General features: G+C 73.2%; 53 protein-coding genes (2 of these 53 only partly in view). 27 read left to right on the top strand and 26 right to left on the bottom strand.

Annotation, left to right across the window (positions count from 1 at the left end; translation table 11 throughout):
- A protein-coding gene (locus C4J65_RS27830; RefSeq protein WP_115744858.1) for an ABC transporter permease crosses the window boundary here: on the bottom strand, positions 1–770 show its 5' portion. It extends 190 nt beyond the left edge of the window; the window shows 770 of its 960 coding nt (coding positions 1–770); it begins with the start codon at positions 768–770; its stop codon lies off the left edge, out of view.
- A 61-nt stretch (positions 771–831) separates the two neighbouring features.
- Positions 832–2640 carry a peptide ABC transporter substrate-binding protein gene (locus C4J65_RS27835; protein WP_115744859.1) on the bottom strand — a complete coding sequence of 603 codons (1809 nt, stop codon included), beginning with the start codon at positions 2638–2640 and terminating at the stop codon, positions 832–834.
- Positions 2641–2849: 209 nt separating this feature from the next.
- Here C4J65_RS27835 and C4J65_RS27840 point away from each other — a divergent pair, with 209 nt between their 5' ends.
- Genes C4J65_RS27840 through C4J65_RS27860 form a run of 5 tightly spaced genes read left to right on the top strand, consistent with a single transcriptional unit; the run spans position 2850 to position 8209 of the window.
- Entirely contained in the window at positions 2850–4073 is a 1224-nt protein-coding gene (locus C4J65_RS27840) for an ROK family protein (RefSeq protein WP_115744860.1), read from the top strand.
- 49 nt (positions 4074–4122) lie between these two features.
- Positions 4123–5664 (top strand): M81 family metallopeptidase, encoded by a 1542-nt coding sequence (locus tag C4J65_RS27845; RefSeq protein WP_115744861.1) that lies wholly within the window; start codon positions 4123–4125, stop codon positions 5662–5664.
- Positions 5661–6497 (top strand): copper homeostasis protein CutC, encoded by an 837-nt coding sequence (locus tag C4J65_RS27850; RefSeq protein ID WP_115744862.1) that lies wholly within the window; start codon positions 5661–5663, stop codon positions 6495–6497. The genes C4J65_RS27845 and C4J65_RS27850 overlap by 4 nt, the downstream gene beginning before the upstream one ends.
- A 33-nt stretch (positions 6498–6530) precedes the next feature.
- Complete coding sequence (locus C4J65_RS27855; RefSeq protein WP_115744863.1) at positions 6531–7469, top strand: AraC family transcriptional regulator; 939 nt, start codon at positions 6531–6533, stop codon at positions 7467–7469.
- Between the two features lie 53 nt (positions 7470–7522).
- On the top strand, positions 7523–8209 hold the full coding sequence (locus C4J65_RS27860; protein ID WP_115744864.1) for a helix-turn-helix transcriptional regulator: 687 nt from the start codon (positions 7523–7525) through the stop codon (positions 8207–8209).
- Here C4J65_RS27860 and C4J65_RS27865 read toward each other — a convergent pair.
- The gene (locus tag C4J65_RS27865; protein WP_115744865.1) at positions 8192–8593 is read right to left on the bottom strand and encodes a VOC family protein; all 402 of its coding nucleotides are present in this window, start codon (positions 8591–8593) and stop codon (positions 8192–8194) included. The genes C4J65_RS27860 and C4J65_RS27865 overlap by 18 nt on opposite strands.
- 128 nt (positions 8594–8721) lie before the next feature.
- Between C4J65_RS27865 and C4J65_RS27870 the strand changes: the two genes are divergently transcribed.
- Positions 8722–9051, top strand: coding sequence for a hypothetical protein (locus C4J65_RS27870; RefSeq protein WP_115744866.1), 330 nt, complete (start codon positions 8722–8724; stop codon positions 9049–9051).
- A 15-nt stretch (positions 9052–9066) separates the two neighbouring features.
- Here the strand turns inward: C4J65_RS27870 and C4J65_RS27875 are convergent, their stop codons facing one another.
- Genes C4J65_RS27875 through C4J65_RS27885 form a run of 3 tightly spaced genes read right to left on the bottom strand, consistent with a single transcriptional unit; the run spans position 9067 to position 15330 of the window.
- A complete protein-coding gene (locus C4J65_RS27875; protein WP_240330537.1) occupies positions 9067–11190 on the bottom strand; it encodes a DUF4185 domain-containing protein in 2124 nt (707 codons plus the stop codon).
- Positions 11191–11215: 25 nt separating this feature from the next.
- Positions 11216–12709, bottom strand: coding sequence for a peptidoglycan DD-metalloendopeptidase family protein (locus C4J65_RS27880; RefSeq protein WP_115744867.1), 1494 nt, complete (start codon positions 12707–12709; stop codon positions 11216–11218).
- A gap of 44 nt (positions 12710–12753) precedes the next feature.
- Entirely contained in the window at positions 12754–15330 is a 2577-nt protein-coding gene (locus C4J65_RS27885) for an FG-GAP-like repeat-containing protein (protein WP_205351076.1), read from the bottom strand.
- 398 nt (positions 15331–15728) lie between these two features.
- Between C4J65_RS27885 and C4J65_RS27890 the strand changes: the two genes are divergently transcribed.
- The gene (locus C4J65_RS27890; RefSeq protein WP_115744869.1) at positions 15729–16424 is read left to right on the top strand and encodes a hypothetical protein; all 696 of its coding nucleotides are present in this window, start codon (positions 15729–15731) and stop codon (positions 16422–16424) included.
- A 21-nt stretch (positions 16425–16445) separates the two neighbouring features.
- On the opposite strand, the gene C4J65_RS27895 is transcribed toward C4J65_RS27890, so the two are convergent.
- On the bottom strand, positions 16446–16760 hold the full coding sequence (locus C4J65_RS27895; protein WP_115744870.1) for an STAS domain-containing protein: 315 nt from the start codon (positions 16758–16760) through the stop codon (positions 16446–16448).
- A 142-nt stretch (positions 16761–16902) separates the two neighbouring features.
- Here C4J65_RS27895 and C4J65_RS27900 point away from each other — a divergent pair, with 142 nt between their 5' ends.
- Entirely contained in the window at positions 16903–18411 is a 1509-nt protein-coding gene (locus C4J65_RS27900) for a carboxylesterase family protein (protein ID WP_115744871.1), read from the top strand.
- On the opposite strand, the gene C4J65_RS27905 is transcribed toward C4J65_RS27900, so the two are convergent.
- Together C4J65_RS27905 and C4J65_RS27910 are read right to left on the bottom strand one after the other, a co-directional pair.
- Positions 18365–18658: a DUF397 domain-containing protein gene (locus C4J65_RS27905; RefSeq protein ID WP_115744872.1), complete on the bottom strand. Its 294-nt coding sequence runs from the start codon at positions 18656–18658 to the stop codon at positions 18365–18367. The two genes, C4J65_RS27900 and C4J65_RS27905, sit on opposite strands and share 47 nt — an antisense overlap.
- Positions 18655–19473, bottom strand: coding sequence for a helix-turn-helix transcriptional regulator (locus C4J65_RS27910; protein WP_162833388.1), 819 nt, complete (start codon positions 19471–19473; stop codon positions 18655–18657). Before C4J65_RS27910 ends, C4J65_RS27905 begins: the two co-directional genes overlap by 4 nt.
- Positions 19474–19558: 85 nt before the next feature.
- On the opposite strand from C4J65_RS27910, the gene C4J65_RS27915 reads away from it, so the two are divergent.
- Positions 19559–20002 (top strand): ATP-binding protein, encoded by a 444-nt coding sequence (locus tag C4J65_RS27915; RefSeq protein ID WP_115746660.1) that lies wholly within the window; start codon positions 19559–19561, stop codon positions 20000–20002.
- 65 nt (positions 20003–20067) lie between these two features.
- Here C4J65_RS27915 and dacB read toward each other — a convergent pair whose 3' ends face one another.
- The 7 genes from dacB to mmuM all read right to left on the bottom strand — a co-directional run bounded on the left by dacB (position 20068) and on the right by mmuM (position 27214).
- A complete protein-coding gene (gene dacB, locus C4J65_RS27920) occupies positions 20068–21423 on the bottom strand; it encodes a D-alanyl-D-alanine carboxypeptidase/D-alanyl-D-alanine-endopeptidase (RefSeq protein ID WP_115744874.1) in 1356 nt (451 codons plus the stop codon).
- Positions 21424–21615: 192 nt separating this feature from the next.
- Positions 21616–22212: a hypothetical protein gene (locus C4J65_RS27925; protein ID WP_115744875.1), complete on the bottom strand. Its 597-nt coding sequence runs from the start codon at positions 22210–22212 to the stop codon at positions 21616–21618.
- The gene (locus tag C4J65_RS27930; RefSeq protein WP_115744876.1) at positions 22209–23591 is read right to left on the bottom strand and encodes a DUF58 domain-containing protein; all 1383 of its coding nucleotides are present in this window, start codon (positions 23589–23591) and stop codon (positions 22209–22211) included. Before C4J65_RS27930 ends, C4J65_RS27925 begins: the two co-directional genes overlap by 4 nt.
- Positions 23588–24586 (bottom strand): MoxR family ATPase, encoded by a 999-nt coding sequence (locus C4J65_RS27935; RefSeq protein WP_115744877.1) that lies wholly within the window; start codon positions 24584–24586, stop codon positions 23588–23590. The genes C4J65_RS27930 and C4J65_RS27935 overlap by 4 nt, the downstream gene beginning before the upstream one ends.
- Entirely contained in the window at positions 24583–25272 is a 690-nt protein-coding gene (locus tag C4J65_RS27940; protein WP_240330538.1) for a hypothetical protein, read from the bottom strand. The genes C4J65_RS27935 and C4J65_RS27940 overlap by 4 nt, the downstream gene beginning before the upstream one ends.
- A complete protein-coding gene (locus C4J65_RS37105) occupies positions 25269–26225 on the bottom strand; it encodes a DUF4129 domain-containing protein (RefSeq protein WP_205351077.1) in 957 nt (318 codons plus the stop codon). Before C4J65_RS37105 ends, C4J65_RS27940 begins: the two co-directional genes overlap by 4 nt.
- A gap of 74 nt (positions 26226–26299) precedes the next feature.
- Complete coding sequence (gene mmuM, locus C4J65_RS27950; protein WP_115744878.1) at positions 26300–27214, bottom strand: homocysteine S-methyltransferase; 915 nt, start codon at positions 27212–27214, stop codon at positions 26300–26302.
- Between the two features lie 161 nt (positions 27215–27375).
- On the opposite strand from mmuM, the gene C4J65_RS27955 reads away from it, so the two are divergent.
- The 5 genes from C4J65_RS27955 (at position 27376) to C4J65_RS27975 (ending at position 31374) form a co-directional block, all read left to right on the top strand.
- Entirely contained in the window at positions 27376–28215 is an 840-nt protein-coding gene (locus C4J65_RS27955; protein ID WP_115744879.1) for a type II CAAX endopeptidase family protein, read from the top strand.
- Positions 28212–29369 (top strand): histidine kinase, encoded by a 1158-nt coding sequence (locus tag C4J65_RS27960; RefSeq protein WP_115744880.1) that lies wholly within the window; start codon positions 28212–28214, stop codon positions 29367–29369. Before C4J65_RS27955 ends, C4J65_RS27960 begins: the two co-directional genes overlap by 4 nt.
- A complete protein-coding gene (locus tag C4J65_RS27965) occupies positions 29366–30025 on the top strand; it encodes a response regulator transcription factor (protein WP_115744881.1) in 660 nt (219 codons plus the stop codon). Before C4J65_RS27960 ends, C4J65_RS27965 begins: the two co-directional genes overlap by 4 nt.
- Positions 30026–30097: 72 nt before the next feature.
- A complete protein-coding gene (locus C4J65_RS27970) occupies positions 30098–30559 on the top strand; it encodes a hypothetical protein (protein WP_162833389.1) in 462 nt (153 codons plus the stop codon).
- On the top strand, positions 30556–31374 hold the full coding sequence (locus C4J65_RS27975) for an isocitrate lyase/phosphoenolpyruvate mutase family protein (RefSeq protein WP_115744883.1): 819 nt from the start codon (positions 30556–30558) through the stop codon (positions 31372–31374). The genes C4J65_RS27970 and C4J65_RS27975 overlap by 4 nt, the downstream gene beginning before the upstream one ends.
- On the opposite strand, the gene C4J65_RS27980 is transcribed toward C4J65_RS27975, so the two are convergent.
- The gene (locus C4J65_RS27980; RefSeq protein ID WP_115744884.1) at positions 31308–31877 is read right to left on the bottom strand and encodes a TetR-like C-terminal domain-containing protein; all 570 of its coding nucleotides are present in this window, start codon (positions 31875–31877) and stop codon (positions 31308–31310) included. The genes C4J65_RS27975 and C4J65_RS27980 overlap by 67 nt on opposite strands.
- 151 nt (positions 31878–32028) lie before the next feature.
- Here C4J65_RS27980 and C4J65_RS27985 point away from each other — a divergent pair, with 151 nt between their 5' ends.
- Both C4J65_RS27985 and C4J65_RS27990 read left to right on the top strand, forming a co-directional pair.
- Positions 32029–33756 (top strand): PHP domain-containing protein, encoded by a 1728-nt coding sequence (locus C4J65_RS27985; RefSeq protein WP_115744885.1) that lies wholly within the window; start codon positions 32029–32031, stop codon positions 33754–33756.
- Entirely contained in the window at positions 33753–34277 is a 525-nt protein-coding gene (locus tag C4J65_RS27990; RefSeq protein ID WP_115744886.1) for a hypothetical protein, read from the top strand. Before C4J65_RS27985 ends, C4J65_RS27990 begins: the two co-directional genes overlap by 4 nt.
- 30 nt (positions 34278–34307) lie before the next feature.
- Here C4J65_RS27990 and aldO read toward each other — a convergent pair whose 3' ends face one another.
- The gene (aldO, locus tag C4J65_RS27995; protein WP_115744887.1) at positions 34308–35564 is read right to left on the bottom strand and encodes an alditol oxidase; all 1257 of its coding nucleotides are present in this window, start codon (positions 35562–35564) and stop codon (positions 34308–34310) included.
- A 106-nt stretch (positions 35565–35670) separates the two neighbouring features.
- Between aldO and C4J65_RS28000 the strand changes: the two genes are divergently transcribed.
- The 4 genes from C4J65_RS28000 (at position 35671) to C4J65_RS28015 (ending at position 40389) form a co-directional block, all read left to right on the top strand.
- Positions 35671–36990, top strand: coding sequence for a radical SAM protein (locus C4J65_RS28000; protein WP_115744888.1), 1320 nt, complete (start codon positions 35671–35673; stop codon positions 36988–36990).
- Positions 36991–37234: 244 nt separating this feature from the next.
- The gene (gene rsgA / locus C4J65_RS28005; RefSeq protein WP_115744889.1) at positions 37235–38338 is read left to right on the top strand and encodes a ribosome small subunit-dependent GTPase A; all 1104 of its coding nucleotides are present in this window, start codon (positions 37235–37237) and stop codon (positions 38336–38338) included.
- Between the two features lie 21 nt (positions 38339–38359).
- On the top strand, positions 38360–39832 hold the full coding sequence (locus C4J65_RS28010) for an AlkA N-terminal domain-containing protein (protein ID WP_240330539.1): 1473 nt from the start codon (positions 38360–38362) through the stop codon (positions 39830–39832).
- Entirely contained in the window at positions 39829–40389 is a 561-nt protein-coding gene (locus tag C4J65_RS28015; RefSeq protein ID WP_115744890.1) for a methylated-DNA--[protein]-cysteine S-methyltransferase, read from the top strand. The genes C4J65_RS28010 and C4J65_RS28015 overlap by 4 nt, the downstream gene beginning before the upstream one ends.
- Here C4J65_RS28015 and C4J65_RS28020 read toward each other — a convergent pair.
- Together C4J65_RS28020 and C4J65_RS28025 are read right to left on the bottom strand one after the other, a co-directional pair.
- Positions 40352–40834 carry a DUF456 domain-containing protein gene (locus C4J65_RS28020; protein ID WP_115744891.1) on the bottom strand — a complete coding sequence of 161 codons (483 nt, stop codon included), beginning with the start codon at positions 40832–40834 and terminating at the stop codon, positions 40352–40354. The two genes, C4J65_RS28015 and C4J65_RS28020, sit on opposite strands and share 38 nt — an antisense overlap.
- A 61-nt stretch (positions 40835–40895) precedes the next feature.
- Positions 40896–41879 (bottom strand): LuxR family transcriptional regulator, encoded by a 984-nt coding sequence (locus tag C4J65_RS28025; protein ID WP_115744892.1) that lies wholly within the window; start codon positions 41877–41879, stop codon positions 40896–40898.
- 289 nt (positions 41880–42168) lie between these two features.
- On the opposite strand from C4J65_RS28025, the gene C4J65_RS36420 reads away from it, so the two are divergent.
- The 3 genes from C4J65_RS36420 to C4J65_RS28040 all read left to right on the top strand — a co-directional run bounded on the left by C4J65_RS36420 (position 42169) and on the right by C4J65_RS28040 (position 46344).
- Positions 42169–44028 (top strand): protein phosphatase 2C domain-containing protein, encoded by a 1860-nt coding sequence (locus C4J65_RS36420; protein WP_205351079.1) that lies wholly within the window; start codon positions 42169–42171, stop codon positions 44026–44028.
- A gap of 28 nt (positions 44029–44056) precedes the next feature.
- Complete coding sequence (locus tag C4J65_RS28035) at positions 44057–45799, top strand: pyruvate dehydrogenase (protein ID WP_115744894.1); 1743 nt, start codon at positions 44057–44059, stop codon at positions 45797–45799.
- 128 nt (positions 45800–45927) lie between these two features.
- Positions 45928–46344 (top strand): ATP-binding protein, encoded by a 417-nt coding sequence (locus tag C4J65_RS28040; protein WP_205351080.1) that lies wholly within the window; start codon positions 45928–45930, stop codon positions 46342–46344.
- 57 nt (positions 46345–46401) lie between these two features.
- Here the strand turns inward: C4J65_RS28040 and C4J65_RS28045 are convergent, their stop codons facing one another.
- Both C4J65_RS28045 and C4J65_RS28050 read right to left on the bottom strand, forming a co-directional pair.
- The gene (locus C4J65_RS28045) at positions 46402–47466 is read right to left on the bottom strand and encodes a DUF2637 domain-containing protein (RefSeq protein ID WP_115744895.1); all 1065 of its coding nucleotides are present in this window, start codon (positions 47464–47466) and stop codon (positions 46402–46404) included.
- Between the two features lie 257 nt (positions 47467–47723).
- Entirely contained in the window at positions 47724–48569 is an 846-nt protein-coding gene (locus C4J65_RS28050; RefSeq protein ID WP_115744896.1) for a (2Fe-2S)-binding protein, read from the bottom strand.
- Positions 48570–48738: 169 nt separating this feature from the next.
- Here C4J65_RS28050 and C4J65_RS28055 point away from each other — a divergent pair, with 169 nt between their 5' ends.
- A complete protein-coding gene (locus C4J65_RS28055) occupies positions 48739–49554 on the top strand; it encodes a GntR family transcriptional regulator (protein ID WP_115744897.1) in 816 nt (271 codons plus the stop codon).
- Positions 49555–49677: 123 nt separating this feature from the next.
- Here the strand turns inward: C4J65_RS28055 and secD are convergent, their stop codons facing one another.
- The 4 genes from secD to C4J65_RS28075 form a co-directional block, all read right to left on the bottom strand.
- The gene (gene secD, locus C4J65_RS28060) at positions 49678–52086 is read right to left on the bottom strand and encodes a protein translocase subunit SecD (protein WP_115744898.1); all 2409 of its coding nucleotides are present in this window, start codon (positions 52084–52086) and stop codon (positions 49678–49680) included.
- Between the two features lie 83 nt (positions 52087–52169).
- Positions 52170–52556 carry a hypothetical protein gene (locus C4J65_RS28065; RefSeq protein ID WP_115744899.1) on the bottom strand — a complete coding sequence of 129 codons (387 nt, stop codon included), beginning with the start codon at positions 52554–52556 and terminating at the stop codon, positions 52170–52172.
- Between the two features lie 98 nt (positions 52557–52654).
- Positions 52655–53413: a response regulator transcription factor gene (locus C4J65_RS28070; RefSeq protein ID WP_115744900.1), complete on the bottom strand. Its 759-nt coding sequence runs from the start codon at positions 53411–53413 to the stop codon at positions 52655–52657.
- 8 nt (positions 53414–53421) lie between these two features.
- The gene (locus C4J65_RS28075) at positions 53422–54369 is read right to left on the bottom strand and encodes a HAMP domain-containing sensor histidine kinase (RefSeq protein ID WP_162833390.1); all 948 of its coding nucleotides are present in this window, start codon (positions 54367–54369) and stop codon (positions 53422–53424) included.
- Positions 54370–54712: 343 nt separating this feature from the next.
- On the opposite strand from C4J65_RS28075, the gene C4J65_RS28080 reads away from it, so the two are divergent.
- The 3 genes in view from C4J65_RS28080 to C4J65_RS28090 are tightly spaced (at most 53 nt apart) and all read left to right on the top strand, a layout consistent with a single transcriptional unit that may run on beyond the window.
- Complete coding sequence (locus C4J65_RS28080; protein ID WP_115744901.1) at positions 54713–55039, top strand: TraR/DksA C4-type zinc finger protein; 327 nt, start codon at positions 54713–54715, stop codon at positions 55037–55039.
- A gap of 53 nt (positions 55040–55092) precedes the next feature.
- Positions 55093–55473 (top strand): TraR/DksA C4-type zinc finger protein, encoded by a 381-nt coding sequence (locus tag C4J65_RS28085; protein ID WP_115744902.1) that lies wholly within the window; start codon positions 55093–55095, stop codon positions 55471–55473.
- Positions 55470–55672, top strand: partial view of a rod shape-determining protein gene (locus C4J65_RS28090; protein ID WP_162833391.1) — the beginning only. 622 nt of this gene lie beyond the right edge of the window; 203 of the gene's 825 nt are visible here — the first part of the coding sequence; its start codon is at positions 55470–55472; its stop codon lies beyond the right edge, outside the window. Before C4J65_RS28085 ends, C4J65_RS28090 begins: the two co-directional genes overlap by 4 nt.

A 55672-nucleotide genomic window follows, 5' to 3' on the forward strand; every position in this document is an offset into this window, starting at 1 on the left:
GCGCCGCCGAAGAGGACCGGTATGTAGTAGCCGAGCATGGCCACCACCGGGGTCAGCGAGTTGCGGAAGACGTGCCGCGTCAGGATGGCCCGGGGACGGGTGCCGCCCGCCCGCGCCGTGCGCACGTAGTCCTCGGTGAGGTTCTCCAGCGTGGCCGAGCGCATGTAACGGCTGAAGACGGCGACCATGGTGGCCGCGCCGGCCACCACCGGCAGCACCAGTCCCTGGGGCTGCGAGAGGACGTCGGCGACGCTGTTGCCCTGGGGTGCCTGGGCCGGGAACCAGGGCAGGACCTGGCTGAAGACGAGGACCAGGATCAGTCCGAGGAAGTACACGGGGGTGGAGTAGGCGACGAAGCTGAGCGTGGTGATGACGTAGTCGACCGGCTTGTTGCGGCGCACGGCCTGCCACACGCCGAGCGGCACCGCGACGAGCAGGCCGACGACCGCCGAGAGCACGGTCAGCAGCAGGGTCTTCGGCAGCCGCTCGGTGATCAGCTGGGAGACGGGCTCGTTCAGGGTGTAGGACATGCCGAAATCGCCGTGGACCAGCTGGTTCAGGTAGTACACGTACTGAACCGGCAGCGGCTTGTCGAGGCCCTGCTCGTGGTTGAAGGCCGCGATCTGCGAGGCGGTGGCCTGGGGGCCGAGGATGCCGCGGGCGGGCCCCCCGGGCAGGGCGTGCAGCAGGCAGAACACCACGACGGTCACGAGGAGGACCACCGCCAGGGCCTGCAGGACCCGCCTGATCAGGAAGGAGTATGTGCTCATGGGTTTCCGGGTGACTGGGTGGGGACGGGACGGCTGCGGGTGAGTGGGGCGGGGTGCGGGCTCACTCGGTCCACGCCCACATGGCGGGGTGGAAGTTGGCGAGGGAGTCCTGGGCGAATCCGCCGAGCCCGTCCCTGATCACGGAGACCTGGTAGTCGGGCTCGGGAAGCCAGATCACGGGCAGGTCCTCGGCGAGGGCCTTGCTGTAGTCGGGCATGGCGTCCAAGGACGAGGAGGTGGTGGTCCGGTCGATCAGCCGGTCCACCTCGGGGTTGGAGTAGTTGCCGAAGTTGGAGCCGCCGCCGCTCGCGAAGAGCGCGTCGCCGCTGGGGTAGGCGGGGAAGTACCAGCTGCCCGCGCTGCCGAAGAAGGAGAGCTGCCACTTGCAGGCGGGATCGTCCTTCTCGCACTGTCCGGTCTGCGAGAGGACCGAGTTGACCGGTGCGGTCTTGATGTCGAAGTCGATGCCGGTCTCCTCGAAGGAGGACTGGAGGGCGCTCATCATGTTGTCCGTCTCCGTGGAGCCGGACTGGGAGAGCACCCGCATCCTGAACTCGGTGCCCTTCTCGACGCCCTCGCCGCACCGCCCCTCGCCGGTGCCCGGTGAGGTGCACACCATCGTGCCGTCCCGCATGGTCCAGCCGTGGTCCGTCAGCAGCTCGCGCGCCGCGGAGTTGGAGAACGGGTACGGCTCCGCCTTCTGCTCGTCCGAGAGGAAGCCGGACGGCTGCCCCTGCGGGACGGGACCGTAGGTGGGTACGGCGGTGCCGCTGTAGAGCACCTTGGACAGCGTCTTCTGGTCGACGGACATCTGGATGGCCTGCCGGGCGTACAGCTGCCGGAAGACCGCGCCCATCTCGGGGTTGTTGAAGTTGTACGGCATGTAGGTGACGGCCCAGCCGGACCACCGCTCGACGTGGTAGCCGAGGTCCGTGAAGGACTTCTTGATCCCGAGGTCGGAGGCCCTGATGTAGCCGTAGTCGACCGTGCCCGCGCGCAGCGCGTTCTCCTCGGCGGCCACGGTGGTGAAGGACAGCAGGTTGATCTGCCGGACGTGGGCGGCGCCCCCGCCGTCGTACTTCTCGTTCTCGACGAGCTCGACCCGGCCTGAGGTGGAGAAGGACTTGATCCGGTACGGTCCGCTGACCGTCTTCCACAGCGGGTCGCTCGCGTAGTGGGAGATCTTCTTCCCGGCGTCGATCAGGTACGTCCAGACCTTCTCGGCGCCGGCCGGAGTGCGGTCGAGGTCGGAGACGGCTGCGGAGTCGCTGGTCTTGTCCCACACGTGCTGCGGCATCACGCGGATCATGCTCAGCTCGTTGGCGAGCATCCACTGCTGGTTGTAGGCACGGTCGAAGTCGAGCGTGAAGTGCCGGTCGTCGATGGTCCTGAAGGACGACCAGACGTCCGGGGCCTTGCCCGGGCTGTAGCTGGCCCACGACTTCTTGTTCTCCCGGACCAGGTTGAACCAGAACTCGACGTCCCGGGAGGTGACCGGCTCACCGTCGCTCCAGTGGCGGTCGCCGAGGGTGATGGTGACGCTCTTGTCGTCCGCGGCGAACTTCGCGTCCGTCGCCAGCGAGTTGTCCTTGTTCCAGCCGATCTCGCCGGTGGAGCCGTCGTAGGCGATCAGGGGTTCCCACAGCACCTGGGATATGGAGGCGTTGTTCGTGTTCAGGTGACCCGGCGTCCCGATCGGAACGATCCAGTTCGGGGTGAAGTTCGCCGGGAGGGCGTAGTTGATCTCGTTCTTCGAGCCGGAGGGGGCGGACACGCCGCCCGTGCAGCCGCTGAGCAGCACGCCCACGGCCGCGCATGCGCCGACGACGAGCGCCCGGCGCCGGCGTGGCGCTGTGCGAGCAGGGGACATGTATCTCCTCCAGGTGAGTGGCCTGGAGGTAGCTAACGCCTGACTCGGTGCAGGCACAAACAAAGTTGAGTAACAACTAAGTATCTCCGTTTCTGAAAAAAGTCCGGGCCCTGTCGTAGCCGCGAATTGCTGCACTGATCGCCATTCACGGGGCGGCGTTTCAGGCGTACTGTCTGCATCGGACCGACGATGGGGAAGTAAGCACGTACATGAATGAAATAAGTACGCCCGGCCGTAGGGCGGCAGGCACCTCGGCGCTGGCGGCGCGAGCCCTCGAACTCATCGCCTCCGGCCGGGCGGCCTCCCGGGCCCAGCTCGCCGAGCTGCTCGGCGCCGCGGCCTCCAGCGTCTCGGTGGCCGTGGCCCAGCTCGTCGAGCACGGCCTGGTCGCCGAGGAGGGGACCCAGTCCTCCACCGGCGGACGCCCGCGCAAGGTGCTCAGACTCGGCGGCCAGGACGAGTTCGCCGTCGCCGCCGACCTGGGCGGCAGCCACGCCCGGGTCGGCGTGGTCCTGCCCGGTGGCGAGCTGCGCGACGTCTCCACCGTGCCGCTGGTGATCGCCGACGGCCCGCAGGCGGCCCTCTCCCGGCTCGCCGCCACCCTGGAGGAGCTGGTCGAACACCACGGCCGGGGCCGACTGCGCGGTGTCGGTCTCTCCCTGCCCGGACCGGTCGACACCGCGACGGGCAGCGTCGTACAGCCCTCCCGGATGCCGGGGTGGAACCGCTTCCCCGTCGAGTCCTGGCTCCGGGAGCGCTTCGCGGTCCCCGCCGTCGCCGACAACGACGCCAACTGCATGGCCGTCGGGGAGCACATCGCCCGCAAGGGACGCCACCAGCAGGTGATCATGGTGAAGACGGGCACCGCGATCGGCGCCGCCGCCCTCGTCGACGGCCGGCTCTACCGCGGCGGCACGGGCGCGGCCGGCGAGATCACCCACATCCGCATCGCCCGTGGCGACCACGTGCCCTGCTCCTGCGGCAACACCGACTGCCTGGAGACGGTCGCCTCGGGCGCCGCCCTCGTGCGGGTGCTGCGGGACGAGGGCGTGGACGTCACCAGCGCCGAGGACGTGGTGCGGCTGGCCACCGACGCGCACCCGGAGGCCAACCGGGCGGTGCGCAGGGCCGGGGACTACCTCGGCCAGGTGCTCGCCGCGAACGTCAACTTCTTCAACCCGGACGCCGTCTACCTGGGCGGCATCCTCTCCACCGTCGAACCGTTCGTCGCGGCCGTCCGCAGCCAGCTCTACGAGAGCTGCCACCCGCTGGTCACCGAACACCTCGCCATCGAACGAGCCGTGCTCGGCCGCGACGCCGGTCTGGTCGGCGCCGGACTGTTCGCCCTCCAGCGGGCGCTGGGGCAGGCCCTGCGCCAGGTCGGCGGCGCGCAGCTGGACCCGGACCGGTTCCAGAGCCCCACCAGTTCCTGAAACGCCCCGAAGCAACGCCCACCCGCGCCACCCGCACGAACGAGGAGCCATGTCCCACCCCAGCACCCCCACCTCAACCCCCACCCCCTCCCGCCGCCCCGTCATCGCCGTCGCCGGCCTCGGTATCGAGTCGTCCACCTTCTCGCCCGCCCGCACCCGGGCGCCCGCCTTCCACCCCTCCCGCGGCCGGGAAGTACTGGACCGCTACCCCTTCCTCGCCGCCGGCGAGGAACTGCGCGAGGCGGCCGACTGGCACGGCGCCCTGGTCGGCAAGTCGCTGCCCGGCGGCACCGTCACCGCCGCGGCCTGGGAGGAACTCACCGGGGAACTCCTCACCCGGCTCGCCGCCCTGCCCCCGCTGGACGGCCTCTGGTTCGACATCCACGGAGCCATGACCGTCGAGGGCGTCGACGACGCCGAGGCCCTGCTGCTGGAGCGGGTGCGCTCCGTCGTCGGCGACGACGTGATCGTCTCCACCTCCATGGACCTGCACGGCAACGTCTCCCGCGCCCTAGTCCACCGCAGCGACCTGATCACCTGCTACCGGATGGCCCCGCACGAGGACCACATGGAGACCAAGGAACGCGCCGTCCGCAACCTCCTGACCCACCTCGCCTCGGGCGCCCCCCGCCCGCTGAAGGCATGGGTGCCGGTCCCCGTCCTGCTGGCCGGTGAGCAGACCTCCACCCGGATCGAGCCCGCGAAGAGCGTGTACGGGGCTGTTCCCGGGGTCGAGGCCCGGCAGGGCGTGATCGACGCGGCGATCTGGGTCGGCTACGCCTGGGCCGACGAACCCCGCAACCGGGCCGCGGTCGTCGTCACCGGCCACGACGAGCAGGCCGTGTCCGCGGGTGCCGAACGGCTGGCCCGCGGCTTCTGGGACGCCCGCCACGACTTCGACTTCGTCGCCCCCACCGGCACCTTCGACGACATCCTCGACGAGGCCCTGGCCGGGGAGCGGCGCCCGTACTACGTCAGCGACACCGGCGACAACCCGACCGCGGGCGGCGCCGGCGACGTCACCTGGGGCCTGGCCCGCCTGCTCGCCCGCCCCGAGTTCCAGAAGGACGACGGGCCGACCGTCCTGTACGCCTCGGTGCCCGGCCCCGAGGCCGTCCGGCACGCCGCCGCGGCGGGCGTCGGGGCCACGGTGACGGTGACGGCGGGCGCCGAGGTCGACGACCGGCACGCCGGACCCGTCACCCTCACCGGAGTCGTGCACGCCGTCCGGCTCGGCGACCGGGACGCCCGCACCGAGGTGGTGATACGCGTCGGCAGCGCCTACGTGATCCTCACCGAACTGCGCAAGCCCTACCACCACGAGCACGACTTCACCGACCTGGACCTCGACCCGCGCGGCGCCGACATCGTCGTCGTGAAGATCGGCTACCTGGAACCCGAGCTGTTCGCGATGGCCGCCGACTGGAAGATGGCGCTCACCCCGGGCGGCGTCGACCAGGACCTCGTACGCCTCGGCCACCGCCGCATCCGCCGGCCCATGTTCCCCTTCGACCCCGCCATGGCCGACCCGGACCTGTCCGCCCGCCTGATCCCGGCCGCCGACCAGCCGCTGACCGGGGCCGACGAATGAGCGCCGGCCGCGCCCCGCAGACCGCCTCCCCGGAGACCGCCGCCCCGCAGGCCGCCTCCCTGGAGATCGCGGTCGTCTCCCCGGCCGGCGCCCGCACCGCCCGCGAGAACGGGGCGGACCGCGTCGAACTGTGCACCGGACTCGAACTGGGCGGCCTGACCCCCTCGTCCGCGGCCGTCGAGGCGGCCGTCGAGTCCGGGCCGCCCGTCCACGTCCTCGTCCGCTGCCGCCCCGGCGACTTCGTGTACGACGCCGAGGAGGTCGCCCTGATGGCCGCCGAGGTGCGCACCGCCCTGCGCGCCGGGGCCCGCGGCGTCGTCGTCGGGGCGCTGACCGCGGACGGGGCCCTCGACACGGACGCGCTCGCCGTACTCGTCGGCGCCGCGCGCGACACCGACCCCGCCGCACAGGTCACGCTCCACCGGGCGGTGGACCAGGCGAGCGACCCGGTGGCCGCCGTCGCGGCGCTGCCGGGGCTCGGCATCACCCGCGTCCTGACCTCCGGCGGCGCGCCCACCGCGATCGAGGGGAGTGCCGTACTGGCCGCGATGGCCGCGGCGAACCCCGGGCTCGACGTGGCCGCCGGGGGCGGAGTGCGGCCCGGCGACATCGCCGGTCTGCTCGCGGCGGGCGCCGGCTCGGTGCACCTGTCCGCCAAGGCCCGGGCCACGCCCCGGCGCGCGGCCGGCTGGGTACCCCTCGGCGCGGGCGGCACCTCCGCCGACGACGACACCCACTTCGTCACCGACGGCACCGTCGTCGCGGAGGCGCGGCGGGCGCTGGAGGCGGCGGCCGGACGGCGGGCGGAGACCGCCCAGGACGACCCTCGGTGACCGACCCGAGGGCCGAACCGGGACACTGGCACCGTGGACGCACTCGCCGGACTGCTGGAGGGCCCCCGGGCCCGTGGCGCCTTCATGATCCGCGCCTGTTTCGACCCACCGTGGGCGGTGCGGGTCGAGGACCGGGCGCCGCTGACCGTGATGCTGATGGTCCGCGGCGGCGCCTGGATCGTGCCGGACACGGGGCAGCGGCTGCGGCTGCGGGTCGGGGACCTGGCCATCGCGCGCGGCCCCGACCCGTACGTCTGCGCCGACGAGCCCGGCACCGTCCCGCAGGCGGTGATCCTGCCGGGCGGCGCGTGCAGCTACCCCGACGGACGTCCCCTGAACGGCTCGATGGACCTCGGCGTCCGCACCTGGGGCGACCGCGCCGACGGCGAGGCGGTCCTCCTCATCGGCACCTACCTGGTCCGGGGCGAGATCGGCGGCCGCCTCCTCGACGCGCTGCCCCCGCTGCTGTCCCTCACCTCCGAGGCGTGGGACAACCCCCTCACCCCGCTGCTGATGGCAGAGGTCACGCGGGACGAGCCGGGCCAGGAAGTCGTCCTGGACCGGCTCCTGGACCTGCTGGTCATCGCCGCGCTGCGGGCCTGGTTCGCCCGGCCCTCGGCCGAGGCACCCGCCTGGTACCGGGCGATGGGCGACCCGGTCGTCGGCCGGGCGCTGCGGCTGCTCCAGGACGACCCGGCGCACCCCTGGACCGTCGCGTCCCTCGCCGCCAAGGCCGGGGTCTCCCGTGCCGCGCTCGCCCGGCGCTTCACCGACCTGGTCGGCGAACCGCCCATGGGATACCTCACCGGCTGGCGCCTCGCCCTGGCCGCCGACCGGCTGCGCGACAGCGAGGACACCCTCGGCGCCATCGCCCGCCAGGTCGGCTACGGCAGCGCGTTCGCCCTGTCCACCGCCTTCAAACGGGCGTACGGCGTCAGCCCGCAGGAGTACCGGACCCCGGCCCCGGCGTGACCCGGCGGGCGGGCACGCCGGCGCCGGGAGTGCCCCGGCGTAACCTGGCACCTGTGTACGCGGAGCGGGCGTCCCGGCTGGCCGGTGCGGTGGTGTGGACCAAGACGCCGTCCGGGTCCGGTCCCGGACGGGTCCTTCCCGACGGCTGCATGGACCTGCTCTGGTACGACGGCCGGCTCCTGGTCGCGGGCCCGGACACCCGGGCCTACGTCACCGACGGCGCCCCCGGTCGCTGGGCGGGCCTCCGCTTCTACCCGGGCACCGCGCCCGCCCTCCTGGGCGTCCCCGCCGACACCCTGCGCGACCGGCGCGTCGAGCTGACCGACCTCTGGCCGGCGGCCCGCGCGCGGCGGCTCGCCGCACGGGTGAACGCGGCCCCCGACCCGGCGACCGGCCTGGAGCAGGCCGCGCTGTCCCGGGCCGCCGAGGCCGGGCCGCCCGATCCGCTCCTCGGCCGGATCGTCTCCGCCCTCGACGCGGGCCACCCGGTCGCCGCGACCGCCGACGCGCTCGGCATCGGAGCCCGCCGGCTGCACCGCCGTTCACTCGCGGCCTTCGGCTACGGCCCCAAGACGCTGGCCCGCGTCCTGCGGCTGCAACGCGCCCTCGCCCTGGCCCGGGACGGCACGCCCCTCGCCGAGACGGCCGCCCGCACCGGCTACGCGGACCAAGCGCATCTGGCCCGCGACGTACGGGAGTTGGCGGGAGCGACCCCGGGCGAGCTACTGCGCGGCGGCTAGCGGCGCGAACAGGTCGACGCCGTGGCCGTCGGGGTCTGCGAGCACGGCGTACCGCTGCCCCCAGGGGGCGTCCCAGGGCTCGCGCTCGCCCTTGCACCCGGTGCCGGTCAGTTCGGCGTAGAAGGCGTCCACCTCGGCGGGTGTGTCGCACAGCAGGGCGAGCGAGTGCCGCCCGCCCCCGGCAGGCGGCTCCCATCCGGGAGTGAAGGAACGGATGGACGCCTCGGTGTCCAGCAGCAGCCGGGTGCCGCCCGGCAACGCGGCCTCGGCGTGCGGCTGTTCCTCGGAGCCTTCGGGGAAGGCGAAACCGAGTCGGCGGTAGAAGGCCACGGAGGCCGCCATGTCGGAGACGATGAGGCTGATGGCGTCGAATCGTGCGGTCATGGGGCCACCGTAGGCAGGGCGTGCGCACCCGGTCTTGAAGAATACGGACACCCGGACGCGGCGGCGTCCGCCTCAGAAGCTCCTCAAGTCCGTTGAACGCGACCGGGTGCCCAGCTGATCATGGCCGCATGTTCGGACGACTTGCCCCACCGGAACTCAACGTCCTCGTCCTGCGCGACACGGACGTCGTCGCTCACGACATCCGTCAGGCCCTCGCCGAGGCGACGCCCGAGGAACGGCCCGGACTGGAGCGCGCCGCGGCCCTGGTCGAGCGGTCCGCCGCGGTCCCCGACGCGGAGCTGTTGGCCCGCTGGGTGCGCGAACGCCTCGCCGCGGCCGGTCACGAGGGCCCCGTCGACTCCGTCCGCGCCGTCAAGACCCTGCGCGAGGCCGCCCCCGGCCTCAGTCTGCGCCAGGCCGTCAGACTGACGAAGGACGCCGCCGCCCACCAGCCGTAGGCGGCGGCGTCGGCGTCACAGGGTCGTCTCTCCGGCGAGGCCGAAGAAGTCGTGCCACTTGCGGCCGTCGACGAACCCGTCCCGGCCGTTGGACACGTTCACGTACACGTCGGCGAGGTCGTTGTGGGTGAACGTGACGATGTCGGCGTTGCCGTCGCCGTCGTAGTCGCCGACGTACGGGAACTCGCCGTCGGGGGCGAAGAAGTCCGCCCACTTCTGGCCGCCGCCGAACACGGCGCCGTCCGACAGCGCCACGTAGACGTCCGCGGCCTCCCCTCCGGTGAAGGTGATGATATCGTCGTAGCCGTCGCCGTTCACGTCGGCGACCCGGGGCCGCTCGCCCTCGGGCGCGAAGTGGTCGTGCGCCTTGTACGGGGCGCCGAACTTCCCGCCCTCGTTCAGGGCGACGTACACGTCGTCGCTGTCGTCCTGGGTGAAGGCGATGAGGTCGTCCAGGCCGTCACCGTCGACGTCGCCGACGGCCGGGAACTGGGCCCACGGCGCGAAGTCGTCGTGCCACTTCCGGCCTTCGCCGAAGGCGCCGCCGTCGGAGAGGGCGACGTACACGTCGGCCGTGTCCTCGCGGCTGAACGTGATGATGTCGTCGATGCCGTCACCGTCGAAGTCGCCCACCGCGGGCACCTCACGGCCGGGCGCGAAGTGGTCGTGCCACTTCTGGCCCGTGCCGAAGGACTTGCCCTCGGAGGCGGCGACGTACACGTCCGCGTTCGCGCCGTGGGTGAAGGTGACGACGTCGTCCTTCCGGTCGCCGTTGAAGTCGCCGGTCAACGGCGTCTCGCCGCCGGGCGCGAAGTGGTCGTTCCACTTCACCTCCCGGCCGTCGAACCCGTCGCCCGTGGACCTCGCGACGTAGACGTCCGCCCGGTCGTCCTGGGTGAAGGTGACGACGTCGTCCTTCTGGTCGCCGTCGAAGTCGCCCGGAGAACCGCCCGCCATGCCGCCGCCGGTGAGCCGTACCCGCATCAGGAAGACGTTGTAGGGCTGCCACTGCGACATCGCGAAGTACAGGTAGGGACTGTTGGAGTCGGCCGACCACGGGTGGATGAACGACCCGTACAGCTGGGGATGGTCGGCGCCCGACGCGACCACCTGCTTGCCGCTCCACGGCCCCCACGGCGTCGCCGAGGTCCGCATCACGATCGAGCCGCCCGGGTCGTCCAGGTACATCATCACGAACCGGCCGAGATAGCGGCTGTACTGCACGGACAGCTCACCGACCGGACCACCGGCGACCGGCGTCGCGGCGTACGAGTCGGTGACCCAGTCGCCGCCCGTCCAGTACCGGTAGGCGCCGGGCTCCAGGAGCTGACCCTCGGGGACACGGGACAGGTACGCGTCGCCGAACCGGCCGTTCTTGGTGCCGTACAGGTAGACGTAGCCGCCCTGCTTGAGCATGGCCGCCATCTGGAACTTGTTGCCGAAGCCCGCGTCGTTCTGCCAGCGGGCGTCGGCGTCCTTCACCCAGTTCTCGCCGTTGTCGTCCGAGTAGGCGATGCCCGAGTAATTGGTGAACCACTCGCCGCCCTTCGGGCTCCAGCGGCGCACCGACATGTAGTGCATGTACTGCCGGTCGCCGACCGCGATGCCGGCGGTGGGGATGGTGGTCAGCTCGTCGTTGTCGACGCGCTTGCACGGCAGGACCTGCTTGGCGTGGCCCGGACGGTCCGTCGCCATGCTGTCGATGTTCATGCCATCGGCCAGGTCGCGGTCGGCGCTGCGCGCCACCAGGTTGCAACGCCAGTCGAGCGTGGCCGGGTCGCCGACGGCGGCCCCCGGTCCCGTCCAGCCGTTGCCGTACGAGTCACCGAACGCGGTGAGGATCTCGCCCTTTCCGTTGTCCCACATGATGCCGAGGTCGGTCGCCTTCAACTGCCAGCGGACATCGGTGGCGCTGGTGGAGCCCGGCCCGGTCAGCTTGGCCACCCGCTCGGCGCGCGACAGCACACCGGCGGCCTTGACGTCGGCGGTGGTGACCGCCTCGGTGGTCACGCCCGGTGCCTTGTCGTGGCCGGGCGGGGGTGCGGACGACGCGGTACCCGCGCCGGCGAACAGGGAGCCGATGACCAGCGAGGCCAGCGACAGTGCGGCCGGGAGGAGTCTCCCGGGTCTGCGATTCACCAGAGGTTCCTTTCGTACTGGTCGGTCAGAGGCTGGTTTCGCCGGGGGTGCCGAAGAAGTCGTGCCATGCGCGGCCGTCGACGAAGGCGTTGGTGCCGTTGGAGACGGACACGTAGACGTCGGCTTCGGTGTTGTGGGTGAAGGTGACGATGTCGTCCTTGCCGTCGCCGTCGTAGTCGCCGACGTAGGGGAATTCGCCGGTGGGGGAGAAGAAGTCGTTCCAGCGGGCGCCGGGGCCGTACTTGTTTCCGTCGGACAGGGCGACGTAGACGTCGGATTCGGTGCCTTGGGTGAAGGCGATGATGTCGTCCTTCTTGTCGCCGTTCACGTCGCCGATGCGGGGGAGTTCTCCGGCCGGGGCGAAGTGGTCGTGGACGAGCCGGCCGGTGCCGAAGGCGTCCTTGCCGTTGGACAGGGCGACATACACGTCCGCGGTGGTGCCTTGGGTGAAGGTGATGAGGTCGTCGTCTCCGTCGCCGTCGATGTCGCCGAGGGCGGGGAATTCTCCGTTGGGGGAGAAGAAGTCGTGCCAGACGGTGGCGGGGTGGAAGCCGTCGTTGCCGTTGGAGAGAGCGACGTAGACCTTGGCGTCGGCGTCGTGGGTGAAGGTGACGATGTCGTCGTAGCCGTCGCCGTTGACGTCGCCGACGGCGGGGACTTCGCCGCCGGGTGCGAAGTGGTCGTGCCAGATGGTCGCGGTTTCGAAGTTGTTGCCGTTGGAGAGGGCGACGTAGACGTCGGAGTCGGTGCCCTTGGTGAAGGTGACGACGTCGTCCTTGTGGTCGCCGTTGAAGTCGCCGGTGAGAGGGGTCTCGCCGCCGGGGGCGAAGAAGTCGTGCCACACCTTCGCCTCGCCGAACCCGGCGCGGGTGGACGGCGCGACGTAGACGTCCGCCTCCGCGTTCTGGGTGAACGTCACGATGTCGTCCACACCGTCACCCGTGAAGTCCGTCGGCGAACCGGCGAGCAACGGCTGGGGTGTGCCGCAGTTGCCACTGGTGTGCCGGGCGGCCGTGGCGCTGTAGCGCAGTGCCACGCGGTCGATCACGATGGGCATGTTCTGGCCGTCGGCCTCCTGCTCGTAGTGCAGGTGGGCGCCGAACGACTCGCCCGTGTTGCCGACCTTGCCCAGCTCGTCGCCGGTGCGGACGTACTGACCCTTGGCGACGGAGATGCGGTCCAGATGAGCGACCAGGCTGGTCCAGCCGCCGCCGTGGTCGACGCGCACGTAGTTGCCGTACCCGGAGCTGTTGGGCATGGGCACCGCGTCGATCACGGTGCCGGAGGCCGAGGCCAGGGCCGGGGTGCCGAGGTCGGCCGAGCCCGCGATGTTGAAGTCGATCGCGTTGTGGACCTCGGAGGAGTGGTGGTAGTAGTCCCGTCCCTCTCCGCACGGCCAGGGCGCGCGGAAGTCGGGGCGGGGCCCCGCGGCCGAGGCCGGCTGGGCGGGAAGCAGGAGGGAGCCCAGGGCCAGCACGGCGGTGCCGGCCAGGCCCAGACTGAGCTGCCGTCTTCGCACTTCGGAGGTCCTTCCTCGGGAACGGCGGTCGCCGTCGGTCGGGTTCAGAGAGAGGTCTCGCCGGGGAGGCCGAAGAAGTCGTTCCACTTCCTCGACGCCCCGAAGGCGGTGCCGGTCGAGAGCGCCACGTGCACGTCGGCCCCGGGAGTGTGGTCGAAGGAGACGACGTCGTCCCGGCCGTCCTCGTCGAAGTCACCGACGTACGGGAAGGCGCCGGGGCCCGAGAACGCCTCGTGCCAGACGCCCTTGGTGACGAAGCCCTCGCCGTCGGACAGGGCGACGCGGACCTCGGCGGCGGCGTCCGCGGTGAAGGAGGCGATGTCGTCGAGGCCGTCCCCGTCGAAGTCGCCCACGCGCGGCAGTTCGGCGCCGGGGGAGAAGCCGGTGAGGACCTTGCGCGCGGGCCCGAAGGACGTGCCGTCGGAGAAGGCGACGTAGACGGCGGCCTCGGTGCCCTTGGCGAAGGTGATGATGTCGTCCTTCTTGTCGCCGTTCACGTCGCCCACGGCCGGGAACTCGCCACGTGGCGCGAAGTGGTCGTGCCACTTCCCGCCGGTGGAGAAGGACGTGTTGTCGGAGAGGGACACGTAGACGCCGGCGGTGTCGCCCTGGGTGAAGGTGACGATGTCGTCGGTGCCGTCGCCGTCGAAGTCGCCCACGGCCGGGACCTCGTCGCCGGGTGCGAAGTGGTCGCTCCACTTCTGCCCGGTGGCGAAGGAGGTGCCGGTGGAGGGCGCGACGTAGACGTCGGCCGTCGACCCCTGGGTGAAGGTGATCGCGTCGTCCTTGTCGTCCCCGTTGAAGTCACCGGTCAGCGGCGTCTCCCCGGCGGGCGCGAAGTGGTCGTTCCACTTGCCGCCACCGGTGAACGCGGTGCCGTCCGAGGGCGCCGCGTAGACCTCGGCGGCGCTGCCGCCGGTGAAGGTGACGATGTCGTCCTTGCCGTCACCGGTCACGTCGGTCGGTGAGCCGCCGAGCATCGTGCCGCCCGCGTCGCCGTAGTGGACCTCGAGTTCCGCGATCGAGGTGAAGGTCCGGTCGCCGCCCGGCCGCCCGACGATCCGCACGCCGTCGCCCGCCGTCGGGTCGAAGGAGAAGGTGTAGGTCCGGTGCGGGCCCGCGGAGCTGCCGTACGGGTAGTCGGGACCCACGCGCTGCCCGGAGACGTCCACCCACCGGTTGTCGCGCCGTACCTGCACCCTCAGGTCGGCCGCGAACCAGCCGCCGTCGGCGAACATGCCACCGGTGGTGTAGGTGACCCTGTTCATCATGTACTGGCGCGGCCAGGTGTAGCCCCACCAGCTCTCCGTCTTGCGCTCGTCGTTCCAGTCGTCCTCGCTCTGGTCGCGGTTGCCGTCGGCGTAGTACCCGTCCTTGCCGAAGTGGGTGGCCCGCTGGACGGGCACGGTACCGGGCTCGCGGGCGAGGTTGCGGCTCGGGTCGGCGGCGTTGTCCGGGACGGTGTCGCGGCGCGGTTCCAGACGCAGCTTCCGCAGCGAGAAGGTGTACGCCCAGTGGTCGCCGGCCGGGTAACCGCCGCCGCAGGGACAGACGTTGGACTGGAGCCACATCGACTTGCCGTCGGCGCTGATGTACTTGGAGGGGATGGTGGTCGCGTAGCCGCCGTGCTTGGTGTGGGTCCACGGGTAGCCGCCGAAGTCCTTGGTCGCGAAGTGCTTCCAGGGGCCCCAGGGGGTCGGGGACTCGTAGAACTCGAAGGTGTACTCGGTCCACGAGGTGTAGACGTACCGGTCGAGCGGCTTGTTGTAGACCACGCCGCCCTGCCCGAGAACGGTCATGTTCCGCGCCCGGCCGGGAGTGAACACGTCCTGGTACACGCGGCGGTCGTCGTGGAGGGCCGGCTGCCGCCGGGCGATGTCCGCGGACCAGACCGGGTTGCCGGAGGCGTCCGTACCGGAGGCGTACTGCCAGGCGTTCCCGTCCATGACGGAATTCTTGTGCACGCGGGCCAGGTACAGGTCGACCGGGTCGGGGACGGTGTCGTCGAAGGAGTCCCGCCAGTTGTGGTCCAGGCCGTACGCGTAGACGTAGTCGTCGGGGGCGTTGGCGTAGTTCTTGCCGTAGTCCAGGAACATCACCGTGGTGAAGACGCCGCCGCCGAACATGGGGCGGTTGCGGTCCCAGGTCCAGGTGCGGCCCTTGTCGGTGGACCTGGCGATCGTCGCGGCCGGGGCGTCGTTGAAGTCGTGCGCCAGGTCCTGCACCGCGAGGTAGAGGTCGCCGTTCACGCAGGCCATGCCGGTGGGCTTGCGGTTGTGGCCGGCGTTCCATATCTGGCCGACGTCCGTGGAGAGCTGGGTGCCGCTCAGCCCGCCGGGCATGCCGGAGATCTTCGCCACGCCGATGTCGCTGCCGACCGTGCCGAAGCCGACCCCGTCGCCGTACGCGGTGTACACGCTGTCGTCGTCGGCCCAGCAGTTGGGCCAGAGGTCACCGTGGTCCCGGTTGTCGCCGGCCGCGGGGGCACCCACGGAGGCGGCGGGGTCCACCGCGACGGTCGAGAAGAAGTCGCCGGCCGGAGGGGACCCGGCGGCGAGGGCGGAGGCCCGTACGGCGGGTGGCTCCGGAACCGGGGCGTCCGCGGCCGTGCTCGACGGCAAGGCGGTCAGCACCATACCGAGGGCGACGGAGGCTGTGGCCAGGGCACGGCTCAGGACCCTCGCGGGTCCGCGAGGTGGGACGGATCTGGGCATGGGACTTCGCTCCCGGTGCGACTCGGGTCGGCCAGCTTGGAAATCGATTTCAGCGGACGGTACTAGGGCGCTGTGGGTGCGTCAACTGGGCTGTCGAGCCGCGATGTTGGGCGCAAATCGGGAGGAAGGGCCGCTTTGCTGCGACATGCGGTGCGGGAAGGTCGGAGCCTGGATCGACCGCGCGAGATCGCCGCCGCGGTCTGGGGACGTGTACGTGAAATGGATTTCTCGAACACCGGAAGTCACCCGGGACCGAAGTGGCCGGGGCTGCACGGCGTGGAACGCCGGTGCGGCAGGATGGCCGCATGATCCGTCATGCGCGCGTCCTGCCGGTGCTGTTGCTGGCCCCGCTGCTGCTCACCGCCTGCGGCTCCGAGAAGGCGGACGCGGGCGCACCGTCCGGGGCCGCCTCCGCAACGGTTCCGGAGGAGACCCCGGCGGAGGCAGCGGCCGAGGCGCCGGCCGAGGCGCCGGGTGAAGGCGAACTGACCGTCCGCGCCCAGGCGATGGGTGTGGCCCCCGAGCTGGTCTACGTCACCGAGGCCCCCGGTTTCACCCTCGCCCAGCAGTCCGTCGGCGTCCTCGGCGACGACGGCTTCTCCGCCACCTGGGTCGACGGCACGACCAACGCGCTGCTACGGCTCGCCGTCGACCGGGGCTCGATCACCGCCGGCACCTGCCCCGAGCAGCCCGTCGGCGACATGTCCGGTGAGCACACCACCTGCGAGCGCGACGGTGACGCCTGGTACCGCACCGGCGCCGGACGGCACGAGTACGCGCTGCCCGAGGAGGGACACGTCGTACGCGTCTCCGCCGAACAGGACGCCGTACCGCGCGACGTCCTGCGCGCGGCCGCCCTGGCCGCCCACCGCCCCGACGCCGCCGAGACCGACCGGCTCCTGCCCTCCGCCGAACCCGCGCCCGCCACGCCGGTCGAGCGCGGCGACCTGCCGCCGTTCGGCGACGGGGCCCCCGACAACAACGTGGACGCGGGCGGCTGACCCTGCGCCCCGGCGACACGGTTACGGCGTGAAGGACGCCACCGTGTCCAGACCGGCCTGCCGCAGTGTCCGGTGGACGGCCGGGCGGGCACCCCGGACGGTAAGGGCGACCGGCTCCGGCGTGCGCGTCACCGTCCGCAGCAGCGCGTACGCGCAGGCCAGGTCGATGTGGTCCAGGCCGCTCATCTCCAGGGTCCAGGCCCCCGGCTCGCGCAGCCGCGGGTCGAGGAGCAGCTCCTCCAGCACGCCCAGCGCGGGCGCGTCCAGGTCTCCGGAGAAGGCCAGTACCGCGTGCTGCCCGTCGGCCTCGGCGATCCTTACGGGTGCGTCCGTCACGGCAGCCTCCTCGGTCGCGCATCGCGTGCGTGGTCTCCATTGTCCCTCAGCCGTGGCGGCCGGGGCCTCCCGGAATAGATCCCCGGTCGTGTGGCGCTATGCCTTGAGCGGTACGAGAGTGCGGCGAAGGGCTGGTGGGCGCATGCGGTCAGGCCAGACGAACCCCGTGGTCAGGACGGTTCACGGCGCGGCACGCGGCAGGTACGAGCACGGTGTCGCCGTCTTTCGCGGCATCCCCTACGCGGCGCCCCCCTTCGGGCCGGGCCGTTTCCGCCCGCCCGTACCCCCCGAGCCGTGGGACGGCGTCCGCGACGCGGGCTCCTTCGGCCCCACGGCCCCGAAACCGCCGTACTCCGAGGCCTTCGCCCGGTACCTGTCCGACCCGGCGATCCTGGGCGACGACTGCCTCAACCTCAACGTCTGGACCCCCGAGCCCGGCCCCGGCGCCCGCCTGCCGGTCCTGGTCTGGCTGCACGGCGGCGCGCTGACCAGGGGCTCCTCCGCCGTACCGGTCTACGACGGCAGCACCTTCGCCCGGGACGGCGTGGTCTGCGTGTCGATCAACTACCGACTGGGTGTGGAGGGCTACGGCCTGTTCCCGGACGCCCCCGCCAACGCCGGACTGCGCGACCAGATCGCCGCCCTCCAGTGGGTGCGGGACTCCATCGCGGCCTTCGGCGGCGACCCCGACCGGGTCACCGTCGCCGGGCAGTCCGCGGGCGCCATCAGCACCGGCGCGCTCCTCGCCGCACCCGCGGCCCGGGGGCTCTTCCGGCGCGCCGTGCTCCAGAGCGGCGCACCCGAGGCGACCGACCGCGACAAGGTGCGGCGCATGGTCCGCCGCATGGCCGCCCGCCTCAAGATCCCCGCCACCGCCGAGGCCTTCGCCGCCGCCGACCGCCAGCAGCTGCTGCGGGCCCAGGCCGAGGTGGGCCGGTTCAGCAGCCCCGTACTCGGCGGCCCCGGGTTCGGCCTCGTCGTCGACGGCGACGTGCTGCCCCGCGACCCGCTGGAGGCGCTCGTCGACGGCGATGCGGCACCCGGCGTCGACCTCATGCTGGGCTGGACCCGCGACGAGTACCGGCTCTGGCTCGTCCCGGGCGGCCTCGTCGAACGCGTCGACCGCCTCGGCGCGGTCGCCCTCGCGGGTGCCCGCGCCCGCTGCCACTGCGGCAACGAGGTGATCCGCGGCTACCGCGCGCTGCGCCCCGACGCGGGGGCCGCCGAGACCGTGGGCCAGCTGGTCACCGACCACCTGCTCCGCATCCCGATGCACCGCGTGGCCGACGCGCGTCCCGGGTCCACGTACGTCTACGAGTTCGCCTGGCCGTCGAATCTGCCCGACCTCGGCGCCTGCCACGCCCTGGAACTCGGCTTCGTCTTCGACTCCGGCGACGGCCCCGACACACGCAGGCTCGCGGGCGAGGGGGCGCCGCAGGAGCTGGCCGACGCGATGCACGGGGCGTGGGTGCGGTTCGCGGAGTCCGGCGACCCCGGGTGGGAGGCGTGGGACGCCGCGCATCCCGTACGGGTCTTCGGCGACGGCGTCCCGCACACGGCCTTCGGCCCGCTGGACGCCGAGTACGACCTGTGGAAGGCCGACGTCACCGGGCCCCGAGGAACGCGGCCCAGGCGTCTGGCCCGACGGTGACGTGTCCCTGCGGGGCTTTGGAGTCGCGGATGTGGATGGCGGTGGGTTCTTGGGCGACCTCGACGCACTCGCCGCCTTCGCTGCCGCTGTAGCTGGACTTGCTCCACTCGTGGGCTACTTCCACGCAGTTGCCGCCTTCGTCGCCGCTGTAGCTGGACTTGCGCCATTCATAGGCGACCTCGATGCAGTTGCCGCCGTCGCTGCCGCTGTAGCTCGACTTGAACCACTGAAGTGCGCTGCCGCTCATTGGTCTCCTAGCAGACGGTCCAGAAAGTCCCTCGAGTCCTCAGGGGTGAGGGCCTGAGACCGCAGCATCGCACACCTCTGCGTGAGGATGGCCACCTCGTCGGGAGCGGCGATCAGTTGGCTGCCCCGTTGTGTTTCCGTGTACGCGAGCCGTTGGTGGTCTGGTGTCTCCAGGAGCACGAACGGCCCGTCCAGGGCCGCGTGCGCGGTGCGTGCCAGTGGCAGGACCTGAATCGCGAGGTTCGGAAGTTCGCAGCACTCTCGCAGGTGGCGAACCTGTTGCAGGAACACCGCTCTGCCGCCCAAGTGGTCTCGCAGCACGGCCTCCCAGATGACGAAGCAGGTGATGGGCGGGACCCTGCGGTGGAAGAGAGCCTGGCGCTCGACACGAGCCGTCACGTGACGTTCGACCTCGTCGTCCTCAAGGGCGGGGATACGGCTGCGGAACACCGCTCGGGCGTAGCCCTCGGTCTGAAGCAGCCCCGGCAACACCTGGTTCTCGTAGGAGGAGATGACGATTGCCTCCCGCTCCCTGTCCAGATACTCCTCCGCCCACAGCGGGACCAGATCCACCTCCGGCATCTTGCTCAGCGCGATCGACAACGCCCCCTTGGTCTGGAGGAGTTCGTCGAGCTGCTCGGCGAGATCCGGCTTCAGCGGGCGGCGGCCCTGTTCGATCGAGGCGATCTGCTGCTCGCCGATGACGAAGCGATCGCCCAGGGACCGTTGGGTGTGCCCCGCTGCCTGCCGGTAGAGGGCGAGCAGCGCGCCCACCATCTTCATCGCGGAGGCGTTCCTCCGTGTCGTCGTGCCCATGAGGTCGAACTCCCCACCCGCGCGCGTACGTTCACCATCGCGCACCCGTACAGCCCGGCTGTACGGCCATGCGCACTGTCCCATCATGACCACGGAGCGTGACCCTCGTCACGTGAACAGTGAAACTCCACCCTCGTCCCCACGTGAGCGCCTCTACCGCCGTGAGCGCCGGTCCGTTCCCGCCGCGCGGGCGTTCGCTAGGGAGACGCTCGCCGACTGGGGCGTGCGCGGGCGCGCGGACGACGTGGTGCTGTGCGTCAGCGAACTGGCGACCAACGCCCTGCTGCACGGCGTACCGCCCGGCCGGGGCTTCCTGCTGCGGCTGTGGCTGCTGCCCTGCGGGGACGGCGTACGCGTCGAGGTGCACGACAGCGGGGACGGTGTGCCGGCGGTGCCCCTGGAGTCCGGCGGGTCGGACGAGGGCGGGCGCGGTCTGCTGCTGGTGTCGGAGCTGGCGGACAAGTGGGGCGTGACGGAGCGGGAGCCCGGCAAGGTCGTGTGGTTCGAGTGCGGCGTCCCGGCGGACTGACGGGGCACACCCGTCTGCCCTCGGGGGCCTTCACCGGATCTCCACGCTCCGTCACGTGCGACGTGTCAGGCCCAGCAGCCGTTCACAGTCGCGGCGAGGCCGTCCATCGCGTCCTTGATGTCGCTCGGGTCGGCCGTCGAGTTGTTCTCGATGAAGGAGAAGATCCGCCAGTCGCCGTCGTCGGTCCGCGTGACACCGCTCAGGGCGATGGCACCGGTGAGCGTGCCGGTCTTGGCGTGCACCTTGCCGACGGCGCACTCGGAGTTGGGGTCGTCGAAGCGTCCCCACTCCGGGCCGAGGCTGGCCCCGGCCTCGCCCGCGATCGGCAGGCCCTCCAGGATCGAGCCCAGGGCGGGGGACTCCGTGATCGAGTCGAGGAGCTGCGCGAGGGTGGCGGCCGGGATGCGGTCGGCGCGGGAGAGGCCACTGCCGTCGTGCATCTCGAAGTTGTCGAGGGAGATGCCGTACGAGCTGAGCACCTGGCGGACCAGCGCGGTGCCGGCCTCGAAGGTGCCCGGCTTGCCCAGCTCCACGGCCGTCATGCGGAGCAGGGTCTCGGCGATGTTGTTGTCGCTGGTCTTGAGCATCTGCTTGACGATGTCCGACAGCGGCGCCGACTTGTGCTGGGCCACCGGGACGTCGGACTGCTTCGCCGTCGTGCGGGACACCTCGCCGTCGACCGTGATGCCCTGCGCCGCGAGCTTCTTCGCGAAGACCTTGCCCGCGTCGATCGAGGTGTCCTGGACGGCGGCGCCGTCGACGACGAGTGAACGGACCGGCGCGATCTCGGTGGGGTAGTAGCCCTCGTTCCAGCCCTCGGCGAGGCTCGGGTCGGCGAACAGGCTGTCGTCCACCCGGACCTGGACGTCGGTCCGGCCGGCTGCCTTGAGGCCGTCGGCGGCGGTCCTGGCCAGCTCGGCGACGTCGTCGCTCGTGAGGGTGCGGTCACCGCCGCCGACGAGGGTGAGGGTGCCCTCGCCGTACACGACCTTGGTGGTGAACTCGTGGTTCGCGCCCAGCAGCGTCAGGGCCGTGGTGGCCGTGGCGAGCTTGGCGTTGGAGGCCGGCATGAGGGCGGTGGAGCCGTTGTGGTCCCACAGGGCGGTGTCCGAGTCGGCGTCGAGCACGACGCCGCTGACGTCGGTGCCCAGACGCTCGTCGGCGAGGCGCTCGTTGAGGTTCTTGACCAGCTGCGCGTCGTCGGCGGCGAGGTCGTCGAGCGAGATGCCCTGCGGTCGCGGGGTGTTGTCGTCGGCGGCGAAGGCCGAGGTTCCGGCCAGCGTGGCGGAGGCCACGGGCACGGCCATCGCGAGCACCAGGGCCCGGCGGGCGCCGATGCGGCCCACTCTCGCCCTGCGGTGCCTGCGCCGTCCGCCGGGGGCGAAGGTGTTCGTGGGGGTTTCCTCTGGCGTACCAGTCATGAAGTGAAATCCAAAGATCGGTTACTTCGTTCTGTGGGGGTGAAGCGTTGGGCACGCTACCAGCCGTCATATGAAGGGCTGGGAGGCAAATTGACAGAGTGTGAATGTCTTGCGACCGAATTAACGGATGGCCGTCCGAAGGGTTTCGTGGAGGGGATTCTCCCGATGCCGAACGGGAAATCCCGTTGCCCTTCAGTTCCCCGGGGCGCGGGACTTCGGGGCATCGTTCCGCCAGCGGGCACGCAGTACCCGGCCGCCGGCCACCGCCAGGCCCGCCACCGCCGCGGCGGCGATCACCCGCCCCAGCCCGGAGCCCGTCCCGGACACCGGAACCGCCGCCGCGGCCGCCACCACACCCGCACCGGCGCACGCCGCGGCCGCCTCGCCCCACACCCGGGCGCTCCCGCGGCCCCACCGCCACGGCCACGTCTCACTGGTCACCAGGTAGGCCACCAACAGCGCGACCACACAAGCGCCCTCCCACCAGGCCGGTTCCCTGAAGGCCGCGATCACCACGACGCCCGACGCCAGCAGCGTCGTCCGGTGGCGCAGCAGCCGGTAGGACCACCAGACGGCCTCCACCGACGGCCGCCGGTCCAGCGAGGGCGCCGCCCACAGCGCGAAGGCGACCGCGCAGACGAGGGGCACGGCCTCCCCGGCCGTGTCCACCGTCGCCCACGGCCGCCAGGCCGTCACGACCGCCGCCGCCCCCAGCACCCGCACCGGCACGGTGCCGATCCAGTAGCCGAGGTACTCACGGAGGCCGACCCGCGTGTCCAGCGCCGTCATCCCGCGCGCCCCCTTCCGCCGACCCGCCCCGCCAGCAGCGGCGCCAGCGCCAGATCCAGTGACTCGCCCTCGGCGTGCCGCAGGACCGGTACCCCGCTGTCCCGCAGCGCGAACCGCATCGCGTCGCGCTCCGCGCGCCACAGTCGCAGCCCCAACGCGCCCGCCTCGTCGCCCGGTTCCACCACCGGGTCCCCGCTCGGTATCTCCACGACGACCGGGCGGCGCCCCCGCGCCTGGAGGTCCCGCAGCACCTGGAGGATCCGTGCGTCGCTGAGCGGCGTGAACACGTACACCAGGGCTCCCTCCGGGAGCGCGGGCGGCGGGACCCGTTCGAGCCCGTCGCCGCCGAAGGCGCGGTCCTTGCGGACGTCCAGGACACTCTCCACGATGCGGTAGAACGCCGCGTCCCCGGTGCCCGGCGCCAGCCACCGGGTGGTGCCGCCGGTGGAGACGACCCCGACCCGGTCGTGGGTGCGCAGATAGGCCCGGGCGAGCCCGGCTGCGGCCCGCACCGTCTCGTCCAGGGACGACAGTCCGGTCACCGGGTCGACGACGTCTCCGAAGGCGTCGACGAGCATCACGGTGTCGGCGGCCCGCTCGGCCGCGAACCGGTGCAACTGCACGGCCCCGCGCCGGGTCGTCGACGGCCAGTGGATGCGCCGCTGCCGCTCCCCGGGGACCCAGGGGCCCACCCCGATGACCTCGACGCCCTCCCCGGACTGCGGCGAGGCGTGCTCGCCGAGCCGCTGCGGCAGCCGCACCGGGATCGGCGTGAACCGGGCCTGCGTGGCGCGCGGGAACACCGCCACCTCGGCCGCCTCGACGCGCACGGTGCGCCGGACGGTGCCCCCGGGGTCGTACACGTCGACGTCCACCGGACCGAGCGACCAGCGGCCCCAGTGCAGCGCCGTGTGGCACAGCGTCACCGTGGACGGGCCGACGACGACCTCGTCGAGGCGCAGGCCGGGGCCTAGCGTGACACCGGGGTCGAGGCGCACGGCCTCGCCGTCGTGGGCCAGCGCGATCCGGAGGGTGACCGTGTCGCCCTCGAAGCAGCGCCCCGGCTCGACGGTCGTCGACGTCTCGACGCGGCGGGCGTGGGCGCGGGGCAGTGCCAGCGCCAGCAGGACCAGTGGTGCCGCCGCGAGCGCCAGCAGCCACGCCCGGCCGGTGACCAGCGCGGCGGCCAGTGCCACGACCGCGACGGTCAGCAGGCGCAGGGTGCGCTCGCTGGGGCGGGGACCACCGGGCGGCGGTGGCGGCGGCTGCGTCGGGGCGGTACGCCCCTCCAGGGCGCGGACCACCGCCGGGCGCGGCCGGGGCACGGGGGCCGGCGCGACAGCCGGAGCCGGTGCCGGGCGCGGTGCGGGCGCGGTCACGACGAGGCTGCGGCCGTACGCCGCGTCGTCGGCGTACCCACGCTGTCGACTATCTCGCGCAGCACGTCGTCCGTGGACATCTCGCGCACCCACAACTCCGGCCGCAGGGACACGCGGTGGGCCAGCGCGGGCACCGCGAGGGCCTTGACGTCCTCCGGGACGACGTAGTCACGGCCGTCCAGCACGGCGCGGGCGCGGGCCAGCTGGACCAGGGCGAGTCCGCCGCGCGGCGAGGCCCCGATGCTGATGTGGGGGTGGTCGCGGGTCGCGCCGACGAGCGCGACGGCGTACTCCAGCAGGTCGTCGTCGATCTCCACCCGCTCCACGACGGCCCGCCACGCCACGACGTCGTCCGGCCCGGCGAGCCTTTCCAGTACGGCCTCGGGCGCGGCCCGGTCGATCCGGGCCCGCAGCATCGCCAGCTCCTCCCGCGCGGCCAGATACCCCATGCGCACCCGCAGCTGGAACCGGTCGAGCTGCGCCTCGGGCAGTGAGTACGTGCCCTCGTACTCCACCGGGTTGGCGGTCGCGATCACCAGGAAGGGGTCGGCGAGCGGCCGGGTCTCGCCGTCCACGGTCACCTGCGACTCGGCCATCGCCTCCAGCAGCGCGGCCTGTGTCTTCGGCGGGGTCCGGTTGATCTCGTCGGCGAGCAGCAGGTGCGTGAAGACGGGGCCCGGGTGGAACACCATCTCGCCGGAGCGCTGGTCGTACAGCGGCGTCCCGGTGACGTCGGAGGGCAGCAGGTCGGGCGTGAACTGGATCCGGCGGAAGTCCAGGCCGAGGGTGGTGGCGAAGGACCGGGCGAGGAGCGTCTTGCCGAGCCCGGGCAGGTCCTCGACGAGGACGTGGCCGCCCGCCAGCACGGCCAGCATCACGTGTTCCAGGGCGTCCGGTTTGCCGACGACGGCCCGGCCGATCTCGCGCAGTACGGCACCGGCCTGCTCGCCGACCTGCTCGGCGGTGCGGAGCTGGGGCGTGGAGGTAGTCGTCACGTCGCTTGGTCCTTACCGGTGCGAGGGTTGCTGGTGCTGGTGCTGGTGCTGGTGCTGGTGCTGGTGCTGACGGTGCGGGTGCCGGGAGTGCGGGGTGAGCCGAGTGCTTCGAGCCGGTCGACGAGGCGGCGCAGCACGTCGAGGGGCACCTCGCCGTCCGGGCCGGTGCCCGGTGGTACGGGGCCCAGCCACGGCCACAGCTCGGGGCCGACCAGCTCGGCGGCCCGCTCGGGCTGGTGCTCCAGGGACACGTGGTGGTGCTCGGCGAGCGCGGCCGCGTACAGGCGGCGCAGCTCGGTCCGGAGCACCGCACGGTAGTAGAGGGCGCCGTCGGGGCCGGTGGACGTGCCCACGTTCCGCCGCCACTCGCCCATGCCCGGGGCCCGGGTCCGCAGCAGCCGCACCTCGTCGCGGTACGCGGAGTCCAGGGCGCCCGCCCCGGCGACGTACCGGGCGGCGAGCACGGCCACGGCGACGAGCAGGGCCGCCAGGGCACCGGCGGCCACGGGGCCGTCGAAGAGCAGGACGAGCAGGACGCCCGAACCGGCGACCGCGGCGCCGAGCAGCCCGAGCCTGCGCAGGCTGAGCATGTCGTCTCCCGAGGTCTCCGCCACCGCTGTCTCCGCCACCGAGGTCTTCTCCACCGCTGTCTCCGCCACCGAGGTCTTCGCCACGGGCCGGTTCACCGCCCCGCCTCCCGGCCCGCGTCCGCTTCACGGTCCCGGAGCAGGGCCGCGATCTCCTCCAGGGCGTCGGCCGCGGCCTTCCGGTGCGAGCCGTCCATCGGGTGCGAGGAGTAACGGGCCTCGCGGAACAGCGCGGTCAGCCGAGGCGCGGCCGGACCCGGGGTGCGGCCCGCGCCGGCGGCGCGGGTGAGCAGGTCCGCGGGGCTGTCGGAGGCGTGCCGCGGCACACCGGACGCCGCGAGGGCCTCCTCCATCGCGGCGTAACAGGCGATGACGGCCGCCCGCGCGTCGTCATCCGTGCCGGCCAGGGCGCGGCGGCCCGAGTCCACGGCGGACAGCAGCAGCCGCGCGTCGTCGTCCTGCGTCGCGGTTTCCGGAAGGCCGGGGCGCTGCGGCACCCTCAGCCCGAACCGTCGCAGCCGCCGCACGACGGCCACCACGACGAGCACGACGGCGACCGCGGCCAGCAGTGCGAGCACGAGGTACAGCGGCAGGGAGGAATGGTCCGTCGAGCTGTGAGGCTGCTGGGGCGGGAGAGTGACGAGGGTCGGTGAGGGCGCCGGTTGCGTCGCGAGGGGCGGGGGCGGACCGGTCGTGTTGCCGCCGGTGGAGAAGCGGTGCAGGACCAGGGCCAGGACGCCGACGACGCCCGCCGTGGCGAGCAGCACGGGCGCGGCGGCTTCCCGCAGCCGCTCCTCACCCGGCGGCAGCGAAAGTCGGTCGGCGCCGAAACGGGGACGAAGGCGCTGTACGACCGTCCAGGCCCCGAAGGCCCAGGCGACGGCCGCCCCGATCGCCACGAAACCCCAGTGACCGAGCGGACCGCGGCCGGAGTGGAGCAACCCCTCCGCGGGCCGCAGCGCGAGCGCGGCGACGGACAGCGTCCCGACCACCGCGGCGGCGACCACCGCCCCCGGTGCCGGCCGGTGTCCCGTCCGCTCCCCGTGTCCCATGCCGTGGCCCCCCGCCGAACCCGTCGCCGCCCCCGAACGCCTGTTCACGGCAATCTTGGCACATGCCGCACCGGTCACCCCCGGGCCAGGACCCGCGCGATCGACGTGATCGTGTCCGGCCCCACCCGGCAGCAGCCGCCGACCAGCCGGGCCCCGCGCTCCCGCCAGTCCCGCACCCGCTCGACCGGGTACGACGAACGCCCCCGCCAGCCACGGGACTGCGCGTCCCACGCCTCTCCGCTGTTGGGATAGGCGACGACCGGTTTGCCGGTGACTCGGGCGGCGGTCTCGACCGCGCCGGACACGTCCTCGGGGGCGCAGCAGTTGACGCCCACCGCGATCACCTCCGCCGCGTCGGCGGCCAGGGCGAAGGCCTCGTCCAGCGGCTGCCCGGCGCGGGTGCGGTCCCCGGCCACCGTGTACGACAGCCAGGCGGGCACGCCCAGTCCGCGCACCGCGCTCAGCAGCGCCGCCGCCTCGTCGGTGTCCGGGACCGTCTCCAGCGCGAGGACGTCGGGCCGTGCGGCGGCCAGCACCTCCAGGCGGGGGCGGTGGAAGCGCTCCAGTTCGCCCCTGCCGAGGCCGTACCGTCCCCGGTACTCGGAGCCGTCCGCGAGCATCGCCCCGTACGGGCCCGCCGACGCGGCCACCCACAGCGTGCGGTCCGGGCGGGCCGTCCGTGCCCGGCGTGCGGCCTCACGGGCCGACTCCACGCTCAGCGCGAGCAGTTCGGCGGCCCGCTCCCGCCCGATGCCGCGCCGGGCGAAACCCTCGAAGGTGGCCTGGTAGCTGGAGGTGATCACCACCTCGGCGCCCGCCTCGAAGTAGGCGAGGTGGGCCCGTGTGATCGCCTCGGGGTCCTCGGCGAGCAGCCGGGCCGACCACAGCGCGTCGCCCAGGTCGTGCCCGGCCGCCTCCAGCTGGTTGGACAGACCACCGTCCAGCACGAGCGGGCCGGAGGCGAGGGCGTCGGCGAAGTCCCTGGTCATGGCACGAGGCTACGACTTGTCCGGCGGGGCCACGGGGCCTTGTCCCCCGTGCGAGCTACAGGCAGGTGTCCACCCCGAGGTGACGATCTCCGGCCGCCCGATCCGTAGCGTCCTTCACAGCCCGCGGCACTCCGAGTCGCAGGCCCGACGAAGGAGTTCCCGTGAGGTTCGTGTGGCAGTTCCTGGCCGTGCTGGTGGCCTACGCCATCGGCGGCATCGCCGTCCAGGGGGTGAAGGACAACGACTGGCTCACGCTGGTGGTCGGTCTCACCTCGGTCGCGCTCGTGGTGTTCGTGTACGCCTGGGTGGTACGGCGGACCGAGCGCCGGCAGGCCCTGGACGTGGCCCGGAAGGGCGCCGTGGCCAAGGCGGGCTGGGGGACGCTGATCGGCCTCGGACTGTTCGGGGCCGTCATCACGAACCTCTTCGCCTCCGGGTACTACGAGGTCGACGGACTCGGCTCGGTGCAGGGCGCGGTCGGGCTGGTCGGGTTCATGGCCGCCGCCGCCGCGACGGAGGAGGTCGTGTTCCGCGGGGTCCTGTTCCGGATCATCGAGGAGCACATCGGCACCTACCTCGCACTGGGGCTGACCGGCCTCGCGTTCGGCCTCATGCACCTGCTCAACGAGGACGCCACCCTGTGGGGTGCCCTCGCCATCGCCATCGAGGCCGGATTCATGCTCGCCGCCGCGTACGCCGCCACCCGCAGCCTCTGGCTGGTCATCGGCGTCCACTTCGGCTGGAACTTCGCCGCGGGCGGCATCTTCAGCACCTCGGTCTCCGGCACCGGCACGAGCGAAGGACTGCTGGACGCCGCGATGTCGGGTCCGAAGCTGCTCACCGGTGGTGACTTCGGTCCGGAGGGCAGCGTCTACTCGGTGGGCTTCGGGGCGCTGCTGACCCTGGTGTTCCTGTGGCTGGCGCACCGGCGCGGGAACGTGATGCCGTTCGGCGCCCGGCGTGCCGCGCGCGCCGGCTCCACCGCTACACTTCCCCGATGATCGATCGCCGACGGGTCCTGGAGCGGTGGCGCGGCCTCGACGTCACGGCCCGGGACCTCCCGCTCGGGGTACTGCTCCTCGTCGCCTCGCTCCTGCCGGCGCTCCGGGGTCAGGGCACGGAGATCGGCGGCCTGCCCACCCGTCCCGCCGACGCGCTGGCCGGGGTGGCGGCCGTTCTGCAGTCCATCCCCCTGGCCGTGCGCCGGCGGTGGACACTCGCCTGCCTCGCCCTGGTCTCGCTCGGCTTCGTCCTCGACCAACTGCGCGGCTACCACCTGTTCGCGGGCGCCGCACTCCCGATCGTGCTGATCAACGCGGGCTCCCGCCAGGAGAAGTACCGGCGTGCCACGCAGATCGCCGCCAGTCTCGCGTACGTGGCCATGGCCGTCGGGCTGAACGCGCGCGGCGGCGACGAGACGTTGGTCGAGTACGTGACGTTCTACCTGGTCCTCGCCCTGGCCTGGGGCATCGGCGCGTGGATGCGTTCCGCGCGGGCCGCGGAGGCCGAACGCCGCAGCCGGGTCGCCGAGGACGCCCGCAACGCCGAACGCACGCGCATCGCCCGCGAGCTGCACGACGTCGTGACCCATCACGTGACGGCGATGGTCGTGCAGTCCGAGGCCGCCCGGTACCTGACCGCCGCGCCCGAGCGGCTCGACGAGAGCCTGGCCGCCGTCAGCGACACCGGCCGGCGGGCCATCACCGACCTGCGGCATCTGCTCGACCTGCTCAACCCGGACCACGGCACCGCCGAGCCCAGGACGCCCCCCGTCGGCCGGGTGCTCACGCTGGTCGAGCAGACCCGCCGGGCCGGGCAGCCGGTGGAGTTCACCGAGGAGGGCACCCCGGCGGCGGCGACCGGCAGCTCCGACCTCGTCGCCTACCGCGTCGTGCAGGAGGCCCTGACCAACGCCCTCAAGTACGATCACGGCGGCAACACCTCGGTCCTGGTACGGCACGGAGAACGGGAGATCACGGTGGAGGTCGGCACGGACGGCTCCGGTACGGGGGCCGCGTCCCCCGGCGGAAGCGGGCGGGGGCTGGCCGGCCTGCGGGAACGGGTCGACGTGCTGGGCGGCGAGTTCAGCGCGGACCGTGCGGCGGGCGGCGGCTTCGTCGTCAAGGCCCGGATACCCGGGGGGAACACGGCATGAGCGCGCCGATCCGAGTCGTGATCTGCGACGACCAGGCACTGATCCGCACCGGTCTGACGACCATCGTCGACGCCCAGCCCGACCTGGAGGTGGTCGGCGAGTGCGGGGACGGCCAGACCGGGGTCGACCTGGCCCGCGAACTGCGCCCGGACGTCGTGGTGATGGACATCCGCATGCCGGTGCTCGACGGCCTGGAGGCCACCCGCCTGCTGGCCGGTGCCGGGGTGGAGCACCCCGTCAAGGTGCTGGTGGTCACGACGTTCAACCTCGACGAGTACGTCTACGAGGCGCTCCGCGCGGGCGCGAGCGGCTTCCTGCTCAAGGACGCGCCGCCGGACCGGCTGCTGCACGGCATTCGCACCGTGGCCATGGGCGCGGCGCTGCTCGACCCCGACGTGACGCGCCGCCTCGTGGGCCGGTACGCGGCCCGGATCCGCCCCGTCGCGGGCGGCGCCCGGGACATCCCGCTGACCCCGCGGGAGACCGAGGTCCTGCGCCTGATCGCGGACGGGCTCTCCAACAGCGAGATCGCCGCGGCCCTCGTGATCAGCCCCGAGACCGTCAAGACCTTCGTGTCCCGCATCCTCACCAAGCTGGACCTCCGCGACCGCGTCCAGGCGGTCGTCTTCGCCTACCGGCACGGACTGGTGACCTGAGCGGAGAGCCCGCGCGGGCCGCCGGGGACACTTCGGCCGCCACCGAAGGAACCGGCACCTAGCGTGCGGGACATGAGCGACACGAACACCCGCACCTCGCCCGCCGACGCCGTCACCGGCATGGTCGACCACGTCCTGGACCTGGCCGCCACCTGGACCCGCTGGGACGGGCGGCCCGCCCACGCCGACGGCCGTGTCCACACCCCGCACAAGGCGATCCGGCGGGTCGCCGACCACATGGTCGACCACCTCGCGGAGCTGGAGGCCCGGCTGGCGGGGGAGGAGACGCAGCCCGACCACTGGCACGCCTCCCTGGTCACCACGGAGGCGGACCGCGCCGCCTTCACCTCCGAGGACCTCGACGAGGCCCGCAGCCGCCTCACCCGGCTCGCCCGGATCTGGGCCAACCGCCTGGACGCGCTCACCGAAGAGCAGCTCGACCACTCGCCGGGCGAGGGCTGGAGTTTCCGGGAACTGGCCGCGCACCTGGCGGAGTCCGGGTACTACGCCGACGCGGTGGGCGATCTCTCGTGAGCGCCTTCGCCGCCCTGCACCGCGCAGGTGAGCCGCTGCTGCTGCCGTGCGCCTGGGACCACGCCTCCGCCTTCGCCCTCGCCGGGCAGGGCTTTCGCGCCGTCGGCACGACCAGCCTCGGCGTCGCGGCGGCGGCCGGACTGCCCGACGGGGCGTCCGCGACCCGCGACGAGACCCTGCGGCTGGCCCTCACCCTCGGCTCGGCCCCCATCCTGCTCTCCGTCGACGCGGAGGGCGGGTTCAGCGACGACCCCGACGCGGTGGGGGAGTTCGCGCGACAGCTGGCGGCGGTCGGTGCCGTCGGCATCAACCTGGAGGACGCCCTCGGGCCCGCCGACCGGCACGCCGCGAAGATCGCCGCGGTCCGCTCGGCCGCCCCCGGCCTGTTCGTCAACGCCCGCACGGACACGTACTGGTCGGGCGACGGCGACGCCACTCAGACGCTGCGGCGCCTGGAGGCCTACCGCGAGGCCGGTGCCGACGGCGTCTTCGTCCCCGGACTCACCGACCCCGCCCGCATCGCGTCCCTCGCCGCCCACTTCGACGTTCCCCTCAACGTCCTGTACGCGCCCGCGGGACCCAGCCTCGCGCACCTCGCCGACCTCGGCGTACGCCGCGTCAGCCTCGGCTCGCTGCTCTACCGGCGGGCGCTGGGCGCCGCCGTCCGGGCAGCCACCGACGTCCGGGCGGGCCGGCACCCGGACGGCCCGACGCCCACGTACGCCGAGGTGCGGGCGCCGGGCCGACCTCAAGCGCGCGGCCAGTTCTCCAGCGCCACGTGCAGCGCGTCGACCGCCTTGTCCCAGGACGCCTGAACGTCCCGCGGGGCCCCGAAGGCGCCGGAGGACTCCAGCGCGCAGTACCCGTGGAAGGTGCTGCGCAGCAGGCGTACGGCGTCGGTGAGGTCGGGCTCCGTGAGGCCGTAGGACCGCAGCATGCCGTAGGTGATCTCGGTGGTGCGGCGCAGGGTGGGGGAGTCGGCGACGAGGGACTGGTCGACGCGGATCTGCGTGGCGGCGTAGCGGCCGGGGTGGCGCAGGGCGTACGCCCGGTAGGCGCCCGCGAAGGCGGCCAGCGCCTCCTTCCCCGCCCGGCCGGCCACCGCCGCGGCGATCTCCTCGATCAGCTCGCCGCCGGCCAGCAGCGCGACCCGGACGCGCAGGTCCTGGAGGTTGCGCACGTGGGTGTACAGGCTGGCGTCCTTCACCCCGAAGTGCCGGGCGAGCGCGGAGACGGTGACCGCCTCGAAGCCGGCCTCGTCGGCCAGGCCGGCGGCCGCGGCGACGACACGGTCCGTGGTAAGACCCACTCGGGGCATGCGCCACCTTCCTGCAACCTAGGGATCCTAGGTTTCATGCTAGGGCAGGACGGGCGGCAGCCCTGGATCACCTGCGAGTCGTTCAACGTTCACCTTCCACGCCGATTCTCCTCGAAGCCGCGCACGGCGGCGGTATCCAGGAGGAACACGCATGGGGCACGGACACGGACACCCGCACGGTCACCACCACCACGGACACACACACGACCACGAGCACGCCACCGCACAGGCCCTGCCCGCCGCCTTCGACACCAGCGTCCCCGACGAGGTCCTGAGCCCCGCGCAGCAGTCGCGCCGCGGTCTGCTGCGCCGCGCCGGTCTGCTCGGCGCCGGACTGGCCGCCGGCACCGTCCTCGCCCCGACCGGCACCGCCACCGCCGCACCCGCCGCCCCCGCGCAGGCCGCGAGCAACGGCCGCCGCAGGAAGGGCTTCCTCTGGCTGGCAGGCGACCACCACATCCACACCCAGTACAGCAGCGACGGCAAGTACCGCGTCGTCGACCAGGTCCGCCAGGGCGCCCGGCACGGCATGGACTGGCTGGTCATCACCGACCACGGCAGCGCCACCCACGCGAAGATCGGGGTGGAGAAGGTCAACCCGGACATCCGCGAGGCCCGCGACGCCCACGAGGACACCCTCGTCTTCCAGGGCCTGGAGTGGAACATCCCGGCCGCCGAGCACGGCACCGTCTTCGTCCACCCCGGCAAGCACGAGGTCTCGGTCCTCAAGCAGTTCGAGACCGACTACGACGGCAGCGTCAAGGGCGCGGGCGACTCCACCCCCGCCAACGAGGCCCTCGCCATCGCCGGACTCTCCTTCCTCGCCGACCAGGTCAAGCGGCGCAAGGTCAAGGACGCCCTGATGCTCGCCAACCACCCGGCGCGCAAGGGCATCGACTCCCCGCACGAGATCCGCGCCTGGCGCGACGCCACCTCCCGCGGCCACCAGATCGCCGTCGGCTTCGAGGGCGCCCCGGGCCACCAGGCGGGCGGCCTCCCCAAGCCCCTCGGCCCGGGCGGTGCCCGCGGCATCTACGACGGCAGCCCGAGCGCCAACTCCTTCGCCGGATACCCCCTGGAGAGCTACCGCACCTGGGGCGGCTTCGACTGGATGACCGCCACCGTCGGCGGCCTGTGGGACAGCCTCATCGCCGAGGGCCGCCCGTGGTGGATCACCGCCAACTCCGACTCCCACCAGGTCTACGCCGACACCGGCGCCCGCGGCGGCGGCGACTTCAACGCCAACGGCCGCTACGACGACCCCGTCTACGCCGGACAGATCGACATCAACCAGAACGACTTCTGGCCCGGCCAGTACAGCCGCACCCACGTCGGCTCCGACGGCTTCTCCTACGCCGCCGTCATGGACGGCATCCGCGCCGGCCGCGTCTGGGTCGACCACGGGCAGCTCGTCAGCGGCCTCGACGTCCGCGTCTCGGGCGGCGGCCGCTGGGCCACCCTCGGCGGCGCCCTGCACGTCCGCAGGGGCACCCGGGTCACCCTCTCCATCGACGTCGCCCTGGCCGGCGGCCCCAACTGGGCGGGATTCGTCCCGAAGCTGGCCCGCGTCGACGTCATCCAGGGCGACGTGACCGGACCGGCCGCCGACAAGGACACCTTCACCGCGCCGACCGCCCGGGTGGTCAAGTCCTACGAGGTCAACAAGGACACCGGCACCGTCCGCCTCACCTACGACCTCGGCCGCGTCGACCGCCCCGTCTACCTCCGCACCCGCGGCACCGACGGCAACCGGTCCGCCGTCGGCGCGCTGGGTGCCAAGGTCGACCCGGCGGGCCCCGCCATCGACGTCGTCGGCGACGCCGACCCGTGGCGCGACCTGTGGTTCTACTCCAACCCCGTCTGGATCCTGCCCTCGTGACACCGCCCGCCGCGCCGTACGTCCTCGGCATCGACACCGACGCGACGACCCTGCGCGAGGCCGACCACCTGCTCCAGGAGCTGGCGGCCGAACTCGTCCTTCCCGAGGGCGTCTTCGGCTGCACGCACCTGGTGCGGGACGGCCGCCCGCGGGTCGCCCTGTCCCTCGCCGCCGAGGCGGAGCCGGTCCTGCGCACCGCCCGGGACCGGCTCACGGCCCGCGGGCACGAGGTCCGCGACGGTGCCTGGGACGAGACCGGCCGTGCCGTCCTCTTCCCCGGCGCGGCCACCCTCACCGGCACCCTGACGCTCGCCGAGCTGCTCGCCCGCTCCGCCGTCGACCGGGTGACCGTCCTGGGCACACCGGACGAGCCCGCCCCGGACACCCGGCTGGTCACCCGGAACCACGTCCGCCCGCACTGGCAGGACGGCCGTCTCGTCCTGGCCGCCATGCCCGCGGTGGGCGGCACCCTGGTGCCGTTCGAGGACCCCGACCCCACACCGTGTTGCGCCGACCACTGAACGGCCCGAACTCCAGGGGGCGCGGGGTGCTCAGCCCTGGAGCACCCCGCGCACGAACGCGTTGGTGAACTTCCCCGCCGGGTCCAGCGCCCCGGTCAGCGCCCCGAAGTCGGCCAGCCGCGGGTACAGCGCGCGCAGCTCGCCCGCCGGGACGGTGAACACCTTCCCCCAGTGCGGGCGGGCCGCGAAGGGGGCGAGGGCCTCCTCCAGCCGCCGCACCACCGGCAGCACCGCCGCCGTGTCCTCGACCCAGGTGAAGTGCGCCGCCACGGTGTCCCGGCCGTAGGAAGGGCTCAGCCACTGCTCGTCCGCGGCGACCGTACGGATCTCACAGGTCTGCAGCACCGGCGCGATCGTCTCCCGTATGGCGTCCATCGCGTGCAGGGCGGCCAGGGCGTGCTCCCGGGGCATCAGGTACTCCGACTGCAGCTCCGCACCGCTGCTGGGCGTGAACTCCGCGCGGAAGTGCGGCAGCCGCTCGTGCCAGGGCCCCGGCACCCCGAACTGCTCCGTGCAGTTGACCGCGGGCATGCCCGGCACCGGATGCATCTTCTCGGCGGCGGCCTCCGCGTACGGGAAGCCGTCCAGCGGCCGGTCGGTGCGCCGCTTCAGCCACACCTGCCGGAAGCCGGGCTCCCGCCAGTCGGTGAACAGACTCACGCTGTACGCCGCCGCCATCACCGTCTCGAACGTCGCCGTGTCCAGCCCCGCCAGCGGCAGCTCGGTGAAGACGTGCTGCTCCACCTCGTAGGCGGGCTCCAGGTCGAGCGTGAGCGAGGTCACCACGCCCAGCGCGCCGAGCGAGGTCACCGCCCCGGCGAACCTCTCCTCGCCCCGGGCCACGGTCACCGTCGAACCGTCCGCGGTGACCAGCTCCACCTCGCGCACCACGGAGGCCAGCGAACCGTTGCCCACCCCGGAACCGTGGGTGCCGGTGGCCACCGACCCGGCGACCGAGATGTGCGGCAGCGAGGCCATGTTCGCCAGCGCGAGGCCCCGCGCGTGCACCACCCGGGCCAGCTCGGCGTACCGCACGCCGCCACCGACCCGCACCGTACGGGCCGCGGTGTCCACGTCCACCACGGACGGCAGGTCCGCCAGCGACAGCAGGACGCCGCCGTCGCCCGGCTCGGCGATCTCGTTGAAGGAATGCCCGCTGCCCAGCACCCGCACCCTGGCGCTGTCCGCCACCAGGGCCCGCAGCGCGTCCAGGGAGCGCGGCCGCAGCAGTTCCTTGGCCGTGTACGTGATGTTGCCGGCCCAGTTGGTCACCGTGATGTCGCTCATAGCGCGGAAACCTACCCGGCGCGCCTGGAGGGGCCCCGGGCGGGAAGCCTCTCCCGCGGGGGCATACCGTGAGAAGTCGAACGCCGGACCCGGGAGGAGACACGGGATGGACAGCCGTACCGCGCTGGTCGAGGATCTGATGGAGCGGTTCCCGCACGTACCGCGCGAGGCCGTCTTCAAGGAGGACCTGCTGCGCGGCGGTGTCGCCTTCGACCCCTCCGCCCTCAGCGACAATGAGGACGGCGAGGTCAAGCCGAAGTCGTACTTCATCTTCTCCTTCGACCACGGCACCCTGCCCGAGCTGGGCGAGGCCGCCCTGCGCCGCCCGCCCGAGGAGATCATCCTCACCGGCGGCCCCTACGACCTGCGCCGCACCGTCGTCTCGGTCCGCGTGAACCCGGCCTCCCCCTACCGCGTCGCCGCGAACGGGGACGGTGTCCTCGGTCTCTACCTGGACGGCAAACGGATCGCCGACGTCGGTGTGCCGCCCATGCCCGAGTACTACCGGCACAAGCTCTCCAACGGGAAGTCGGTCATGGAGGTGGCCCCGACCATCCAGTGGGGCTACCTGATCTACCTGACCGCGTTCCGCGTCTGCCAGTACTTCGGCGCCAAGGAGGAGTGCCAGTACTGCGACATCAACCACAACTGGCGCCAGCACAAGGCGGCGGGCCGGCCGTATACGGGCGTGAAGGACGTCGACGAGGTCCTCGAGGCGCTGGAGATCATCGACAAGTACGACACCGCCAGGATCTCCACCGCGTACACGCTCACCGGCGGCGCGATCACCTCGAAGGTCCAGGGTCTCGACGAGGCCGACTTCTACGGGCGGTACGCCAAGGCCATCGAGGAGCACTTCCCCGGCCGCTGGATCGGCAAGGTCGTCGCCCAGGCCCTGCCCAAGCCGGACGTCCAGCGCTTCAAGGACTACGGCGTGCAGATCTACCACCCCAACTTCGAGGTGTGGGACGAGTACCTGTTCAAGATGTACTGCCCCGGCAAGGAGCGGTACGTCGGCCGCGACGAGTGGCACAAGCGCATCCTGGACTCCACCGAGGTCTTCGGCGCCCGCAACGTCATCCCCAACTTCGTCGCGGGCGTGGAGATGGCCGAGCCCTTCGGCTTCAAGACCGTCGACGAGGCCATCGCGTCCACCACCGAGGGCCTGCGCTTCTTCATGTCGCACGGCATCACGCCCCGCTTCACCACCTGGTGCCCCGAGCCCACCACCCCGCTGGGCAAGACCAACCCCGACGGCGCCCCGCTGGAGTACCACATCCGGCTGCTCCAGGCCTACCGCCAGACCATGGAGGACTTCGGCCTCTCCTCGCCCCCCGGCTACGGCCCGCCCGGCGCCGGCAACGCGGTCTTCTCGGTCAGCTCCTTCATGGACAGCCTGCCGGAGGACGCGGCCGTCGAGGTGTGAGCGGACGGTTCGTGGATATTGGGTGGCGCGTCCCCTGGGCGCGCGACTAAGGTGACCGATGTTCGAGCGGCGGCCCCACCGGCCGCCGACAGGGGTTTTGCCGAGGAGGTGTCGACCAATGGCTGTCACTGTGACGGGCGCTGCCCGCATCCAGGAGTCCATCGAGTCCACCTCCGTGGCCACCGGCTGATCTCAGCCGCTCCCTGAGTCCTCGCGCCGGGGCCGCACCCTGAAGGGTCACCCCTTGACTTCCACGTCTTCCACCTCCGACTACTCCGCCCTGTCCTCCTACGGCTGGGACGACGCGTGGGCCGACGCGTTCGCGCCGTACGCCGCCGAAGGGCTGCTGCCCGGCCGGGTCGTCCGCGTCGACCGCGGGCAGTGCGACGTCGTCACCGCGGACGGCCTCGTGCGGGCCGACACCGCGTTCGTCACCCCCAACGACCCGCTGCTGGTGGTCTGCACCGGCGACTGGGTCGCCGTCGACCCCGAGGGCGGCAACCCGCGCTACGTACGGACGTATCTGCCGCGCCGTACCGCCTTCGTGCGCTCCACCTCCTCCAAGCGGTCCGAGGGGCAGATCCTCGCGGCCAACGTCGACCAGGCGATCGTCGCCGTGTCGCTCGCGGCCGAGCTGGACCTGGCCCGGATCGAACGCTTCCTCGCCCTCGCCTGGGAATCGGGGGCGCAGCCCGTGGTCGTCCTCACCAAGGCCGACCTCGTGCCCGACCCGGTGACCCTGGCGTACCTCGTCCAGGACGTGGAGACCGCCGCGCCCGGCGTGCCGGTGCTGTCCGTCAGCGCCGCGCAGGGCGAAGGGCTCGACGTGCTCGCCGCCGTCGTCTCCGGGGGCACCGCGGTGCTGCTCGGACAGTCCGGCGCCGGGAAATCCACCCTCGCCAACGCGCTGCTCGGCGAGGACGTCATGGACGTCCAGGCCATCCGCGACGTCGACGGCAAGGGCCGGCACACCACCACCACCCGCAACCTCCTCGCCATGCCCGGCGGGGGCGTGCTGATCGACACCCCGGGGCTGCGGGGCGTCGGGCTGTGGGACGCGGGCAGTGGGGTGGACCAGGTGTTCGCCGAGATCGCGGAGCTGGCCGAGGAGTGCCGGTTCCACGACTGCGCCCACGAGAGCGAGCCGGGCTGTGCCGTGCTCGCCGCCATCGACAGCGGCGAGCTGCCGGAGCGGCGGCTGGAGAGCTACCGCAAGCTCATCCGGGAGAACCAGCGCATCGTCGCCAAGACCGACGCCCGAATGCGGGCCGAGATCCGCAAGGAGTGGAAGCGGCGGGGCGCCATCGGCAAGGCGGCGATGGAGGCCAAGAGGAGCGGCCTGCGGTAGTCCGCCGGCCACTCCACCGTGATGTCCGATTTCCGCCAGCCCGGTCCGCCGGTCTGGCGGAGACTGGACGGCGTGACACAGACAGCGGAGCACGAGAAGACGCGCGAGGACGTCCGGTACGAGGCCGTGCGGAGCCGGGACGCCCGGTTCGACGGCGCGTTCTTCTTCGCCGTCGAGACGACCGGCATCTACTGCCGGCCCAGCTGCCCCGCGGTCACACCGAAGCGGCGCAACGTGCGGTTCTTCGCGACGGCCGCCGCCGCGCAGGGCTCGGGTTTCCGGGCCTGCCGGCGGTGCCGTCCCGACGCCGTGCCGGGCTCCGCGGACTGGAACGTCCGCGCCGACGTCGTCGGCCGGGCCATGCGGCTGATCGGTGACGGTGTCGTGGACCGGGAGGGCGTCGCCGGACTCGCCGGCCGGCTCGGCTACAGCGCCCGCCAGGTGCAGCGGCAGCTCACCGCCGAGGTGGGCGCCGGACCCGTGGCCCTCGCCCGCGCCCAGCGGGCGCACACCGCGCGGGTCCTGCTGCAGACCACCGGCCTGCCGGTCACCGAGATCGCCTTCGCGTCGGGGTTCGCCAGCGTGCGGCAGTTCAACGACACCGTCCGGGCCGTGTACGCGGCCACCCCCAGCGAACTGCGCGCCGCCGCCCCGGCCCGCGACCGGGCCGCCCGGCGCACGGCCACCCCCTCCGCCGGTGTCCCGCTGCGCCTCGCCCACCGCGGCCCCTACCAGCCCGGCCCCGTCTTCGACCTGCTCCAGCGGGAGGCCGTCGCCGGGGTGGAGGAGGTGAGCGGCGAAACCGGCCACCGCCTCTACCGGCGCACCCTGCGCCTGCCGTACGGCACCGGGATCGTCGCCGTCCAGGAGCGGCCGGGTCGGGCGGGTGCGGGCAGCGGCGGCTGGCTCGACGCCCGCCTCCACCTCACCGACCTGCGCGATCTGACCACCTCCGTACAACGGCTGCGACGGCTGTTCGACCTCGACGCCGACCCGTACGCCGTCGACGAGCGGCTCGCCGCCGACCCCCGGCTCGCCCCGCTGGTCGCCGCCCGCCCCGGACTGCGCTCACCGGGCACCGCCGACCCCGACGAACTGGCCGTGCGGGCCCTGGTGGGGCGCGCGGAGGCCGAGCGGCTCGTCCAGCGGTACGGCAAGGTGCTCGACGCGCCCTGCGGCACCCTCACCCATCTCTTCCCCGAACCGGCCGTCCTCGCCGAGGCCGCGCCCGACGGCACCCCGGGCGTGCTCGCCGCCGCCCTCGCCGACGGCGCCGTACGCCTGGACCCGGGCGCCGACCGGGACGCGGCCGAACGCGCCCTGCTCGCTCTGCCCGGCCTGGACGCCCCTACCGTCGCCGTCGTGCGCACCCGCGCCCTCGGCGACCCGGACGTCGCCCCGCCCGGCTCCGCCGTCCCCGACACCTGGCGCCCCTGGCGCTCGTACGCACTGAACCACCTGCGCGCAGCAGGAGAGTGGGAGAACGACCGATGACCACGAGCACGACCACGACCACGAGCACGAGCATCCCCGTCGAGACGTACTGGCACGAGGTCGACAGCCCCGTCGGGCGGCTGCTCCTCACCGCCGCCTCCGACGGCGCGCTCACCTCCCTCTCCGTGCCCGGGCAGAAGGGCGGCCGGACCGTCCGGGACGGGTGGCGGCCCGACGCCGGGCCCTTCCGGGCGGCCGAGGAGCAGCTCGGCGCCTACTTCGCCGGGGAGCTGACGGAGTTCTCGCTGCCGCTGCGCGCGGAGGGCACCGCCTTCCGGGAGCGGGTGTGGGCCGCCCTGGACGACGTGCCCTACGGGGCGACGACGACATACGGCGAGATCGCCGCGCGCATCGGCGCCTCGCGGCCCGCGGTACGCGCCGTCGGGGGCGCGATCGGCGCGAATCCGCTGCTGATCCTGCGCCCCTGCCACCGGGTGATCGGCGCCGACGGCTCCCTGACCGGGTACGCGGGCGGACTGGAACGCAAGACGCGGCTGCTGTCGCTGGAGGGCGCCCCGCTCAGCCGGCCAGCACCGCTCCCAGCCACGCCCCGGTGATCAGCAGGCAGGCGAACAGCTCGGTCAGCAGGTCGGCGCCGCCCTGGCGCATCGCCGTCCGCAGCGACGCCATCGCCTCGCCGTGCCGCCCCAGCCGCAGCCGCTCGGCGAGGTAGATGCCGCCCATGAAGCCGGGGATCGCGCCGAGCACGGGGACCAGGACGAAGCCGAGGACGGCGCCCGCGCCCGCGTACGCCGTCAGCCGGCGCATGGCCTCGTCCCGGCGTTTCCTGCGGGTCGGCAGTGCCCAGCGCACCGCCCGGGACAGCAGGAGCACGACGGTGGCGCCGACCAGGACCGCCCACGCGAGCGGCTGCGGATCCTTCAGCGCCCACCACAGGACCCCGGCCCACACCAGCCACGATCCCGGCACGCCGGGCAGCAGGACGCCGCACAGCCCGAGCAGAATGACCAGGCCGGCCAGCAGGAGGTCCCACGCTCCCATCTGTCCAGGGTGCAGGAGTCCGGCCCGGTTCGCAGAAGTCGGCCCGGTCGGCGAGGTCGGCTCAGTGCTTTCTGGCCACCCAGTCCCTCTCGTAGGCGTGCCAGCCCAGCTGGAGCCGGGTCGTGACCCCGGTCAGCTCCATCAGGCGCTTCACCCGCCGCTGCACGGTCCGCAGGCCCAGGTCGAGCTGCTTGGCCACGCTCGCGTCGGTCAGTCCGGCGAGCAGCAGGGAGAGGATCTCCAGATCGGTGCCGTCGGGGCCGTCGGGGGCCTGCTCGGTCACGCCGGAGGCACCCAGGCGCAGCGGGAGGGCGTCCCGCCACACGACCTCGAACAGGCCCGACAGCAGTTCGAGCAGGCCGCTGGAGTGCACCACCAGCGCGGCGGGCTCCGAGGAGCGCGCGGTGAGCGGGACCAGGGCGAGGGAGCGGTCGGCCACGATCAGCTTGGTCGGCACCCGGTCCACGACCCGGACCTGCTCGTCGCGGCCCAGCGCGGCGGTCAGCTCGGTGATGCCGGTCGGCAGGTCGAGGACCGACCGCTCGACCACCACCCGGTAGCGGACACCGCGCCCGGTGGCCTGTTCCTCCGCGTCGTTCTCCATGCCGGTCACGGCCACCGGCTTGTCGGTGACCAGCGCGCACACCTCGTCGCCGGCGCCGAGCTGGAGCTGGAGGAATCGCTGGGCGACGGCCCCGGCGCCGGTCACCACCTCCACCAGGTCGTGCACCGCGGGCTCGGCCGCCGCCGCCCGGTACTCCTCCGCCAGCAGCGCCGCCGCCAGCTCCGCCCGCTCCAGCTCGTGCCGCTGCTGGGTGAGCAGGGCGCCCAGCGCGACGCCCGGCGGGGCCGCGACCCAGCGTCCCGGGCGGGCCGAGGACTGGGCGGCGAGCCCGTTCTGCTCCAGCCGGCGCAGCGCGCGCTCGGTGTCCCGCTCGCCGAGCGCCAGCCGCCTGGCCAGATCCGGTACGTCTGCCGCGCCCACCGACACCAGCGCCCGGTACGCGGCCTCGTGCGTGTCCTCCAGCCCCAGCACTCCCAGCATCAGGTGTCGCCCCTCCCCAGAACCATGCCCACCTCCACCTGCGCGGACGCCCGTGGCGGAAAACGGCCACGGCGCAAAGCCGCCTCGGGACATCATCGCCGTACCGCCGGTCACTCTGCCAAGGTGGCGTCGCCGGGCGGTCCTCCCGTGGGGGGTGGGGCCGCTCGGCCGCCCCACCCCGCAGAACTGTTCGACGCGTCCCCCGACACGCCGCCCGGCGCACGCCGGCCCGCCCCGAATTTCCCGATGCCCCGTTTTCATCCGGGCCCATCGGTGGACAATCAGGAGCATGAGTCAGCAGGGGGGAAGGCCCACCGGTCCCACCGGTCCCATCGGACCTGAGGACGACTGGTGGGGGCAGCTGTACGACGACTCCACCGACGACACCGGCCCCACGGCCGCGCCCGATTCCCTCGACGACCGCTTCGCCTCGGCGGCGGGCACGCTGGCCCGCGGACCGGCGGCCCCCGGCCCCGGCGAGCCGACGCACCCGACGCCACCACCGTCCCCCACCGCGCCCGAACCGGGACGGCCCTGGTGGTCCCGGACCCCGCCCGCCGTCCCCGGCCCCCGCACCGGGGACGACGCCCCACGGGGCAGTGCTGGACGCGCCGGGGGAGCGGCGGCCGAGGGCACCGGCTCGGGAGGACGCGGCCGGTACGGGTCTCCGGGCTCCCCGGGGGCGGGTGACGGCGGGCCCGGGGACGGTGGGCCCTCGCCGGCTGCCGGGCCGTCCCGGCCCAGGGCTCCCTGGGAGCCTCCGTCCGCGACATCCGCCGGTCCGAGGAGCTTTCCGGCCGCGGGTCCCGAGCCCGGCGGTACGGGCGCCCCCGGCGCGCGACGGCCCACGCCCGCCGGAGCTCCGCCGCCGGGTGAACCGTCCGGTCCCGTGGCGCCGGGAGCGGGGTCGGTGTGGTCGGGGAGCGGGCACTCCGGCGCGCCGTCCGTCCCGGCGGGGGCGCCGCCGGCCGGGAGGACCGGTTCCGCGTCGCCCCCGGTGCCGGGTGCCGGGCGGCCTCCCGCGCCGAGGCGGCCGGACCCGCGTGGACCGACCACGTCGGGGTCCGGTGCCGGTGACCTCAGAGAGCCGCCCGAGGCGGTTCCGCCGCCCCGGGCCGTGTCCGGCCTGCCCCCGCTTCCGCCGCCCTTCCTCCCCTCCTCGGACGCCGCCGACCGCGACTACGTCGGCAGCGGGCCGCCCACCTACGACGCCGCGCCCAGCGCGCTGCCGCCCGCCGATCCCGACGGCCTCGACGGGCTGGTCCCGGACACCGTGCTGGAGGGCGCCCGGTACGGGACGTGCACGCTGCGGGCCGTCTCCGTGCGCGGGGACTCCGCCCGCTACCGGGGCGAGCCGCGGCGCGACGCGCTGCTCGTCGCCCGGTTCGGCGCGGGCGAGCAGGCGCTGATCCTGGTGGCGATGGCGACCGGCGCCCGTGCCACCGCCGGGGCGCACCGGGCGGCGGCCGAGGTGTGCCGGTGGATCGGGCGGGCCGTGGGCCGCAGCCACGCCCGGCTCGCCGAGGACCTGCGGGCCGCCCGGCGCGGCGACCTGAAGTCCGGCCTGCACCGCCTCACCGACCGCAGCCTCGGCCGGCTCCGGGCGGGGGCCGCCGAACAGGGCCTGGCCCCGGACGAGTACGCGGCCACCCTGCGCTGCCTGCTGCTGCCCGCGGACCCCGGGTGCCGCACGCGGGTGTTCTTCGGCGTCGGCGCGGGCGGACTGCTCCGGCTGCGGGACGGCGCCTGGCAGGACATGGAGCCGGACGCCGGTGACGTCACCGGAGAGCCCGTCCTCGGCTTCGGCTCCGCGCCGAGCGACGCGCCGAGCGAGACGCCCGAGGGCGACCGGCTCACCATGGACCTCGGCATCACCACGCCCCCGGGCCCGTACGACGGCCCGCCCGCCGGGCCGCCCCGCGAGCCCTTCCGCTTCCGGGCCTCCGTAGCCCGCCCGGGTGATGTGCTCCTGATGTGCACCGCGGGCCTCGCCGAGCCACTGCTGAGCGAGCCCGAGCTGGGCGAACTCCTCGCGCGGCGATGGGCGGGCCGCCCGGCGCCCGGACCGGGGGAGTTCCTCGCGGACAGCGGCGTACGGGTCAAGGGATACGCGGACGACCGTACGGCCGCCGCCGTTTGGGAGGCGTGAGACCGCTCGCTGTGGCATAGCTGGACCCATGGCCAAACAGAACGTCGCGGAACAGTTCGTCGACATCCTCACCCGCGCCGGGGTCGAGCGCCTCTACGGAGTGGTCGGGGACAGCCTCAACCCGGTCGTGGACGCCGTGCGCCGCCACTCCGGCATCGAATGGGTGCACGTGCGGCACGAGGAGACCGCAGCCTTCGCCGCCGGGGCGGAGGCACAGATCACGGGGAAGCTCGCCGCGTGCGCCGGCTCGTGCGGCCCCGGCAACCTCCACCTCATCAACGGGCTCTACGACGCCCACCGCTCGATGGCCCCCGTCCTCGCCCTCGCCTCCCAGATCCCGTCCAGCGAGATCGGGCTCGGCTTCTTCCAGGAGACCCACCCCGACCAGCTGTTCCGCGAGTGCAGCCACTACAGCGAGCTGATCTCCAGCCCGAAGCAGATGCCGAGACTGCTGCAGACCGCCATCCAGCACGCCGTCGGCCAGGGCGGCGTCAGCGTCGTCTCGCTGCCCGGCGACGTCGCGGACGAGCCCGCCCCGGAGAAGGCGGCCGAGACGGCGCTCGTCACCTCCCGGCCCACCGTCCGGCCCGGCGACGAGGAGATCGACCGGCTGGTGCGGATGATCGACGACGCCGACAAGGTCACCCTGTTCTGCGGCAGCGGCACCGCCGGCGCGCACGCCGAGGTCATGGAGTTCGCCGGGAAGCTCAAGGCACCGGTGGGGCACGCCCTGCGGGGCAAGGAGTTCATCCAGTACGACAACCCCTACGACGTCGGCATGAGCGGGCTGCTCGGCTACGGCGCCGCCTACGAGGCCACCCACGAGTGCGACCTGCTGCTCCTGATCGGCACCGACTTCCCGTACAACGCCTTCCTCCCGAACGACGTGAAGATCGCCCAGATCGACGTCCGGCCCGAGCACCTGGGACGGCGCTCCAAACTGGACCTCGCGGTGTGGGGCGACGCGCGGGAGACGCTGCGCTGCCTGATCCCGCGGGTGAAGGAGAAGAAGAGCCGCCGCTTCCTCGACCGGATGCTGAAGAAGCACGCGGACGCGCTGGAGGGCGTCGTCAAGGCGTACACCCGCAAGGTCGACAAGCACGTCCCGATCCACCCCGAGTACGTGGCCGCCCTGCTCGACGAAATGGCCGACGACGACGCGGTGTTCACCGTCGACACCGGGATGTGCAATGTCTGGGCGGCCCGCTACATCTCGCCCAACGGACGCCGCCGCATCATCGGTTCCTTCTCCCACGGTTCGATGGCGAACGCGCTGCCGATGGCGATCGGCGCCCAGTTCACCGACCGGCGCCGGCAGGTCGTGTCGATGTCCGGCGACGGCGGATTCACCATGCTGATGGGCGACTTCCTCACCCTCGTCCAGCACGACCTCCCGGTGAAGGTCGTCCTCTTCAACAACTCCTCGCTCGGCATGGTGGAGTTGGAGATGCTCGTGGCCGGCCTGCCCTCGCACGGCGTGGCCAACAAGAACCCCGACTTCGCCGCCGTCGCCGAGGCCTGCGGCGTCTTCGGCGTCAGGGTGGAGAAGCCCAAGGACCTGGCCGGGGCGCTGAAGGCGGCCTTCAAGCACAAGGGCCCCGCCCTCGTCGACGTCGTCACCGACCCCAACGCCCTGTCCATCCCGCCGAAGATCAGCGCCGACATGGTCACCGGCTTCGCCCTGTCCGCCTCGAAGATCGTGCTGGACGGCGGCGTCGGACGCATGGTCCAGATGGCCCGTTCGAACCTGCGCAACGTCCCGCGTCCGTGACCGTACGGACAGCCGGTCCGAATCCGGATGACTGGCGAGGGCCCGAACGGGCAAGGCTTTCCCCGTGAAGTTGTTCGACCGGAGCGGGACAGACGGGGGGAGACGACATCAGCGCGCCGACGGGGGACATGAAGGAGCAGGCGGTGCCACAGCTCAGGCGGCGGCTCGGCCGGGCGGACCTGCGGGCGGTGCCCGAGGCCCGGCGGGCACTGCGTGAACTGCTGCGGCACTGGGGTGGGCCCGGGCAGTCGGAGGTCGCGGAGCTGCTCGCCAGCGAGCTGGTCACCAACGCGCTCGTGCACACCGACGAGGGCGCCGTCCTGACCGCGACGGTCGGGCCGCGTGCCCTGCGGGTCGAGGTACGGGACTTCGTGGGCCGGGGCCGGCAGCCCCGGCCGCGCGCACCGCAGCGGGAGGAGAGCACCAACGGCAGAGGGCTGGTCCTGGTCGAGTCGCTCGCCGACGACTGGGGCGTACAGCCCTGTGAGGTGGGCAAGTCGGTCTGGTTCGAACTGGGCGCGGCAGCGGGTGCGGAAGCGGCCTGAGGCGCCGGGCAGACCGGCGCCTCAGACCATCGGCATCACTTGCGGTGCGCGCTCGGCCTAGCCGAACTGCTGCTCCAGGTCCTTGAGCTTGCGCTCCAGGGAGTCCAGGCGGGGCAGGGCCTGGGTGTCGTCCTCCGCGGTGAGGTCGACGGTCCCCACGGTCATCTGCTCAGACCCGCTCCGCACGGGCTGCAGGGAGGGCCGCCGGCTCGCCGCGGGCAGTTGCTCCGGGGTCGATATGGCAGGCTCCGCGGCGGCGCGTTCCGAGCCCCGCTCGACCTGCTGCACCTCGACCTCGACCTGACGGCCGCCGCGCCCGGGGAAGCCGCGGTGGCCGTGGCCCCGGCTGATCGCCTTGAGCTGCGCCCGCTCCAGCCGCTCCTGCTCGCGCCGCCGGAGCTTCTTCTCCTCCTTCTGGCGCCGGTCGTCGCGCACCTCCTCGACGGCCTCGTCCAGGCTGCGCACACCCTCCAGGAGCATCAGCGACCAGGCGCGGTACGTCTCGCGGGGCGCGCGCAGCCAGCGGACCATGCGGATCTGCGGCAGCGGACGCGGCACCAGGCCCTGCTCGCGCAGGGCGGCCCGGCGGGTCTGCTTCAGGGCCCGGTCGAACAGCACCGCCGCCGACAGGGACATGCCCGCGAAGAAGTGCGGGGCACCCGCGTGCCCCAGGCCGCGAGGCGCGTGCACCCAGTTGAACCAGGCCGCGGCGAAGGCGAAGGCCCACACCAGTATCCGCGAGCCGAGCGCCGCGTCTCCGTGGCTGGCCTCGCGCACCGCGAGGACGGAGCAGAACATCGCCGCACCGTCGAGACCGAACGGGACCAGGTACTGCCAGCCGCCGCTCAGGCCGAGGTTCTGCTCGCCGAAGCCGACCAGACCGTGGAAGGAGAGCGCCGCGGCGACCGCGGCACAGCAGAAGAGCAGGACGTAGGAGAAGGTGCCGTAGAGGGCCTCCTTGCGCCGGCGGCGCTCCTCCATGCGCTCCCACGAGTCGTCCGCGCCCGCGTCCTTCCCCGAGGAACGCTTGCCGCGCGCGAGCACCGCCACCGCCGCCAGCATGCCCAGGAGCAGCACGGCGCCCGGAAGCAGCCAGTTCAGCGATATGTCGGTCAATCTCATCTGGGGTCCCTTGCAGTGGGATAGGGCGTAACGCCCGCCATGGTGGCCCAAACCCAGCGGCCCTCAGGGGGTTTCGGGGCAAGAGGCCGCCAAGGGAGTGCAGAGGGGGTGCCCAGGGCGGCGTTCTGCTCGAACTGCCGCGTGAGGGGCGGGAGTTGAGTTCGATTAAGACTACCCGTACGGGTGGTTCCACGGAAAGTTCCCGCGACGTGTGGGGGAGTTGTGGAACAACGCGGACGATCTTAGCTGACGGCCGCTCAGCCCGTCGCGGCGAGCAGCCTGTCCACGCGGTCGGCGTCACAGGTCCGCGGGCAGGTGGCGCAGGTGTCCTCGGGGCGCAGGGTGAAGAACATGCAGCAGCTCGCCCGGTCCCGGGTGTGCAGCGGTTCGCCGTCCGGCCCCTTCAGCTCGCGGAACGCCGCGTCCCCGACGTACGGCTTGGTCGCGCCCGGCAGCAGCAGCTCCAGCTCGTGCCGCGCCCGCTCCTGCTCGCCGAGCAGATGGGCGACGTACCACAGGCCTTCGACGACCTCATCGGTCGCCATTCCCCACAGCGCGCGTCCGCGCCGCCGCATCCGGGGGCCGAATCCGGCCAGGACCGGCTCCAGGTGCTCGGCGACCGCGGCCCGCACCTCGGCGCGCAGCGCCTCCTCGTCGGCGACCACCCGCGCGCCGGGCAGGCCGGCGGCGGAGTCGCCGGGGAGGCAGGCGAAGGACGCGGCACGCACCGCCATCCGCCCGAGCGGGAGCCCGGCGGCCGTGCGGTCGTAGGACACGTGGGCCGCGGGGTGGCGGGGCACCCGGCGGTGCAGGAACCACGGCACGGTGATCAGCAGGCAGGCGGGCCACGCGTACCGGTGCAGGCCGAAGCTCGCGATCACGTCCGGCCGGGCCCGCTGTCCGTAATCCCGCAGCACCTGGGCCTCGTCCCAGGCCAGGAAGCCCGCCAGCTCCGACCCGCCCGCGGCGAGGGAGGCGGCCGTGACCCAGCCGTCGCCGCCCGGGACCTCGTCGGCCGCGGCCAGTTCGGTCACGCCCAGCCCGGGGAGGACCTCGTTCAGGCGCGCGTAGGCGTCCGTGAGGGCCGTGCGGGCGACAGGCATGCGGGACCACCGATCCACGTCGGGACAACGGGCTGCTTAAAGGTAAGCCTTACCTTACTCAATATGTTCTTGGATTTGAACTGACGGCCCCTGCGCTTATGGTGCTTGACGGACAGGTGACAACCCGCCGTAATGACCCCAAGTACCGACACGTCCCGCAGGAGGACCCGTGAAGCACAGCGCGCAGGGCGCCGCAAGAACGGGTGCGGGTACGGGTACGGCGGCCGAAGCGGTGCGGATCCCGGTGCAGCCGGGAGCTGCGGACGGGGCACGGAACCGGGCCCCCGGCGGCGGCGAGCCGGACGGCTCGGCACGCGGCGAGCACACCCACGGCGAACCGCCGCTGCCCCGCCCGCGGGCCCTCGTCCAGCGTTCCTCCGTGCGCGGGCAGATCCTCGCCGCCCTGCGCTCCGCGCTGGGCACCGGTGAACTGCGGCCCGGCGAGGTCTACTCGGCCCCGGTGCTCGGCGAGCGGTTCGGCGTCTCGGCCACACCCGTGCGGGAGGCCATGCAGCAGCTCGCCCTGGAGGGCGCCGTCGAGGTCGTCCCCAACCGGGGCTTCCGCGTCCTCGAACGCGGTGACCGTGAGCTGTCCGAGCTGGCCGAGGTCCGGGCCCTGATCGAGGTCCCGGTGTGGCTCCGGCTGGCCCGCACGGTGCCCGCCGAGCACTGGGCGGAGCTGCGCCCCCTCGCCGAGGCCACCGTCCGGGCCGCCTCCTCCGGCTGCCCGGCCACCTACGCCGAGGCCGACCGCGCCTTCCACCGCGCCGTGCTCGTGCTGGCCGGCAACGAACAGCTCGTCCGGATCGCCGGTGACGTGCACCGCCGCGCCCAGTGGCCGCCGGCCGGCTCGCCCTCCGTGCGCGGCCGGGCCGACCTGGTCGCCGACGCGCACCAGCACACCGCGCTGCTGGACGCGCTGATCGCCGGCGACCCGGACATGGTGCGGGCCCTGGTGGGGGAGCACTTCACGGGCACGTCGTGAGCCGGAGGCCCGGGATGGGTGCACTCGCCGGCGTTTGCCGGGTGCCGCTGCGCCCACCCGTGCCGCCCCAGCGGCACGACTGCCCGCAGCGGCGGCGAGCGCCGCGGGCCTGTCTGCCCGCCGCTAACGGACCTCCTGCCGTTCCGTGCGGCTCGTGGGTACCTGCTTCCCCGGCTTCTGGGACTTCCCCGTGGCGCGCGCCCCGCCGCCCTTGCGGCGCCCGGGGCGGGAACCGGCGGCGTCGCGGTTGTGCAGCTCGATGGCCAGCGGAGAGGCGGTGAAGACCGACGAGTACGTGCCGACCCCCACGCCGATCAGCAGCGCGAGCGCGAAGTCGGTGAGCGAGTCGTCGGCCAGGACCGCCAGCGAGGCGAGGATGAGCACCGCCCCCATGCCCGTGTTGACCGTGCGCGGCAGGGTCTGCAGGATCGCGTCGTTGGTGAGCCGGTCGAACGGCGTCTTCCGCTCCTTGCCCAGCAGTTCCCGGATGCGGTCGAAGAGCACCACCGAGTCGTTGACCGAGTAGCCGATCACGGTCAGCAGCGCCGCCAGGAACACCCCGTCGATCGGCTTGCCCAGCCAGGCGAACACACCCACCAGGATCACCACGTCGTGGGCGAGCGCGCCGACCGCCGCAGTGCCGAACAGCAGGCGGAACCGGACCGCCAGGTACGCCAGCTGCGCGGCCAGGGCCAGGCCGAGGGCGATCAGGGCGTCCCGGCGCAGCTCCTCGCCGAGGCTCGGTCCGATCAGTTCGTCGCGGACCTTCTCCGTCTCGCCGCCCAGTTCGGCGACGGCCTTCGTGACGGTCGCCGCCTCGGTGTCGGTCAGCTCCTCCGTGCGCACCGTGAGGTCGCCGTCGCCGGAGGACTGGACGACGGCGCGCGGGAAGCCCGCGTCGGCCAGGGCGTCCCGCGCCCGGTCGGGATCGACCTGGGTGGCGGTGGAGTACTCGATGAGCCGCCCCCCGGTGAACTCGATGCCGAAGTTCAGGCCCCGCACCAGGATGCCGGAGCCCGCCACCACGAGGACGATCAGCGAGGCCGCCAGCCAGCGGCGCGGCCGGCGCATCAGGAAGGGGTTGCGGCGCAGCAGGGCGTCCCGGACCGGGCCGGTCGAGGAGATGCCGGTGATGCGCGGGCGGCGGTAGACCGCCGGGCGGCTCGCGGCGAACTCGGCGAGCACCCGGGTGATCACCAGGGCGCTGACCATGGAGGCCAGCACACCGATGCCGAGCGTGACCCCGAAGCCCTTGACCGGACCGGAGGCCAGGAAGAACAGCAGGGCGGCGGCGATCAGCGTGGTGATGTTGGAGTCGGCGATCGCGCTGAAGGCGCTGCGGAAACCGGCGGTCAGCGCGGAGCGCGTACTGGGACGGGTCCGGGCCGCCTGTTCCTCGCGGGCCCGTTCGAAGACGAGGACGTTGGCGTCCACCGCCATGCCGATCGCCAGCACGAAGCCCGCGAGGCCCGGCAGGGTCAGGGTGGCGCCGACCGCGGCGAGGGCGGCGTAGGAGATCAGGCCGTAGCAGAGCAGGGCCACCGTCGCGAGGGCGCCCATCAGCCGGTAGACGACGATGATGAACAGCGCGGTCAGCGCGGTGCCGATGACGGCGGCCCAGGCACCGGCCGAGATGGCCTCGTCGCCCAGGGTGGCGCCGATGGTGCGCTGCTCGATCGTCTCGACCGGCACGGGCAGGGCGCCGCCCTTGACGAGCAGCGCCAGTTCGCGGGCCTCCGCGTCGTCGAAGGAGCCGGTGATCTGCGTGGAGCCGCCGGTGATGCCCGCCCCGCAGGCCACGGAGGGGTCGACCTGCGGCGAGGAGATGATCTTGCCGTCGAGCACGATGGCGACCCGGCGCTGGGGATCACCGGCCGGGTGGCAGGCCGCCTCGCCGGTCACCTGGGCCCACCGGTCGCTGCCGGCGTCCTTGAAGTCGACGGTGACGTGCCAGCCCGCGCCGTTCTGCTGGTCGAAGCGGGCGTCGGCGCCCTTGACGTCCTGCCCGGTCAGCGTGGCGTCCTTCAGCCGCAGGGACTGCCCGGACTCGTCCGGCAGCACCCGCTCGCCGTCCTTGGCGGTCGTGCCGTCGGTCTTGCCGTCGGCCCCGTCCCCGGGGCTCTCGGCCGGGCCGAGCACCGAGTGGACGGTGAGCTGCGCGGTGCGGCCCAGCACGTCGGCGGCCTTCTTCGGGTCCTGCACGCCGGGCAGCTCGACGACGACGCGGTTCTCGCCGGAGCGGACGATGGTCGGCTCGGCGACACCGAGGGCGTCGATGCGGCCGCGCAGCACCTCCACGGTGCGGTCGGTGGCCTCCCGGTCGGCCTTGGTGGTCTCGGTGGACTTGGTCTCCAGGACGATCTGGGTGCCGCCGCGCAGGTCGAGGCCGAGGCGGACCGGCACGGTCAGCGCGATGGCCACGGCCCCGGCCAGCACGACGAGCGCGACGAGCGCACGGACGTTCAGGGAACGCGACCGCGTACGGGAACGGGACCGCGTACGGGAACGGGAAGGGGGACGGGAGCGTTTCAAGACGGGCCTCCGGCGGGCACGCCGCGGCGGCGGCCGAGCGCGGCCGCGGCAAAAGAACGTGACGGGTGGTCGGGGTGTGCGTCTCAGATGCCGGAGGAGACGGGCGGCGCCCGGCCGCTGTCGTGGCTCGCGCGGCCGGGGGAGACCGGTACCGGACCAGGCGTGGCCGAGGTCCGGGCGTGGGCACCGGCGCCGCTACCGGCGTCGCGCCCCGCGGTGGCCGCGTGGTGGTCGGGGACCGTCGGGCGCTCGGCCAGGTGGTCGTGCCGGGCCCGGGACTGGGCGGCGCAGACCGGCGTACAGCCGTCGTCCGCGTGGAGGTCGAGGGCCGGGTGGGGCACGGCCGTGGCCGCGGCGGCCGCGAGGGGACCGCCGGGGCCCACCTGGGCGCCGGCCGCGGGCCAGGCCGGGACCAGCGGCAGCAGAACGGCCAGCAGCACCGTGAGCACCGTCGCGAGCCGGTTGCGCATGCACCGTTCCCTTCCGTGGTGGGTGAGCGGGCCGAGGGAGGGCCCGGGGCTCCGGCCGGGGAGTGGGCGGCCGAAGCCACGGGCGGTTCGGGGGACCGTCAGGGCTCGATGAGCCCGGCGCGGATGGCGTACCGGGTCAGTTCCAGGCGGTCGCGCAGGCCGAGCTTCTGCAGCAGGTTCGCCCGGTGCCGCTGGACGGTCTTGATGCTGATGAAGAGGATCTCGGCGATCTCCTTCGAGGAGTGGCCCTCGGCGACGAGCTTGAGGACCTCCTCCTCGCGCGGGGTGAGGATGTGGTCGGAGGTCTCCTCGCCGTGCCGTACCCGGTCGAGGTAGTTGCGGATGAGCGCGGTCACCGCGCCCGGATACAGGAAGGGCTCGTCGCGCATCGCGGCGCGGCAGGCGGCGACCAGGTCCCGGTCGGCGACCGACTTGAGCACGTATCCGCAGGCGCCCGACTTCAGGGCCTGGAACAGGTACTGCTCGTTGTCGTGCATCGTCAGCATCAGGATGCGCAGCCCCGGCTTCAGCGCGGCCAGTTCGCGGGCCGCCTGGAGACCGGTGAGGCGCGGCATCGCGATGTCCAGGACCGCGAGGTCGGCCTCGTGCGTCCGCGCCATGTCGATGGCCTCGGCGCCGTCTCCGGCCTCGGCGACCACCTCCAGGTCCGGCTCCCGGTCGAGGATGAGACGCACACCGCGGCGCACCAGCGCGTGGTCGTCGGCGAGCAGGATGCGGATCTTCGACGGGGCGGACGCGGGGGGTGTGCCGTACGCGGACGTCGTGGACGCCGGCGTCGCGGAGGCGCCGGCGGGGCGGCCGTGCGCGGACGGCTCGGGCAGGGACGGGTCGGACATGGTCGGGGCTACTTCCTGGGAAGGGGTGCGGTGAGCCGGATGCGGGTGCCGGCGCCGGGTGCCGAGGTGATGTCGAGGGCGGCCCCGATGAGCAGGGCCCGTTCCCGCATGCCGCGAATGCCGGCGCCCTCGTGCGCCGCCTCGATGCCGCGCCCGTCGTCGGCGACGGTGAGCGTCACCGCGCCGTCGGCCCGGGCCAGGCCCACCTCCAGGCGCTCGGCGTCCGCGTGGCGGGCGGCGTTGGTCAGGCTCTCCTGCGCCACACGGTAGAGGACCAGCTCGGTCTCGTGGTCCAGGACCGGCAGGTCGGCGTCGAAACGGCGCACCACCCGCAGACCGGTGTGGGTGGCGAAGTCGTGCGTGAGCGAGGACAGCGCGCTGATCAGGCCGAGGTCGTCCAGGACGCCCGGCCGCAGCCGGCGCACCAGGCGGCGGACCTCGTCCAGGCTCTCCCGGGTGATCTCCTGCGCCTGGTGCAGCTCGTCGCGCAGCGGCTCCTCGGCGTCGTCCGCGGCCCGCCCCAGGACCAGCAGGATCGCGGTCATGCTCTGCCCGACCTCGTCGTGCAGCTCCTGGGCGATGCGGCGCCGCTCCGCCTCCTGGGCGAGCAGGACGCGGGCACTGCTGGTGGCCCGCTCGTTCTCCAGGCGCTCCAGCATGGCGTTGAAAGTGCGGATCAGCTCCGGGACCTCACCGCCGCCGGAGATCGGCAGCCGCTGGCCGGGGCGCAGCAGGTCGACGGTGGTCATCAGCTTGGTGAGCCGCTCCAGCGGCGCCAGGCCCCAGCGCAGCAGGGCGCCGTTGGCCACCAGCATGACGCCCATGCCGAGCACGAGGACGACGGCCTCGGTCAGCAGGATCGGCACGGAGACGGTCACCGGAGCCCACAGCAGCAGCGCCGTGGCGAAGCCCAGCACCACCGCGTTGAGCCCGAAGATCCGCCAGAACAGGGACACCGGGGGTACGCCTCCTTCGGCGACGTGTCGACTTGGTACGCCTCTACTGTCGGTCATCGCGCACCCTCGGTGGGAGCTGCGGCCCAGGTAGCGACCGAGCAAGCGACCAGCGTGCTCCTCGCGGACCCGTCCGGTCGATGGGGCCCGACCCCCATTTCCGGCTCGCGGCATACCCATATGGCCGCCCCGGCGCACCGCGGAGTGGATCCCGCACCCCCGGGCAAATGGGTCCCGCGCCCGATGGGTTTCCCCGGACCGCCCGGCCAAGGTTGAGGATGACCGGGTCCGATCGGCCCGGCACTCGGCATACCCGCAGAACCTTCCGAGAAAAGGACCACTCATCGTGTCGCTCGACGCCTCCCGCATCGAACCCCGCCCCGAGCGGCTGACCGCTCACGAGGCGCGCCAGCGCCTCGAACACGCCCGCAACACCCGCGTCACCCAGCTGCAGGCCCTCGCCGAGAGCGGCCAGGCGGACGACCAGCTGATGTCCGCGCAGAAGGCCGCGATCGAGCGGGTGCTCAAGGAGATCGACGAGGCCTTCGCCCGGGTCGAGGACGGCACCTACGGCGCCTGCCTGGGCTGCGGCAAGCCCGTACCGGGGGAGCGCCTGGAAATCCTTCCCTACACGCGGTACTGCGTCGCCTGCCAGCGCCGCGCCGCCTCCTGACGCCCCCGCCCCCCCGTCCAGTACCGTCCCTCCCGCCCTGCCCAAGGGGTGAAGTGGTGAACAACCAGACCATCGGCGACCGCGACACGCGTCTGTCGCCCCTGTCGCCCGAGGACCTCGCCGCGCTCCGGGACAACCTCCAGGAGCAACGACTGTTCCGCGAGGAGCAGTTGCGGCAGATCGCGGCGTTCCCGTCCCGCACCGACGAGCTGATCCAGCGGCGGTCCGCCGCGCAGACCGAGGTCCGGGTCAAGCTGGCGGCCTCCGCGCGCATGGTCCTCGCCGACGTGGAAGCGGCGCTCGACCGCATCGCCGAGGGCCGTTACGGCCGTTGTCATCTGTGCCGGCGCGCCATCGACCGCGACCGCCTGGTGATCGTGCCGCAGGCCCGCTACTGCGCCCGCTGCCAGCAGGTGCGGGAGGCCGGACGATGACCGTGCTCCGGCGGCCCCGCGCCGCCCTGTCCCGGCACCGGCCCTGGCCGCTGTGCCGGCAGTGCAGCGGCGTCGCCCTCGACATGGGCAGCGCCCGTACCCGCGCCTGGGTCGCCGGGCGCGGGATGATCCTCGACGTACCCACGGTGACCTTCCCCGGCGCGGGCGCCGTGTACCCCATCCAGCGCGGCTCCATCGT

The organism is Streptomyces sp. CB09001, from assembly GCF_003369795.1.
GTDB lineage: Bacteria > Actinomycetota > Actinomycetes > Streptomycetales > Streptomycetaceae > Streptomyces.

What these genes read in the sequence shown, in the direction of transcription:
- C4J65_RS27835 (WP_115744859.1), bottom strand. Translation starts at nt 2,640, where the DNA reads ATGTCCCCTGCTCGCACAGCGCCACGCCGGCGCCGGGCGCTCGTCGTC.
- C4J65_RS27840 (WP_115744860.1), top strand. Translation starts at nt 2,850, where the DNA reads ATGAATGAAATAAGTACGCCCGGCCGTAGGGCGGCAGGCACCTCGGCG.
- C4J65_RS27845 (WP_115744861.1), top strand. Translation starts at nt 4,123, where the DNA reads ATGTCCCACCCCAGCACCCCCACCTCAACCCCCACCCCCTCCCGCCGC.
- C4J65_RS27850 (WP_115744862.1), top strand. Translation starts at nt 5,661, where the DNA reads ATGAGCGCCGGCCGCGCCCCGCAGACCGCCTCCCCGGAGACCGCCGCC.
- C4J65_RS27865 (WP_115744865.1), bottom strand. Translation starts at nt 8,593, where the DNA reads ATGACCGCACGATTCGACGCCATCAGCCTCATCGTCTCCGACATGGCG.
- C4J65_RS27870 (WP_115744866.1), top strand. Translation starts at nt 8,722, where the DNA reads ATGTTCGGACGACTTGCCCCACCGGAACTCAACGTCCTCGTCCTGCGC.
- C4J65_RS27890 (WP_115744869.1), top strand. Translation starts at nt 15,729, where the DNA reads ATGATCCGTCATGCGCGCGTCCTGCCGGTGCTGTTGCTGGCCCCGCTG.
- C4J65_RS27900 (WP_115744871.1), top strand. Translation starts at nt 16,903, where the DNA reads ATGCGGTCAGGCCAGACGAACCCCGTGGTCAGGACGGTTCACGGCGCG.
- C4J65_RS27905 (WP_115744872.1), bottom strand. Translation starts at nt 18,658, where the DNA reads ATGAGCGGCAGCGCACTTCAGTGGTTCAAGTCGAGCTACAGCGGCAGC.
- C4J65_RS27910 (WP_162833388.1), bottom strand. Translation starts at nt 19,473, where the DNA reads ATGGGCACGACGACACGGAGGAACGCCTCCGCGATGAAGATGGTGGGC.
- C4J65_RS27915 (WP_115746660.1), top strand. Translation starts at nt 19,559, where the DNA reads ATGACCACGGAGCGTGACCCTCGTCACGTGAACAGTGAAACTCCACCC.
- dacB (WP_115744874.1), bottom strand. Translation starts at nt 21,423, where the DNA reads ATGACTGGTACGCCAGAGGAAACCCCCACGAACACCTTCGCCCCCGGC.
- C4J65_RS27925 (WP_115744875.1), bottom strand. Translation starts at nt 22,212, where the DNA reads ATGACGGCGCTGGACACGCGGGTCGGCCTCCGTGAGTACCTCGGCTAC.
- C4J65_RS37105 (WP_205351077.1), bottom strand. Translation starts at nt 26,225, where the DNA reads ATGGGACACGGGGAGCGGACGGGACACCGGCCGGCACCGGGGGCGGTG.
- mmuM (WP_115744878.1), bottom strand. Translation starts at nt 27,214, where the DNA reads ATGACCAGGGACTTCGCCGACGCCCTCGCCTCCGGCCCGCTCGTGCTG.
- C4J65_RS27960 (WP_115744880.1), top strand. Translation starts at nt 28,212, where the DNA reads ATGATCGATCGCCGACGGGTCCTGGAGCGGTGGCGCGGCCTCGACGTC.
- C4J65_RS27965 (WP_115744881.1), top strand. Translation starts at nt 29,366, where the DNA reads ATGAGCGCGCCGATCCGAGTCGTGATCTGCGACGACCAGGCACTGATC.
- C4J65_RS27970 (WP_162833389.1), top strand. Translation starts at nt 30,098, where the DNA reads ATGAGCGACACGAACACCCGCACCTCGCCCGCCGACGCCGTCACCGGC.
- C4J65_RS27980 (WP_115744884.1), bottom strand. Translation starts at nt 31,877, where the DNA reads ATGCCCCGAGTGGGTCTTACCACGGACCGTGTCGTCGCCGCGGCCGCC.
- C4J65_RS27985 (WP_115744885.1), top strand. Translation starts at nt 32,029, where the DNA reads ATGGGGCACGGACACGGACACCCGCACGGTCACCACCACCACGGACAC.
- aldO (WP_115744887.1), bottom strand. Translation starts at nt 35,564, where the DNA reads ATGAGCGACATCACGGTGACCAACTGGGCCGGCAACATCACGTACACG.
- C4J65_RS28000 (WP_115744888.1), top strand. Translation starts at nt 35,671, where the DNA reads ATGGACAGCCGTACCGCGCTGGTCGAGGATCTGATGGAGCGGTTCCCG.
- C4J65_RS28010 (WP_240330539.1), top strand. Translation starts at nt 38,360, where the DNA reads ATGTCCGATTTCCGCCAGCCCGGTCCGCCGGTCTGGCGGAGACTGGAC.
- C4J65_RS28015 (WP_115744890.1), top strand. Translation starts at nt 39,829, where the DNA reads ATGACCACGAGCACGACCACGACCACGAGCACGAGCATCCCCGTCGAG.
- C4J65_RS28020 (WP_115744891.1), bottom strand. Translation starts at nt 40,834, where the DNA reads ATGGGAGCGTGGGACCTCCTGCTGGCCGGCCTGGTCATTCTGCTCGGG.
- C4J65_RS28025 (WP_115744892.1), bottom strand. Translation starts at nt 41,879, where the DNA reads ATGCTGGGAGTGCTGGGGCTGGAGGACACGCACGAGGCCGCGTACCGG.
- C4J65_RS36420 (WP_205351079.1), top strand. Translation starts at nt 42,169, where the DNA reads ATGAGTCAGCAGGGGGGAAGGCCCACCGGTCCCACCGGTCCCATCGGA.
- C4J65_RS28035 (WP_115744894.1), top strand. Translation starts at nt 44,057, where the DNA reads ATGGCCAAACAGAACGTCGCGGAACAGTTCGTCGACATCCTCACCCGC.
- C4J65_RS28040 (WP_205351080.1), top strand. Translation starts at nt 45,928, where the DNA reads ATGAAGGAGCAGGCGGTGCCACAGCTCAGGCGGCGGCTCGGCCGGGCG.
- C4J65_RS28045 (WP_115744895.1), bottom strand. Translation starts at nt 47,466, where the DNA reads ATGAGATTGACCGACATATCGCTGAACTGGCTGCTTCCGGGCGCCGTG.
- C4J65_RS28050 (WP_115744896.1), bottom strand. Translation starts at nt 48,569, where the DNA reads ATGCCTGTCGCCCGCACGGCCCTCACGGACGCCTACGCGCGCCTGAAC.
- C4J65_RS28065 (WP_115744899.1), bottom strand. Translation starts at nt 52,556, where the DNA reads ATGCGCAACCGGCTCGCGACGGTGCTCACGGTGCTGCTGGCCGTTCTG.
- C4J65_RS28070 (WP_115744900.1), bottom strand. Translation starts at nt 53,413, where the DNA reads ATGTCCGACCCGTCCCTGCCCGAGCCGTCCGCGCACGGCCGCCCCGCC.